Here is a 56477-nt window from a genome sequence, read left to right on the forward strand (position 1 = left end):
TTGATCGAATGAGATCCGACAGATCGCGGAAAACCGTCGATGGGGGGGGGGGGGGGGGGGGGGGGGGGGGGGGGGGGGGGGGGGGGGGGCGGCGGGGGGGGGGGGCGGCGCCCGCCCCCCCCGGCGGGCGGGGGGGGGCCCCCCCCCCCCCCCCCCCCCCCCCCCCCCCCCCACCCAACTCACAGGAAACCAGAGCGGCTTTGGCATTTGACGTTGCCCTGGCTTGACGCAGGTGCAGGGCTGCAAGCCCTGCCAAACCCCCCACTACGGTAGGGTGGGCCGATGCCGCGCTGCAGCTTGGCGTCGTCGCAGATTTGATTACACTTGAAACTTGTTTGCCCACGACTCCGGACACCCACCATGAAGCTTGGTTCCTTGAAGGAAGGCGGCCGCGACGGCACCCTTATCGTCGTCTCGCGTGACCTGCGCCACGGCGTGCGCGCCACCGGCATTGCCGCCACCCTGCAGCAGGCCCTGGAGGACTGGAGCCACATCGCGCCGCGCCTGAACGCCCTGTACGAATCGCTCAACGCTGGCGACGCCGATGGCGTGTTCGACCTCGATCCGCAGGCGCTGGCCGCACCGATGCCGCGTGCCTATGAGTTCGTCGATGGCAGCGCCTACCTGCCGCACGTCGAGCGCGTGCGCCGCGCCCGCGGTGCCGAGGTGCCCGAGAGCTTCTACACCGACCCGCTGATGTACCAGGCCACCAGTGCGGGCTTCTACGGCCCGCGCGATGCGGTCAAGGTGGTCAGCGAGGACTACGGCATCGACCTGGAAGCGGAGATCGTGGTGATCACCGACGACGTGCCGATGGCGGCCACCCCGGAACAGGCCGCCAGCCACATCCAGCTGGTCGGCCTGGTCAACGATGTCTCGCTGCGCAACCTGATCCCGGGCGAGCTGGCCAAGGGCTTCGGCTTCCTGCAGTCCAAGCCGCGTTCGGCGCTGTCGCCGGTGTTCGTCACCCCCGATGAGCTGGGTGCTGCGTGGCAGGACAGCAAGGTGCACCTGCCGCTGCTGACCCACATCAACGGCCAGTGGTTCGGTGCGCCGGAGGCGGGCGTGGACATGCAGTTCAACTTCGCCCAGCTGGTCGCGCATGCGGCCAAGACCCGCCCGCTGGGTGCCGGCACCATCGTCGGCTCGGGCACCATCGCCAATGAAGACACCAGCAAGGGTGCCTCGTGCTTCGCCGAGCAGCGCGTGGTCGAGACCCTGCGTGACGGCAAGCCGAGCACGCCGTTCATGTCCTTCGGTGACGTGGTCCGCATCGAGATGCTCGACGCTGCCGGCAACAGCATCTTCGGTGCGATCGAGCAGCGCATCGAACAGGCGGCCAGGCCCTGAGCATGGAGGCGGCGATGGAGATTCCGGTCGACGACGGCATCGTGCTGTACACCTACTGGCGATCCAGCGCCGCCTACCGCGTGCGCATCGGCCTGGAGCTGAAGGGCCTGGCCTGGGAGGCGCGGCCGGTGCATCTGGTGCGCGACGGTGGCGAGCAGCACCATGAGGCTTACCGCGCGCTCAATCCGCAGCAGCTGGTGCCGACCCTGCTGCATGATGGGCACACGTTGACCCAGTCACTGGCGATCATCGAGTACCTGGAAGAGCGCTTCCCACAGATGCCGCTGCTGCCGGCCGATGCTGCGGGCCGCGCACGGGTGCGGGCGCTGGCGCAGCTTGTGGCCTGCGATATCCATCCGATCAACAACCTGCGGGTGATGCAGTACCTGGAACGCGACCTGCAGCTGCCTGCCGACGCCCGCACGCAGTGGACCCTGCACTGGATCGCCGAAGGCTTTGACGCGATGGAAGCGATGCTGGCCAACAGCCGCGACACCGGCACCTTCTGCCACGGCGACCGTCCTGGCCTGGCCGACATCTGCCTGTTGCCGCAGCTGTACAACGCCCACCGCTTCGGCCTGGACCTGGCACCGTACCCGACCCTGCGCCGCATCGAAGCGGCGTGCCAAGCGCTGGACGCATTCGACCGCGCGCGTCCGGAACACCAGCCCGACGCTGCCTGACGGGCCGCTTCGCTCGCCGGGCGCGGCCCGGCGCTACCGGTCCCCGGTCCGTGGTAGCGCCGGGCCATGCCCGGCGGATGCCCCATCCCCTCGCAACATCTGCCGAAGGTCTTCCCGGAACAGCCGATAGCCGGCCTCGCGGCGTGCATCGTCGGTCTGCCGCAGCACCCACGCCGGGTGCACCGTGGCGTAGCCGCGGGTGCCGTCTTCGAGGGTGTGCCAGCGTCCGCGGTCGCGTGAGAGGTCGAAATCTCGACCGAATACCGAGGCTGCCGCAGTCGCGCCCAGGCACACAATCACCTGCGGCCGCACGCGCGCGATCTCACCCATCAGCCAGGGCCGGCAGGCCTGGATGTGACGGCTCTCCGGCCGCTTGTGCAGCCGCACCTTGCCGCGCCGCTCATGGTGGAAGTGCTTCACCGCGTTGGTGAGGTACAGCGTGGCGCGATCGATCCCCAGTTCCGCCAATGCGCGGTCCAGCACCTGGCCGGCAGGTCCTGCAAATGGCTGCCCACGCAGATCTTCGGTGTCACCGGGTTGCTCTCCGACCAGCATCACCCCGGCCCCTGCCGGCCCCTGTCCGAACACGGTCTGCGTGGCCTGCTCCCACAACGGGCATTGGCGGCAGGCGCTGGCCTGTCCGCGCAGATTGTCCAGGCTGCTGGCTTCGGCTGCCGATGCCGGAGGGTTCGCTCGCAGCGGAATCCTGCGTTGCGGTGCCTGCGCGGGACGGTCATGCATTTCCTGCACGCGGTCGGCGGCGTCGCGCACCAGGCGTGGCAGCAACTGTGCTTCAGGCAGGTGGCGCCAGTACTTGGCCGGCATCTCCTGCATCATCATCCGTGTGTTGAGTCGCGCCGGATTGAAGATGCTGGCGTAGTAGGTCTGCCACAGCGACTCGCGTGCATCCTCGGCCGGGGCGTCCTCGCGCCGTGCACCGGGGCCGAAGGCAAGCGCCTGCCCATCCCAGGCGACGCTGCGCGAAGGCGTGAGGATGGCCCAGCGCATGCCGGTGAAACGGCGCGCGAAGAACGGCGCGACCCGGTCGACGATGTGGTGCTGCGGCTCGAACCAGGCGATGAACGCATCAGGCTGGCCAGGCACTTCGCGGAAGCGCACGAATGCCTTCATCTTGTGCGTGTCACGGCGGACGGCCTGTGCCATGGCCAACGCCCGCAGTACGTCGGCATCGGCGGGGTTTGACAGCACCGAGCGTTCGTCATGGGTGATGCGCCACAGCAACCGGTACAGGAGGGCCATGCGCTGTCCGTCGCGATGGCACAGGCAGGTGGCCGCCAGCTCCAGGAAGTCGCGCGGTACCGTCGGTGCGCCAGCATCGGCCTGTGCGGGCGCCGAGGTGACCGCGGGCGCGTCCAGCAGTGATGCGTCGCTACCCTCGAGCCAGTCCAGCTGCTCCGGCGCGACGCCGCGCAGCAGGGCTTCGCGCGCACCGCTGCGCCAGGCGTCCAGCGACCATGGCGGATCCACCCGCAGCGACCAGCGCTGCGCGTCAGGCCGCGGACGGGGCATCGAACAGCGAACCCTGTCGCGGCGGCGGGGCCAGCTGCGCGCGCAGCGCCGCCGGGTCGTCCAGTGCTTTGCGAGGGTGATGGTCGGCCAGCAGCACGAACGGCAGCAGCTTGCTCATCGGTGCCTTCAGGCGCGCGATGTCGGCCACGCGCAGCCGCCCGTGACGGCGTGCCATCAGCACGCGCTTGACGTTGCGCACGCCAAGGCCGGGCACCCGCAGCAGCATCTCCTTCGGTGCCCGGTTCAGATCGACCGGAAAGCGCTCGGGATGGCGGATCGCCCAGGCCATCTTCGGGTCGATATCCAGGTCGAGCATGCCGTCCTGGGTGGTATCGGTAATCTCATCCACGCCGTAGCCGTAGAAGCGCAGCAGCCAGTCAGCTTGGTAAAGGCGATGTTCGCGCTGCAGCGGTGGCGGCTGCAGTGGCAGCTGCCGGCTGGCGTCCGGAATCGGGCTGAACGCGGAGTAGTAGACCCGGCGCATCCGGTAACTGCCGTACAGGCTGTCGGCGCTGGCCAGGATCTGCTGGTCGTTGGCCCCGTCCGCGCCGACGATCATCTGCGTGCTCTGCCCGGCCGGGGCGAAACGGGGAGGGCGCGGGCGTGCGCTGCGGCTGGCCGTCGGCGCCACCGCTGCGGGGGCCTTGCGCGCCTCCTTGGCTTCCTCGATGCGCCAACGCAGTTCGCCCATCGCGCCACGGATGGACTGTACGGTCTTCTCCGGTGCCAGCGCGCTCAGCCCGGCTTCGGTGGGCAGCTCCACGTTGATCGACAGCCGGTCGGCGTAGCGCCCGGCACTGGCCAGCAGTTCCGGCGACGCTTCGGGAATGGTCTTGAGGTGGATGTAACCGGCGTAGCGGTGTTCCTCGCGCAGTTGCCGCGCCACCTCCACCATCTGCTCCATGGTGTAGTCCGCATTGCGGATGATGCCGCTGGAGAGGAACAGGCCCTCGATATAGTTGCGCTTGTAGAAGTCCAGGGTGAGCGTGACCACCTCGTCTACGCTGAAACGTGCACGCGGCACGTTGCTGGAGACCCGGTTCACGCAGTAGGCGCAGTCGTAGATGCAGAAATTGGTCAGCAGGATCTTCAGCAGCGAAACGCAGCGGCCATCCGGTGTATAGCTGTGGCAGATGCCCATGCCCTCGGTGCTGCCGATACCGCCGCTGGCGCGCGAATCGCGCTTGCCCGAGCCGCTGGAGGCGCAGGAGGCATCGTATTTGGCGGCATCGGCCAGAATGGCCAGCTTGCGGATGGTTTCCATCGAGGAAACCTACGGATGAGCGGTCTCATTGGATGAGACCGCCCCTGAATTCTTCAGGAAAAGGGACGGAGGGCATCAAGTCGCACGTGTACAAACGACTTGATCCCCTCCGTCCCTTTTTCGTGCGATCAGAAGCCGTGGGTGATGCTGGGTGCGCCTGCCGAGAAATCGGCGTACGGGTCGTGCTCGCCGCTGCTGCCCTCGGACAGGCGGAACTTCAGGGCCAGGCCATCGCGCGAGTCGGCTGCGCGCAGCGCTTCCTCCTGCTCGATGGTGCCGGCCTTGGCCAGCCGGAACAGGCACTGGTCGAAGCTCTCCATGCCTTCTTCCAGCGAGGCTTCCATCGCCGCCTTGATCTCGTGCACCTGGCCGCGGCGCAGCAGGTCGCGGATCATCGGCGTGTTGATCAGCACCTCGGTGGCCGGCAGGCGACGGCCCTCCTTGTTCTTCACCAGGCGTTGGCTGATCACCGCACGCAGGTTCAGCGCCAGGTTCATCAGCACGTTCTTGTGCGCGCTTTCCGGGAAGAAGTTCAGGATGCGCTCGATGGTCTGGTCGGCGTTGTTGGAATGCAGGGTCGCCAGGCACAGGTGGCCGGTCTCGGCGAAGGCGATGGCCGCCTCCATCGTTTCCGCATCCAGGATCTCGCCGATCAGGATCACGTCCGGCGCTTCACGCATCGCGTTCTTCAGCGCGTTGTGGAAGGCATGGGTATCCAGGCCGACCTCGCGCTGGTTGACGATCGACATCTTGTGCTTGTGCAGGTACTCGATCGGGTCCTCGATGGTGAGGATGTGACCGGTGGTGGTGCTGTTGCGGTGGTCGATCATCGACGCCAGCGAGGTGGACTTGCCGGAGCCGGTGGACCCCACCACCAGCACCAGCCCGCGCGGGGTCATGATGACGTCCTTCAGCACCTGCGGAAGGTTCAGCTCCTCGATGCTCGGGATGCGGCTGCGGATGGCGCGGATGACCATGCCGACCTCACCCCGCTGCTTGAACACGTTGACGCGGAAGCGCCCGGCGTCGGGCAGGGCGATGGCCATGTTGAGCTCGAGTTCGCGCTCGAACTGCGGCACCTGGCCCTCGTCCATCAGCGAGTAGGCAATCTTCTTCACCATGCCCGGCGGCAGGCCGGTGTTGCCCAGCGGATAGAGCTTCCCCTCGATCTTGATGTAGACCGGTGCCCCGGTGGTCAAAAACATGTCCGAAGCGTTCTTTTCGGTCATCAGCTTCAGGAAGTAGCCGATATCCATTGCGAATTTTCCCCAACGAAACGGCCGACGCCCGTTGCCAGCACGGTGTCGGCTTGACGACAATGGCCGTGAACCGACAACCGGTACGGCCTCCCCAATGAAACGACTTAGCTTCGCACGAATGCGCCATGGCCTGTATGTGATGGCGTTTGCATTCGCACTGTCTGCCCCCGCCTGGGCGCAGGACGCCGCCCTGGAACTGGCGCAGGCCCGGCAGGCGGTCGACAAGGCCACCCAGGCCGATGCCGACCAGTACGCCCCGGACCTGATCGGGCTGGCCCGGCAGGGGCTGGAGCAGGCCCAGCGCGCCGCAGGCGACCGCCGCGAGCGCAAGAATGCGCCGGCGATGGCCCTGCGCGCCGCCGCCGATGCCGACCTGGCCCGCGTCCGCAGTGAGGAAGCCACCGTCACCGCGCAGCTGCAGCTGCGCCGCAACGAGGTCAACCAGCTGCAGCGCCAGCTGTCGACCGGGGAGGACCGCCGGTGAAGCCGATGACCGCCGCAACCCTGGCCGCGCTGCTGGCGCTGCCGACCCTGGCCACGGCCGCCGACAACCCGATGGTGGCGCAGCTGAGCCAGCGCCTGATGGCCATCCAGGCCAACCCCGATACCGCTGAGCTGGGCGCCTTCGAGCGCATGCAGGCGCAGCAGGCCATCGCCACCCTGGACAAGGCCAAGCGCCGCGACCAGGAGCTGGCCACGTACCTGGCCGAGCGCCGGGTCGAGATCGCCGAGACCGCCGTGCGCACCGCGCTGGCCGCGCGCGAGGTCGACCGCCTGGAGCGTACCCGCAGCGACCTGCTGATCGAGGCCAGCCGCCGCGATGCCGCCCGTGCCCGCCAGGAAGCCGAGCAGCTGCGCATGCAGGCGCAGATGCAGGCCGAGGAGGCCGAACGGTTGCGCCAGGCCGCCGAAGCCGAGACCCTGGCCCGCCAGGACGCCGAGAACGCCCTGACCAGCGTGGCCGGCAAGCAGCAGCAGCGTCTGAGCGCCGCACAGCAGAACGCTGCCAGGCTGGCCCGGGAGGAAGCCGAGCTGGTGTCCGGGCAGAAGCTGCCCGGTTCGAAGTTCGACGCTCGCGGTGAGGTCTTCACCTTCGGTGGTGACGCGTTCGCCGCAGGCGCCTCCAGCCTGTCGGGTGGCGCCCGCAACCAGGCCAAGGCCCTGGCCGAGTACCTGAACATCGGCAAGAAGGGGCGCCTGCGCATCGAGGCCTACGACAGCGCCAACGGCGTGGGCCAGAAGCGTGCCGAAGCGCTGCGCGACGCCCTGGTCGCGGGTGGTGTCGCCAGCAACCGCATCCAGGTCAGCGGCAAGAAGGCTGCGTCCACCCGGGCGCGCTCGGCCGAGGTCATCATCGCGCCGTAATGCATTGATATTGTTTGTTTTTCGTTGCGATGAGCATTCAGCCTGAACCCCGCCCCGGCGGGGTTCGGTCTTTTTGACGCAGGGGTCTTGTACCCCGCCTTGAGCAGGCGTAGGGTCAATCGTCCGGGACGCAATGCCGCGGACCGGACGATGGGAGGGCCGGGCCGATGCAAGCAGGGCGCGAACCGCAGCAGATCGACGTGCGCAGGCCAGTGCCGCAGGTCGTTGCAGGCGTCCAGGTGGCCATCGACCGGCGCTCCTCCATGAACAACGCCCCGTGCCTTTCGGCCGGGGCGTTCGTGTATCTGTCGAAGGAGGTCCATCATGTTTGAAGATCAGCCCCAGAGCGAGATCGACGCACGTCGCGCGCGTGATCCGGAGTTCAGGGCACTCCATGACCAGCACCGCAAGTTGAACAAGAAGTGCATGGACGCGGAGTTGGGTGTACTCCCGATCGATGATGTCACCCTGGGTCGCATGAAGCGCGAGAAGCTGCTGGCCAAGCAACGTCTTCTGCGAATGTACGAAACACCGCTCCCAACGACGTCCCCCACGCTTTGACGCACATCGTCGCGCCCGGAACGGCGTGACCCGGCCATCGATGGCCCTGCCGGGGGCTCCTGCCCTGGCATCGCGGCCGCGCCGATGAGGCGGCCGCGCCAAGGCACCACAGGCGGTGGTGCCTTGGCCTTCAGGCACAACTCACCGATGCGGGCGGCACCGGTCTCCTCGTCGATCCGGGGCCGTCCGCATCCCTTTTTTGCGGGCTTCCGGCCCCGCGGCGCAACGACCTGACATTCATCGCCATCCGACGGATAATCATCGGTCCGGCCCTGCGCGGCGCGAATCGAAAGTCCTCCGAATGCCCATTCATTCTTCCGTCCTCGAACTCATCGGCCAGACCCCGATCGTCAAGGCCCAGCGCCTGGACACCGGCGTCTGCGAGCTCTACCTGAAGCTGGAGAGCGCCAACCCGGGCGGATCGATCAAGGATCGCATCGGCCTGTCGATGATCGAGGCGGCGGAGCAGCGTGGCGACCTGAAGCCGGGCGCGACCCTGGTTGAAGGTACCGCCGGCAACACCGGCCTGGGCCTGGCGCTGGTGGCACAGCAGAAGGGCTACAAGCTGATCCTCGTCGTTCCCGACAAGATGAGCCGCGAGAAGATCTTCAACCTGAAGGCGATGGGCGCCGAAGTCCGCCTGACCCGCTCGGACGTGGCCAAGGGCCATCCGGAGTACTACCAGGACCTGGCCAAGACCATCGCCGAGCAGACCCCGGGCGCCTACTTCATCAACCAGTTCGGCAACCCGGACAATCCGGCAGCGCACGAATTCGGTACCGGCCCGGAGATCCTGGAGCAGATGGGGGGTGACCTCGACGCCATCGTGTTCGGCTGCGGCAGCTCCGGCACCATGACCGGCCTGTCGCGCGCGTTTGCCAAGCTGTCGCCCAAGACCGAGCTGGTGCTGGCCGATCCGGTCGGCTCGATCCTGGCCGAATACATCAACGACGGCGTGCTCAACGACAAGTCGGGCAGCTGGCTGGTGGAGGGCATCGGCGAGGACTTCCTGCCGTCGATCTCCGATTTCAGCCGTGTCAAGAAAGCCTATGCAATCAGCGACGCCGAGAGCTTCCACACCGCGCGCGAGCTGCTGGGCAAGGAAGGCATCCTCGGCGGTTCGTCCACCGGCACCCTGCTGGCCGCAGCGCTGAAGTACTGCAAGGAGCAGACCACGCCGAAGAAGGTGCTGGTACTGGTCTGCGATACCGGCAACAAGTACCTGTCGAAGATGTACAACGACTACTGGATGCTGGACAACGGCTTCCTGCAGCGCCCGCAGCACGGCGACCTGCGCGACCTGATCCTGCGTCCGTACGGCCAGCGCGACACTGTCGTTATTGGCCCGAACGACCTGCTGACCACCGCCTACCAGCGCATGAAGCTGTATGACGTGTCGCAGCTGCCGGTGATGGACGGTGACCAGCTGGTCGGCATCGTCGATGAAAGCGACGTCCTGCTGCATGTCTATGGCGACGAAGCGCGCTTCCGCGACACGGTTGCCACGGCGATGGTCAGCAAGCTGGACCGGCTGGACGTGAAGTCGCCGATCGAGGCCCTGCTGCCGGTGTTCGACCGCGGCCAGGTGGCGATCGTGATGGACGGCGATGCTTTCCTGGGCCTGATCACCCGTATCGACCTGCTGAACTATCTGCGCCGTCGCGTGCAGTAAGCCGCCGATCACGGCAGTTCACCGCTGAATTCCGGTTTATTCGCGTCAAAGCTCGTTAAGGCTGCGCTGATAGACTCCCGATCCTTTGACGGCGCCGCACGTCGGCGCCATTCAGGAAACGACATGTCCAACTCCTCTTCGCCCGACCGTGCGCTGGCCCTGGCCACGCTGGCCATCCACGGTGGCCAGTCGCCCGACCCCAGTACCGGTGCGGTGATGCCGCCGATCTACGCCACCTCGACCTATGCCCAGTCCAGCCCGGGCGAGCACCAGGGCTTCGAGTACTCGCGCACGCACAACCCGACCCGTTTCGCCTATGAGCGTTGCGTGGCGTCGCTGGAAGGCGGTACCCGTGGCTTTGCGTTCGCTTCGGGCATGGCGGCCAGCTCGACGGTGATCGAGCTGCTGGACGCCGGCAGCCACGTGGTGGCGATGGACGATATCTACGGCGGCAGCTTCCGCCTGTTCGAGCGCGTGCGTCGCCGCACCGCCGGGCTGGATTTCAGTTTCGTCGACCTGACCGATCTGGCGGCGTTCGAAGCCTCGATCACGCCGAAGACGAAGATGGTGTGGATCGAGACCCCGACCAACCCGATGCTGAAGATCGTGGACATCGCCGCGGTCGCTGCCATCGCCAAGCGCCATGGCCTGATCGTAGTGGTCGACAACACCTTCGCCTCGCCGATGCTGCAGCGCCCGCTGGAACTGGGCGCTGACCTGGTCCTGCATTCGGCCACCAAGTACCTCAACGGTCACTCGGACATGGTCGGCGGCATGGTGGTGGTTGGCGACAACGCCGAACTGGCCGAGCAGATGGCGTTCCTGCAGAACTCGGTGGGTGGCGTGCAGGGCCCGTTTGACAGCTTCCTGGCCCTGCGCGGCCTGAAGACCCTGCCGCTGCGCATGAAGGCACATTGCGCCAACGCGCTGGCCCTGGCCCAGTGGCTGGAAAAGCACCCGGCGGTGGAGAAGGTGATCTACCCCGGCCTGGCCTCGCACCCGCAGCATGAGCTGGCCGGCAAGCAGATGGCCGGCTACGGCGGCATCGTCTCGATCGTACTCAAGGGTGGGTTCGAGGCGGCCAAGCGCTTCTGCGAGAAGACCGAGCTGTTCACCCTGGCCGAGTCGCTGGGCGGTGTGGAAAGCCTGGTCAACCACCCGGCGGTGATGACGCATGCCTCGATCCCGGTCGCACGCCGGGAGCAGCTGGGAATCAGCGATGCGCTGGTGCGGCTGAGCGTGGGTGTTGAGGAGTTGGGGGATCTGCAGGTGGATCTGGAAAAGGCGTTGGGCGGCTGACCGCACCCCTGTCCTCCATGACGCCCCTAGACTCCTCTCCGGTTGCTGCATCGGTACGCATGCTTGCGTGGCTGCGCAGTCAGGCGTGGCTGCGTCGTGCCTACCATCTGTTGCCGACCGGCCTGCGCGAAGGTGCGCTGCGATTGTTTTCGCGGCGACTGCAGGCGCGGACGCGCTTCGAGCGCACCGCAGCCTGGGAGAGACAGCTGCAGCCTGTCGGCGACGTTGTTGCTGGCGCAGCAGGACGTGGAGCGGACCTGCCCGGGGTCAACATCCTCGGCTATATCCATGGTCAGTTCGGATTGGCTGAAGCTGCGCGCAGCTACGCGCGCGCATTGATCGAACAGGGTGTGCCGGTGGCGCTTCGCGACATCGATCTTGGCCTGCCGAACGCCCGCGACGACCATGCGCTTGATGCGTACCTCGACGATACGATGCCGCACGCGGTCACCATTATCTTCGTCAACCCGGATTATCTGGCGCAGGCCCTGGCGAGCATCTCGCTGGCCCGCGGGCAGGGGCGCTACCTCATCGCCTGCTGGTTCTGGGAGCTTGAACGCCTGCCTGACAGCTGGTTGCCGGCCTTGGAGCTGGTGGATGAAGTGATGGTGGCCACAGGCTTCGTCGAGAAGGCCGTGGTTCATGCTACTCGTAAGCCGGTGATGCGAATTCCGATGCCGCTGGGTGTCCTCAACGACAGTGGGCTGCAGCGTGTGGACTTCGGCCTGCCGGAGGACGCCTTTGTCTTCCTGACGTCCTTCGATTTCAGCTCACGGATGGAGCGCAAGAACCCCGAAGCGGTGATCCGTGCCTTCCGCGAGGCATTCCCAACGCAGCGCCGCGATGTCCGCCTGCTGGTCAAGAGCAGCAATGGCCATCGCTTCCCGCATCTGCTCAAGCATTTGCTGGCCCTCGTCGACGGCGACGAGCGCATCATCATCCGTGACGAGGTCATCGCACGCGAGCATCTCAATGCACTGCAGCGTTGCTGCGACGCTTATGTGTCGCTGCACCGCGCCGAGGGTTTCGGCCTGGGCCTGGCCGAATGCATGGCCATGGGCAAGCCGGTGATCGCCACCGGTTGGTCGGGCAACATGGAATTCATGGATGCCGATTCGGCCGGACTGGTCGATTTCACACTTGTTCCCGTGCGTGAAGGGGAATACCCGGCGGGCAAGGGGCAGCGCTGGGCCGACGCGCAGGTGCCGATGGCTGCAGCGTGGATGCGCCGGCTGGCCGATGACCCGGGCTTCGCCGCCGAGCTGGGGCAGGCAGGACGCACCCGCGTCGAAGCAATCCTATCCACCCAGGCCGCTGCCAGCGGCCTCATTGAACGCGTTCGCCAGCTTCAGGCCAACGCACGTACTGCGCAGGACACCATGCAGACAATGAAGCACGAGGCAGGTAATGAGTGACATGATCCGGTCCATCTGGGCCTACCGGTATTTCATCCTTTCGTCGATCAAAAATGAACTGCGGGTCCGCTTCATCCGCAGCAAACTCGGCGCATTGTGGATGATCATCCACCCGCTGATGCAGGTCGTCATCTTTGCCACGATCCTGTCGGAGGTACTCTCGGCGAAGCTGCCCGGCATCGACAACAAGTACGCCTATGCGTTGTACCTGATGGCGGGGACGCTGTGCTGGAGCATGTTCTCCGAGACGGTCGGCAAATGCGTGTCGCTGTTCGTGGACAGCGGCAACCTGATGAAGAAGATGGCGTTCCCGCGCATCTGCCTGCCCTTCATCGCCGGCGGCACGATGCTGGTCAACAACCTTCTGCTGCTCGTTGCGATCTTCGTGGTGTTCGCCGTGCTCGGCCACTACCCGGGAGCGCAAGCGCTCTGGCTGCCGATCCTGATCCTGATCACGCTCTTCTTTGCGATGTCGATCGGACTGCTGCTGGGTGTGCTGAACGTGTTCATGCGTGACATCGGGCAGGTGGTGCCCGTCGTGCTGCAGGCGCTGTTCTGGCTGACGCCGATCGTCTACAACATCCGCATCCTGCCTGAGCACGTGCAGGGCCTGTTCAAGTTGAATCCGTTGTACCCGCTGGTGAGCAGCTACCAGAACGTCCTGCTCTACGACCAACCGCCGGTGTGGGCTGACCTGGCCTGGCTGGTTGGCGCCGCATGCGTGCTGGCGCTGGCATCGTTGATCGTTTTCCGTCGTGCCAGTCCCGAGATGGTGGATGCACTATGAGTGGTGAGTTGCGTGTTGAAGGCGTAGGCAAGGCCTACCGGGTGTGGGGCAGCGAATGGCTGCGCGCAGCGAGCTGGTTCGGCCTGCCAACCCGCCCGCGCGAAGAGCACTGGGTCCTCCGGGACGTGTCGTTCTCGATCGCGCCCGGCGAAGCGGTGGGTGTGATCGGGCAGAATGGTGCCGGCAAGAGCACGTTGCTCAAGCTGATCACCGGTACCGCACAGCCGACCGAGGGGCGAGTCAAGCGTACCGGCCGGGTCGCGGCCATCCTTGAGCTGGGAATGGGCTTCAACCAGGACCTTACGGGCCGGCAGAATGCTTTCCATTCCGCGGGTCTGATGGGGTACAGCCAGGAGCAGATCGCCGAAGCCATGCCGGGCATCGAAGCGTTCGCGGAGATCGGTGAGTACTTCGACGAGCCGGTGCGGACGTACTCAAGTGGCATGCAGGTGCGCGTCGCATTCGCGGTCGCAACGGCGTTCACCCCAGACCTTCTGATCGTCGACGAAGCCCTCTCGGTGGGTGACAGCTACTTCCAGCACAAGAGCTTCGACCGCATGCGGCGCTTCCGCGAGGAAGGCACCTCGATCATGCTGGTTTCCCACAGCCCCGGCGACGTGAAGGCTCTGTGTGACCGGGTGATCCTGCTCGACAAGGGACAGGTGCTGAAGGACGGTGCACCGGACGAGGTGATCGATTTCTACAATGCGCTGATCGCCCGCAAGGAGAACGAGAAGCTCAGCGTTGAGCAGCGTCGTGACGAGTCGGGTTGGGTCACGACTCGCAGTGGCAGCGGCCAGGCCGTGGTCAGCAGCCTCAAACTGGTCGACGCAGGCACTGGCAATGAGGTTGCTCTGGCGATGGTCGGACAGCAGCTCAGGCTGGTGCTCGAAGCAGAAGTGCGGGCGCCACTGCCCAGTCTGGTGCTGGGCTTCATGATCCGCGACAAGCAGGGGCATGTGGTCTGGGGCAGTAATACCTGGCACACCGAGCAGGTTCAGAGCAACGTGTCGGCAGGCGAACGGCTGCGCTACATGCTGGATTTCACCTGCCGCATGGGGCCGGGTTCGTACTCGGTTTCGCCGGCACTGGTCAGCAGTGACACCCACATGATCGACAACTTCGAATGGGTCGACAATCTACTGGTATTCGAGGTGATGAATGCGGATCACCCCATGTTCATTGGCAGCAACTGGCTGGACGCCGAGTTTTCTGTCGAACGCAGCGCCGTCCTCTGAACTCTCCGGGTAATCATGTCCAAACTCATTTCCTACGCCCAGAATTTCGAAGATGTCATCCTGTGGCGTGTACTGGGTCACATCAAAGGTGGCCGCTACATTGACGTCGGCGCGCAGAGCCCGGACATCGACTCTGTCAGCCTCGCATTCTATGAGCGTGGCTGGCGTGGGATTCATGTCGAACCGACCCAGCACTACTCGGATCTGCTGCGAGCGCGGCGTCCGGACGAGCAGGTGTTGCAGGTGGCCGTTACCGATGCTCCCGGCGAGCTACGCTTCTTCGACGTCGCCGACACCGGTTTGAGCACGCTGGATGAGCAGATCGCTCAGGAGCATCGCGATGCCGGCTTCAACGTCAGTGAAGTGCGCGTCCCGGCCGTAACCTTGGACAGTGTGTTCGAAATGGCGGGCCCTAGTGAGATCCACTGGCTCAAGATTGATGTCGAGGGCGCCGAGCGGGAGGTCATCGCAGGTTGGAACGGGTCGCGCCGGCCCTGGGTACTGGTAATCGAGGGTACACGGCCGCAGAGTCCGGAACTGAACCACCATCAGTGGGATCCGATGGTCTTGGCCAAGGGATACTCCTATGTGTATTTTGATGGGCTGAACCGCTTCTATGTAAGTGACGCGCACCCTGAGCTCGCGGCCGTGCTGACGTGTGGTCCGAATGTGTTTGATAACTTCGTCCTGGCGCCACAATCTGCATTCTGTTCGGCCGCCAATGCGGTTGCTGCCGAAGCCATGGCTCAGCAGAGAGCGTCTGCCGCTGAAGCAGCGCGGCAGCAGCGGGAGGCCGCTGCCGAAGTCGAGGGCCAGCAGCGTGCGCAGTTGGCCGAAGCGTCCCGGAAGATTGAACTGCTGGAGGTAGAGCTGCAGGCAAGGCGTGCTTCGGAGGCCGCCTTCCAGCGCGAGAAGAACCTGATCGTGGAAGCGGCCGGAGAGTATCGCGAAGAGTTCCAGCGGGCAGTGGCACAGAATCAGGTTTTCGCTGTTGAGATCGGACGTCGCGATGCTGAAATCGTGCGCCTGAATGAGGTCGTGCACGCGCTTCTGACCAGCACTTCGTGGCGGATCACCCGGCCATTGCGCGGGCTGAAGTATCTGGTCACGCAGCCGACGATGTTTGCGCGTCGCGTGGTGCTCGCGGCCATGCGTCGTGTTGCCCAGCGCCCCGCAGTCGCGCGTCCGCTGAACACGCTGTTGAAGCGGGTGCCGCAGCTGCATGCCAAGCTGATTTCGGTGGCGGTCAATAACCGGATCATCGCCCAGGTGCCGGGAGCCATGCAGCATGCAGGCCTGGTTGGCGGGGTTGGTTCGTTCGAGGGTCTCACCGAAGTGCAGGCTCTGGAACAGCTGTCCATGCGTGGACAGGCGTTCTACACGGATATCGCAGTTGCCAATCGCAGGGAGCGTAGATGATGCGAATTCTTCTGGACCTGCAGGGCGCCCAAGGTGAAAGCCGCTTGCGAGGCATCGGCCGATACTCGTTGTCGTTGGCCTTGTCGGTGGCGCGCAATGCGCGTGGCCATGACGTCCACGTTCTGGTCAATGGCGCCTTCCCCGAGGGCATCGATCACATACGTGACGCTTTCGCCGGGCTGCTGCCGAGGGCCAGCATCCACGTGCTGCACGTGCCGCTGCCCGTTGCCCAGCGTGAAGGCGAGAATGCGCTGCGTCGGGCGCAGGCCGAGATCGTCCGTGAGGCGGCGATTGCGACGCTGCAGCCGGATATCGTGCATGTCTCCAGCCTCTTCGAGGGCTTTGCCGACAATGCGGTGGGAACCATCAACCAGCACTGCCGCGTGCCGACGATCGTCACGCTGTACGACATGATTCCGTTGATGAATCCGAAGCTGTACCTGGACCCCGATCCGCGTTATCGTGAGTTCTATCATGGGAAGCTGGAACAGCTGGCGCGTGCCGACGCACTGGTGGCGATCTCGGAAAGCTCGGCGCAGGAAGCGCACGAAGTTGCCGGTTTCCCGGCAGAACGCATCTTCAACATGTCCGCAGCCTGCGATCTGGTGTTCCGTCCGATGGATACCCTGGACTCCCGGCGCATCCTGACCCGCGTTGCCTTTGGAGTGACCGCTGGCTTCGTGCTGTATACCGGCGGCGCGGATCGTCGCAAGAATCTGCCGCGACTGGTGGAAGCCTACGCAGGCCTGGATGCGAAACTGCGCGCGGGCATGCAGCTTGTGTTCGCCGGGCACATGCCCGCGCCGCACGTGGATGAGCTGAAGCGCCTTGCGGCGTCACTGGGCCTGGCGGAACGGGATCTGGTCTTCACCGGGTATGTTTCCGATGAGCAACTGGTCGCGCTCTACAACGAATGCAGTCTCTTTGCGTTTCCTTCGTGGCACGAGGGCTTCGGCCTGCCCGTGCTGGAGGCGATGGCGTGCGGTGCTGCAGTCATCGCGTCGGACGCTTCGAGCATTCGTGAGATCGCAACGGAACCCACTGCCTTGTTTGATCCCATGGATGTCGATTCGCTCCGCGCACGCATGGCTCACTTCCTCTCCAATCCGGAAGAGAACCAGCGCCTGCGTGACTATTCACTGGAGCGCACGCAGGCGTTCTCGTGGGACAAGGTGGCCTCGGTCTTCGTCGATGCGTGCGAGCACGTGGTTGGACTGGGGCTGGAGCGCACCTCGCCCGAGGCAGCGATCAACATCGCGACAACCCGTCTGGGCGCGCTCCCCGATACCCAGGGCACCGATCTACTGAGGGCTGCGGATGCGCTTGATCGCAGCTGCGTGGCTGAGCGGCTGCTGCTGGTTGATGTGACCGAACTGGCGGACAAGGATCTGCGCACGGGCATCCAGCGCGTCACGCGTGCGGTGGTGGCCGAATGGGCAAAATTGCCGCCTACAGGGTATCGGCTGCAGTTGGTGCGGCTGGATCGTAGTACCGGCCAGTACGTCTGCGCCAACATGTATGCAGCGACGTTGCTGGGTCTGCCGCAGCAGGCCGATCTGCCGGTGGTGTGCCACGCAGGTGATGTGTTCCTGGGGCTGGATTTGACAGGTTCTGCGGTGAGGGTGGGAAGTGAGTGGTTCCGCTACCTGCGCCGCAGTGGTGTGAAGATCAGCTTCGTTGTCTATGACATCCTGCCAGTCCGGCATCCGCAGTGGTGGCCGGGCGGCGGGGGTCAGCACCATGAAGCGTGGCTGCGGGAAATCCTCGGTTGCGCAGACCAGCTCATCTGCATTTCCAGAGCCGTGGCCGATGATGTCCGTGCCTGGATGGACGAGCAGCAGGTTCAGAGCTTGGCCTCGATTGACTGGTTCCACCTGGGTGCCGACCTGGATGGCAGCGTGCCATCGAAGGGGCTTCCGGATGATGCCGGGCAGGTGATCGCGCGGATCGCCGCCGTACCCAGTTTCCTGATGGTAGGGACGATCGAACCCCGTAAAGGTCATGCGATGGTGCTGTCGGCCTTCGAGACGCTATGGGCGGAAGGGCATGACGTGAATCTGGTCATCGTCGGACGCAAGGGCTGGTTGGTTGACGCGTTGTGCAGCCGCTTGGCGGGCCATGCGCGACTCGGTCGCCAGTTGTTCTGGTTCGAGAGTGCCAGTGACGAGTACCTGGACGCGATCTACGCCAATTCCAGCTGCCTGATGGCTGCCTCGGAAGGTGAGGGGTTTGGTTTGCCGCTGATCGAGGCCGCGCAGCGTGGTCTGTCGATCATCGCCCGCGATATTCCCGTATTTAGGGAAGTGGCGGGTGGGCATGCACACTTCTTCTCGGGGTACGGCGACGCCCCAATCGCGCAAGCCGTCCGTGAATGGCTGCCACTTCGGGCCAAGGGGGCCGAAACCCGTTCAGACCGCATGCCCTGGCTGACCTGGACCCAGAGCGCCGCACAGCTGCAGCGGGTGTTGCTGCAGGATCTCGCCACCGTGGACCGGTCCCTCACCAGCTCCTGAGCTATGATCCACCGTTGCATGGGCGAGCGGGGGGCGCAGGCGACAATTGCCCCCGCGATCTGGCGGAACCCGCCAAACCAGACTTTTGAAGAGAGATCGGAATGAGCAATAAGAAGGCGATTATCACCGGCATCACTGGCCAGGACGGTGCTTACCTGACCGAACTGCTGCTTGAGAAAGGATACGAGGTGTATGGCACCTATCGCCGCACCAGCTCCGTCAATTTCTGGCGCCTGGACGAACTGGGTGTCACCAATCACCCGAACCTGCACTTGGTCGAGTATGACCTGACCGATCTGGGCACCTCGCTGGCCATGGTGCAGAAAATCCAGCCGGACGAGATCTACAACCTGGCTGCGCAGAGCTTCGTCGGCGTGAGCTTTGAACAGCCGACCACCACTGCGCAGATTACCGGTGTGGGCGCGCTGAACCTGCTGGAGGCGATTCGCCTGGTCAACCCGAAGATCCGCTTTTACCAGGCGTCGACCTCGGAAATGTTCGGAAAGGTGCAGGCCGTGCCGCAGGTGGAAGACACCCCGTTCTACCCGCGCAGTCCCTACGGCGTGGCCAAGCTCTACGCGCACTGGATCACGGTGAACTACCGCGAGAGCTATGACATCTTTGGTTCCAGCGGCATCCTGTTCAACCATGAGAGCCCGCTGCGCGGCCGCGAGTTCGTGACCCGCAAGATCACCGACTCGGTGGCCAAGATCAAGCTGGGCCAGCTGGACTGCCTGGAGCTGGGGAACCTGGATGCCAAGCGCGACTGGGGCTTTGCCAAGGAATATGTGGAAGGCATGTGGCGCATGCTGCAGGCCGATCAGCCCGACACTTTCGTTCTGGCGACCAACCGTACCGAAACCGTCCGCGATTTCGTCAGCATGGCGTTCAAGGGGGCCGGGATCGACGTCGAGTTCAAGGGCAGGGATATCGACGAAGTTGCCATCGATGCCGCGAGCGGCAAGACCGTGATGCGCATCAATCCGAAGTTCCATCGCCCGGCGGAAGTCGATCTGCTGATCGGCAATCCGGAAAAGGCCGAGCGCATCCTGGGCTGGAAGCCCCAGACCACGTTGGAACAGCTGTGCCAGATGATGGTCGAAGCCGACCTGAAGAGGAATGAGCGTGGTTTCTCGTTCTGACCTGAACGGAAAGCGGGTTCTTGTCACCGGAGCGTCCGGCTTCACCGGACGCTACATGGTGGAGGAACTGCGTGCGCAGGGCTGTCATATTGTTGCGTTGAGCGGGCAGGGTGCAGCCAGCGCTGCTGATGACCATGTCGTTGCCGATCTGACAGATGCTGTGGCGGTGACGGCTGCCGTAGCCGAGGCGCGCGCGGATATCGTCGTGCATCTGGCCGCGCTGGCTTTCGTTGGCCACGGTAAGGTCGAGGACTTCTACAGCGTGAACCTGATGGGGACACGCCACCTGCTCGCCGCCCTGGACCAAGCCGGGCATCGTCCCGAACACGTCCTGCTGGCCAGCAGTGCCAATATCTACGGCAATCGCTCCAGCGGTATCCTGGACGAGGATACGATGCCTGAGCCGGCCAACGACTACGCGGTGAGCAAGCTGGCCATGGAGCATGTGGCGGGCCTGTGGCGTGAGCGCTTGCCGATCACTATTGTCCGGCCGTTCAACTACACCGGTGTCGGCCAAGCAGAGCAGTTCCTGGTACCGAAAATTGTCGCTCATTTCGCCCGGCGGCTGCCGGTGATGGAACTGGGCAACCTGGAGGTCTCCCGAGATTTTGGCGATGTAAGGGCCGTGGTTTCCGCCTACAGGCAGCTCTTGCAGGTGCCCGCTGGGGGGCAGGTGGTCAATGTCTGCTCGGGCCGTGGCCTCAGCCTGAGCGAGATTGTCATGCTGTGCGCGGAACTGACCGGCCATCAGCTGGAGATCCGGGTGAATCCGGCTTTTGTCCGACCCAACGAAGTCAAGGTGCTGCTGGGCAGCAACGAGCGCCTGCGGGGACTGATAGGCGACTGGCAGGTTCCGCCAATGCAGGAGACGCTGGCCTGGATGCTGGGCGCTGCCCTGTAGGACTTCCCGCCGACTTGGCGCGGACTTGGCATACAATTACTGAATGACTGGGGCTATCCCGGAAGCGGGTCATGGCGGCCTGCTCCGGAGTGCAACCACCGATCCCGAGGATTGCATCGATCATGGCTGAAGAACAAAAACGCGTTCTGGTAACTGGTGGCGCCGGTTTCCTTGGATCCCACCTGTGTGATCGTCTGATCGATGCAGGTCATGACGTCCTGTGCGTGGACAACTTCTACACTGGCAGCAAGGCGAACGTTGACGGTTTACTCAACCATCCGCGTTTTGAGCTGATGCGCCATGATGTGACGTTCCCGCTCTACGTGGAAGTTGACCGCATTTTCAATCTGGCCTGCCCGGCGTCGCCTGTGCACTACCAGCACGATCCGGTGCAGACCACCAAGACCAGTGTGCACGGTGCGATCAATATGTTGGGCCTGGCCAAGCGTGTCGGGGCTCGTATCCTGCAGGCCAGCACGAGCGAAGTCTACGGAGATCCGGAAATCCACCCGCAGGTCGAAGGTTATTGGGGCCGGGTCAACCCGATCGGCATCCGCAGCTGCTACGACGAAGGCAAGCGCTGTGCCGAAACTCTGTTCTTCGACTACTGGCGCCAGCACCAGCTCGAAATAAAGGTGATGCGTATCTTCAATACCTACGGCCCGCGCATGCATCCCAACGACGGTCGCGTGGTCAGCAACTTCATCGTGCAGGCGCTGAAGGGCGAGCCCATCACGATCTACGGCGATGGCACCCAGACCCGCAGCTTCTGCTATGTCGATGACCTCATCGAAGGCATGCTGCGTCTGATGAATTCGCCGGCCGATTTCACCGGGCCGGTGAACATCGGCAACCCTGGTGAGTTCACTATGCTTGAGCTGGCTGAAACCGTCCTGCGTCTGGTTGGTGGCACCTCGAAGATCGAGCATCGCCCGCTGCCGTCTGATGACCCCAAGCAGCGCCAGCCGGACATCAGCCTGGCCAAGGCCACGTTCGACTGGGAGCCGAAGGTCGCGCTGGAGGACGGCCTGAAGGAAACCATTGCCTACTTCCGCCATCGCCTGCAGGCCTGAGGACGCAACGATGCGCAAGGTTGTGGTGATGCCAGTGTATGAGGACCTGGAAGCTTCCTCGAAGCTGTTCCTGGAACTGGCGCGTACCCAGGGTCCGGATACCTATGTCGTGGCGGTGGATGATGGTTCAGTTCGCCAGCCGTTGCAGGTGTCGGCCATTGAGGCAGCCGCACTGGAAGGCGTGGTGATCAAGCTGCGTCGCAACGTCGGGCATCAACGCGCCATTGCCATCGGCCTAAGCTACGTTGCAGAGCATTTCGATGATAATGTGATCGTCATCTCGATGGATTCCGATGGCGAAGACACACCTGAGAGCATCACTGAACTGGTCGGTGGGCTGTCATCGCCCGATGTCGACGTGGTTGTGGCTACCCGCAAGAGCCGGGTCGAATCCCTGAAGTTCAAGTCGTTCTACATCGTCTACAAGCTCCTGTTCTCGCTGCTGAGCGGGCGCAAGATCAGCTTCGGTAATTTCATGGCTGCCAAGATGCCGGCGGTGCGCCGCCTGTCTTCGATGCAGGAACTGTGGACGCACGTGGCGGCTGCTGTGCTCGGCTCCAAATTGCGCGTGCAGACCTGTGCACTGGATCGTGGCGCGCGTTATGCCGGGCGCAGCAAGATGAACTTCGTTGGCCTGGCCCTGCATGGCTTCCGCGCGCTGATGGTATTTGCCGAGGATGTATTGGTGCGCGTGGGCATTGCCTGCACGCTCGTAGCGGGCCTGTCAGTGGTCGGTGGCGTGGTGGCATTGCTGTTGAAGACGATGGGCTTCGCTACGCCTGGCTGGTTCTCGTTGGCCTTCGGCATCCTACTGCTGGTGTTCCTGCAGACAGCGGCACTTACGCTGATCATCCTGATGCTTTCGGGCATGATCCGCAGCGGCGGGGTGCTGGTCGCAGGCAGTTATCGTGAATTCGTCGATGAGGTACAGCATGCCCGCCGCGCCTGAGCGCGCGTTGGGTGGCCAGTTGATCAGGTACCTGATCAACGGCGTTGTCGCTACGGTAGTGCATTACAGCGTGCTGCGTTTCAACATCGAAGTGCTGCACATTCCCCTGGCTGGGATCGCCAATGCCATCGCCGCCGTGTTCGGCATTTCGGTGTCCTTTCTGGGCAGCCGCTACTTCGTGTTCCGCGGCCAGCAGGGCAGCGTGGTGAAGCAGGGCTCGCTATTTCTGCTGGTCTACGCCGCCATCGCCGTCCTGCATGCCCTGGTGATGTATGTCTGGGCCGATCGGCTCGGCTATGACTACCGCATCGGCTTCCTGCTTGCCACCGGCATGCAGATGGCCTTCAGTTTCCTTGCGAACAAATTCGTGGTGTTCAAATGAACAAGTACCTGCGCGCCATCCTGGCCACCGTTGCCTTCATTGCCGTTCTGCTGTTGACCTACTACCTGCACATGCGCTATTTCCGCGTCAATGTGGTTCTGTACGCCAGCATCCTGGATGCGCTCATCGCGTTGGTGGTTGTTTTCGGCACGCTGTACCTGCTCAAGTGCTTCCGTGATTTCAGTCGCCTGGAACTGATCCAGCTGGCCGCTATTTGGTTGCTGGGCGGATACCTGTTCGCCATTTCGGTGCCGACGGTGATCGACCGCTCGTTGTCGTTCTACATTCTGGAGAAACTGCAGCAGCGTGGCGGTGGCATCCGCGAGGATGCGTTCAGGCAGGTCTTCACCGAGGAATACGTACGCGAGCATCACCTCGTGGAAGTCCGCCTGACCGAGCAACTGCAGTCCGGTACGATCGATATCGAGCATGGCTGCGTGAAGCTGACCCCGCGCGGTGAGCGCCTTGCCTCGTTCAGCCGCTTCTACCGCCGGAACCTGCTGCCGACCCACCGACTGCTGATGGGTCAGTACACCGACGCGCTGACGGATCCATTCCGCGACAGCCACATGAGCAACGACTACCGTTGCCGTTGACGCCCCGGAGGCCGAGCATGCTGTCCATGCCTGATTCCGGCCAAGCGCCCGGCAACACGGCAAGCGTTGCTCGGCTGGTGTGGCCGCTGCTGCTGCTGATTGTCGGTTTCTGGCTGGTGCCGCTGGCGCTGACCTGCCAGTTGCAGTGCGTGCCCGGCGACCTGGGCGATGCCCGCTTCAACAATGTGGTGCTGGAGCATTTCTACCGTTGGTTGGGCGGGCACGAAGCCAGCTTGGTGAGCCCGGGCTTTTTCTACCCGATGCCCGGTGCGTTGACCTTCTCGGACAACCACTGGGGAACGGCGTGGATCTACGCGATCTTCCGCGCGCTGGGCTGGGACCGTTACCAGGCATTCGACCTGTGGTTCCTCTGCGGCTACCTGCTGAATTTCGTGGCGAGCCACTACGTCTTCCGCCGGCTGCGCTTCTCGCCGCTGGCCAGCGCGCTGGCGGCGTTCGCATTCACCTTCGCGATGCCGGTGGTTGCGCGGTATGGCCACGCGCAGCTGACGTATCGCTTCCTGATTCCCATCGGCCTGCTACTGTGGCAGTGCTTCCGCGGAGCTGGACGCTGGCGATGGCTGGCGGCGCTCGCGCTCGCGGTTGCGGCACAGTTCTATATCTCCATCTACCTGGGCTACTTCATGCTGCTTTTTCTGGCGGCATGGGCGCTGGCGCAATGGCTGCTGGAAGGGTGGGGGCCTCGTCAATGGTTCGAGCAATGGCAGCACTACCCACAGGGTGTTGTCCGGCGCGAGCTGATCCTGGCCTCGCTGACGATCGTGGCCGCAGCGGTGATGATCGCCGTGCTGATGTACCCGTACCTGCATTATTCAAAGCTATACGGTTTCCAGCGCGCTGCGGCGGAGATCGCTTCGCTGCTGCCCCGGCCACAGAGTTACCTGTTGGCCGATTCGTCGGGAGTGTGGGGCGGTCTCAGTCAGCAGTTGGCCACGCGCATGCCGATGCGCCATGAGCAACAGATTTTCTTTGGTCTGGGTATTCTGGGGTTGATGGGCGTCGGCCTGTTCATGTCACGGCTGCCATCGCGATGGGTTGCGCTGGGCGCGATCGTCATCGTGGTGGCGCTGACCCTGAGTGTGGGGGGCGTATCCCTCTATATGCTGCTGGCCAAATTGCCAGGTGTTGGCTCGATCCGCGCCATGGCACGCATCGGCTTGGTACTGGCCCTGCCAGTCGCGCTGCTTGTTGCTGTCGGCGTGGATGCTTTGCGAACAAAGGGAAAAGCAGGACTGCTTGTTGCTGGTGCCTTCGCGTTGGGGATGGTGGCTGAGTCCGGGTCGATGCACACGGTCCATTTCGATATCCAGACCGCACGTCTACACGATACAGGTCTGCGCACCCAGCTGCCCTCGCAGCTATCCGTTGATGCGGTGATTTTCAATCCATTGCGACCCGAAGTGCCGTTTTACGAGGATGAACTGGACGGAGTGATTCTGGCCCAATCGCTGGGCAGGCCGACACTTAATGGCTATTCTGGTAACAGTCCGCCGGGCTACACCGCCAACGTTGAAGCGTCGCCCGAGCAACAGGCAGAGCAACGAATAGGGGCAGCCAAGGCATTCTTTGCAGAAAGGCTGCATCTTGCATTGCCGTTGGAAATGGCGGACTCACTGGAGATCGTGCGCCATCCTGAGCCTTCGGACACACCCCTAAGCCAGATGCGGTTGACGGAAATGGCGCGTGTGTCGATCCAGGTCGTTACGCTGCGGCGTCAGTCAGATGGCTATTCCGTACAGGTGCGTATCCACAATGGTGGCGATCACTTCTTGACCTCCAGGTCTCACGCACCCTTCAGGCTTTCATGGCAGTGGTTTACCGATGCCGAAGGCCCCGATTCGGCGCGTTGGACCGAACGCGTGGATCCGACAGGTGGGGTGAATGTTGCACCTGGCTCTGATTTCATCACGACGTTCAAGATTCCGGATAGGCAGGAACCAAGGGCACGTCTGGCGGTAAGCGGCGTGCTGGAGGGGCGTGCCTGGCTGCACGATCATGGCATGCAGCCGGCCGTCGCCGAGCCTGATGCCGCAAGACCACCGAACCCCTGAGCAACGCATTCGCATGAAGTCCAGCCGTCCTGCCATCGAATGGGGCCTGATCGCAGCCGGTGTCGTGGTCATCGCATTGACCCTTCACCCTGCCATCTTGGGTGATGCTGCTGTCCGCTACCAGACCATCGAGTACTGGTTGGGGGAGGGCGGGGGCTATTCGAAGTTCTCGATGATCCAGCCCGCGCTTTCCATGCCATTGGCGTGGTTGGCCAATGCCGTGGGTATCGATCCGGCACACTTGGTCGCCTACTTCAACGGCCTGGTTTTTCTGGTGATGGGAGCCGCTGCCTATCCCGAGCTGGCCCGGCGCTATTCGCCGGAAACGGGCCGTGCATGGTTGCTCCTGATGATGGCGGCGTCGATGTTTCCCCACCATCTGCAGCACTATTACGGCGAGGTGTTGACCAGCCTGTGCCTGTTGCTGGGGATCCTTTGGATCAGTCATCGTTCCTTGATCGCGGTGTTGCTGCTGGCGCTGGCTTGTGTCACTACGCCGGCATTGCTTGTCCCCTTCGCCGCCGTTGCTTTCGTATGGCTGCTCGTGCGTCGCAATCCATTGCCAATGCTTGCGCTCTTGATCGCAGGAGCGATCTTTCTGGGCGAGACGCTGATCAAGTACCGCGGCTTTGACTCTGGTTACCTCTCGGATGGCGAGCACGGCTTCGCGACTGTCCTGCCTTACTCAGGGCGCCCCGGGTTCAGCTATCCGATGTTCTTTGGCGTCCTATCCCTCTTGATGTCCTTCGGCAAGGGACTGGTTTTCTATATTCCCGCGCTGGTTCTTGTCTTGAGCCGTCGCGTCCGGGAGATGCTGCAGCTCGATGCGCGCGCGACGTGGATTGCGTTGGCTGCATTGGCGCTGCCCATCCTCTTTTACTCCAAGTGGTGGGCGTGGTACGGCGGTGCCTTCTGGGGTCCGAGATTCTTTCTCTATCTCTGCGCGCCTGCTTGCCTGTTTATCGCCCTGGCAATGCAGGATCGTGCCGTCGCGTGGCCACGGCGATTGCTGGTCACAGCTATCCTGGTGTTGTCTGCCTGGGTTGCTGTCGATGGCTACCTGTACGGTCAGGAGGAGATGGATGCATGCTGGGCTGACAATTATTCCAAGGAGTACCTGTGCTGGTATGTGCCTGAGTTCAGCGCGCTATGGCGGCCTTTCGTCACCGGCAGTTTCTGGCACATGATGAGCAACGTACGCTGGCCCTACGCGGCTTGGAATCTGCTCGTTGTCGGCTACCTGCTGGCTCGTGAACTAATTGGCTCGCTAGGGCGGGATCCTGCGCCCCGGCCGTTGTCTGTCGCAGCAAAGAATTCCGCCCTTCCCTGATATTTGACCGAGAGCACCATGAAAATCGCAATCGCAGGCACCGGCTATGTCGGACTTTCCAATGGCGTACTCCTCGCACGGCAGCATGAAGTCGTGGCGCTGGATGTGCTGGGGGACAAGGTAGAAAAACTCAACCGCGGTGAATCGCCGATCGTCGATGCAGATATTCAGAGCGCGCTGGCGGGCGGCGCGCTGAACTTCCGTGCAACGCTTGATCCGTACGAAGCGTATGAAGGTGCTGATTTTGTCGTCATCGCCACACCGACGGACTACGATCCGGAAACCAACTACTTCAACACCGGCTCGATTGAAAGCGTCATCAAGAAGGTGCTGTCGATCAATCCGTCGGCGACGATGATCATCAAGTCAACCATCCCCGTGGGTTTTACCCGTCGGATGCGTGAACAGTTCGGTGTCCAGAACATCATCTTCTCGCCGGAATTCCTGCGTGAAGGCCGCGCCCTGTACGACAATCTGCATCCGTCCCGGATCATCGTCGGCGACCATTCCGAGGCGGCCAAGACGTTCGCGGCGCTGCTCGAAGCCGGGGCGGAAAAGAAGGATGTCCCGGTGCTGTTCACCGATTCAACCGAAGCAGAAGCCATCAAGCTGTTTGCCAACACATACCTGGCGATGCGGGTGTCCTACTTCAACGAACTGGATACCTACGCGCAGACTCATGGCCTTGACAGCCGTCAGATCATCGAAGGCATTTCGCTGGATCCACGCATTGGCAGAGGCTACAACAACCCATCGTTCGGTTACGGCGGCTACTGCCTGCCCAAGGATACCAAGCAGCTTCTGGCCAACTACCAGAGCGTTCCACAGAACCTGATCCGGGCGATTGTCGATTCCAACACCACGCGCAAGGATTTCATCGCAGCCGATATCCTGCGCCGCAAGCCCAAGGTCGTAGGCGTCTACCGCTTGATCATGAAGGCGGGCTCGGACAATTTCCGTTCCTCCAGCATCCAGGGGATCATGAAGCGCATCAAGGCCAAGGGCGTGGACGTGATCGTCCACGAGCCCGTTCTGGATGCGGCGGAGTTCTTCAATTCGCGGGTAGTCAATGACCTGCAGGCGTTCAAGCAGGAAGCGGATGTGATCATCAGCAACCGTATGGCGGATTCACTGCTCGACGTTTCTGACAAGGTGTACACGCGCGATCTGTTCGGCGACAACTGATCGTTGCCAAGCGGGAAAGAAAAAGGCCGGGAGTCATGTTCCCGGCCTTTTTTCATGCGTGACGCGGGAAGGGCTCAGGCGCGCCCGTAGCTGTCTTCGAAACGCACGATGTCGTCCTCACCTAGGTAGCTGCCTGACTGAACTTCAATCAGCTCCAGCGGTAGCTTGCCCGGGTTCTTCAGACGATGGGTCACGCCCAGCGGAATATACGTGCTCTGGTTCTCCGACAGCAGGATCACCTCATCGCCACGGGTGACTTCGGCAGTGCCGCTGACCACGATCCAGTGCTCGGCACGGTGGTGGTGCATCTGCAGGCTCAGCGTTGCGCCTGGCTTAACGGTGATGCGCTTGACCTGGAACCGCGCGCCGTTGTCGATGGAGTCGTAGGCGCCCCAAGGGCGGTAGACCTTGCGGTGAGCGGCGGCTTCGCTGCGACCATTGCGCTTGATCTGGCCGACGATCTCCTTGACGTCCTGTACGCGGTCCTTGTGGCCCACGAACACGGCGTCATCGGTTTCAACGATCACGATGTCCTGCAGGCCAACCATCGCAATCAGGCGATTGCCATAAGCGTAGCTGTCCTTGCAGTCCAGGGCGATCACATCGCCATGGCAGGCATTGCCGTCGGCGTCCTTGTCGGACACCTCCCACAGCGCCGACCACGATCCAACGTCGTTCCACTCGGCATCGAGCGGTACGACGGCGGCGTCGGCGGTCTTTTCCATCACGGCGTAGTCGATGGAGTCGTTCGGGCTGGCGGCGAAGGCCTCTGCATCCAGGCGGATGAAGTCGTTGTCGCGGGCGGCCTTGTCGAGCGCCTGGCGGCAGGCGGCCAGGATCGCAGGCTGCAGGGCTTCCAGCTCCTTCAGGTAACGCGAGGCCTTGAACAGGAACATGCCGCTGTTCCAGAAGTACTCGCCGGAAGCGACGTACTGTTCGGCGGTGGCCAGATCGGGCTTTTCGACGAAACGGTCGACGGCGCGCACGCCTTCGCCTGCAGCGGCCTTGATGTAGCCGTAGCCGGTTTCCGGTGCGGTCGGCACGATGCCGAAGGTGACCAGCTTGCCGGACTCGGCAGCGAGGGCGGCCTGCTTGACCGCCGCGTGGAAGGCCGCTTCGTTGCGGACCACGTGGTCGGACGGCAGCACCAGCAGCAGCGCGTCATCGCCATTGGCCAAGGCCTGCAGCGCGGCGATCGCGATGGCCGGAGCGGTATTGCGGCCTACCGGCTCGAGGATCAGTGCCTGCGGCAGCACCTTGCACTCGCGCAGCTGCTCGGCAGCCATGAAGCGGTGCTCCTGGTTGGCGACCACGATCGGTGCCGCGCCGGCGATGGAAGCAACCCGCTTCCAGGTGGCCTGCAGCATGGTGTCATCGCCGACCAGCGGCAGGAACTGCTTCGGATAGGCCTCGCGCGACAGCGGCCACAGCCGCGTGCCCGAGCCGCCGGACAGAATGACGGGGACAATTGGGGTCATGCGAAGTATGTCCTTCTCAGTGATTGGCTGGCGTGCCGCCAATCAGGGCGGTCAGCTCGCGGATTCGGTCCCGCAGCAATGCTTCATCGCCACGGGTCTCGATGTTCAGCCGCAGCAGCGGTTCGGTATTGGAGCTGCGCAGGTTGAAGCGCCATTCGGCAAAGTCGGCGCTGACGCCGTCGGTGCGATCCAGGACCGGCTGCTGAGCCTCGAAATGAGCCAGCACGCGCGCGACCGTGGCCTTGGCATCGTCCACGCGGAAGTTGATCTCGCCGCTGCACGGGTAAGCCTTCATACGGTCGGCGACCAGCTCGCCCAGCGATTTACCCGTGCTGGATACCAGCTGTGCGATCAGCAACCACGGGATCATCCCCGAATCGCAGTAGGCGAATTCTCGGAAGTAGTGATGCGCGCTCATTTCACCACCGTAGATGGCGTCTTCGGCGCGCATGCGTTCCTTGATGAACGCATGGCCGGTCTTGCTCATGATCGGCACGCCGCCGGCCTGCTCGACCATTTCCACGGTGTTCCAGGTCAGGCGCGGGTCGTGGATGATCTTGCCGCCCGGCTGGCGGGTCAGCAGGGCGGTGGCCAGCAGGCCGACCAGGTAGTAGCCCTCGATGAAGTTGCCTTCGGCATCGAAGAAGAAGCAACGGTCGAAGTCGCCATCCCAGGCGATGCCGAAGTCGGCGCCATGGGCGCGCACGGCATCGCGCGTGGCCGCGCGGTTCTCCGGCAGCAGCGGATTGGGGATGCCGTTCGGGAAACTGCCGTCGGCCTCATGCTGGATGCGGATGAACTCGAACGGCAGGTGCGGAGCCAGCTGGTCGATGACCAGTCCCGCGCCGCCGTTGCCGGAATTGGTGACGATCTTCAGCGGCGTCAGGCTGGCGCGATCGACATAGCCGAGCAGGTGCTGGATATAGGCCGACTTGTCGGCATCCTGGGTCACGCTTCCAGTGCCGTTGCCGAGCGGGGCATCGGAGGCGGCGAAATCGCGGATATCGAACAGGCCGGTGTCACCGCTGATCGGCTTGGCGCCGTCGCGCACCAGCTTCATCCCGTTGTAGTCCATCGGGTTGTGGCTGGCGGTGACCATGATGCCGCCGGCGGCATGGCGGTGGAACGTCTGGAAATAGACCTCCTCGGTGCCACACATGCCGATGTCGATGACGTCACGGCCGCTGGCGGTCAGGCCCTTGATGGCGGCCTGCAGCAGCGCGGGGCTGCTCAAGCGGATGTCGTGTCCAACCACCACCGGTCCCGGGCCCAGCAACGCGGCGGTGCCGGCGCCGATACGGCAGGCAAGGCGTTCATCCAGTTCATCCGGAACGCGGCCACGGATGTCATAGGCCTTGAAACACGGAAGCGTCATCAATGCAGTCCTTACACGGGTTGACCCGGGATTATAGCGATAGGTAATGCAAGGACGAGTGATCCAGGCCAGCGTCCCTGCGGGCCCCGAGACGGTTGGAGATGCCACGTAACCTTTTGATTCCGTGGCATCTTTCAGGTGTCTTCAGTTCAGTGCTGTTTCCAGCTCCGGCAGGATCGTGAACAGATCCCCGACCAGGCCGATGTCAGCGATCTCGAAAATCGGCGCATCACCGTCCTTGTTGATCGCGACGATCGTGCCGGCGTCCTTGATGCCGGTCAGATGCTGGATCGCACCGCTGATGCCCACCGCCACATACAGCTCCGGGGCGATGATCTTGCCGGTCTGGCCCACCTGCAGGTCGCTGGGCACGTAGCCGGCATCGACCGCGGCGCGCGAGGCACCGACGGCGGCGCCGAGCTTGTCGGCCAGCTGGAAGATGACCTTGAAGTTCTCTTCCGAACCGACGCCGCGGCCACCGGAGACCACGCGCTTGGCGCTCTGCAGGTCCGGGCGGTCGCTGGCACCTGCGGCGAGGCCGACGAAACGGGTGTGGGTCGGCAGGGCAGCATCGACACTGGCCGCTTCAACGGCGGCACTGCCACCCTGGGCGGCTTCCGGCCACGAGGCGGCACGCACGGTGGCGACCACGATCTGGTCGGCCGGGACTTCCACGGTGATGATCGCGTTGCCGGCGTAGATCGGGCGCTTGAAGGTGTGGCTGCCTTCGACGGTCATCAGGTCGGAGACCTGGTTGACGCCGAGCAGGGCGGCCACGCACGGCATCAGGTCCTTGCCGAAGGTGGTCGACGGGCCGAACACGTGGGTGTAGCCCTTGGCCAGCTGCGCGATCTGCGGCGCCAGCACCTGGGCGATGGCCTGCGCGTTGGCAGCGTTGGCCACGGTCAGAACCTTGGCGACGCCAGCGATCTTCGCGGCCTCAGCGGCAACGGCGGCCGGATCGGCGGCCAGCACCAGCACGTCGATGCTGGCACCGCTGATGGCGGCAGCAGCGCTTACGGTCTTGGCGGTGGCGGCGTTGAGCTTGCCGTCGTGGTGTTCGGCGATGACGAGAATCCTGCTCATTACAGCAACCCCTTCTGCTTGAGTGCGGCCACCAGTTCAGCCGCGTCCTTGACCATCACACCCTTGCTGCGCTTGGACGGCGCGGCATACTGGGTGGTCTTGAAGGTATCGGCGGCTTCAACGCCCAGATCGGCCAGCTGCAGGGTCTCCAGCGGCTTGGCCTTGGCCTTCATGATGTCCGGCAGCTTGATGAAGCGCGGCTCGTTCAGGCGCAGATCGGTGGTGACCACTGCCGGCAGGTCCACTTCCAGCGTTTCCAGGCCGGCGTCGACTTCGCGGGTCACCGTGGCCTTGCCATCAGCAATCTCCAGCTTGCTGGCGAAGGTCGCCTGCGGGCGGCCCCACAGCGTGGCCAGCATCTGGCCAGTCTGGTTGGCGTCGTCGTCGATGGCCTGCTTGCCCAGGATCACCAGGTCCGGCTGTTCCTTCTCGATCAGCTTGAGCAGGGTGCGTGCGGCTGTCAGCGGCTGGATGGCCTGGTCGGTAACGACGTGAATGGCGCGATTGGCGCCCATGGCCAGGCCGTTGCGCAGGTGCGCCTGGGCATCGGCCGGAGCAATGGTGGCGACCACCACTTCGCTGGCGATGCCCTTGTCGCGCAGGCGCAGGGCTTCTTCCAGAGCGATTTCATCGAAGGGATTGGGAGACAGCTTGACGCCGTCGGTGACCACGCCGGAACCGTCCGGCTTGACCTGAATGCGGACGTTGTAGTCCACCACGCGCTTGTACGCGACGAGGATTTTCATCTGGTACGGGGTCCTTCAATAACGGGGAGAACGTCCGGTCCTCGCACAGCAACCGGTTCGGGGGTGGGACCCCGATTCTAACTGGCTGGAAGCTACCATGCGAACGCGTATGGTTTTGCTGCGATGCAGAAGATAATGAGGGCAAGGGGCTCATTCACGTGCGGATGTCAGCCGCGAAGGGGCGACATGTATCCTGTCGCGCTGTATCCGGTGCTCCCCCGCGCCCCGGTGCGAACGGTCGAACAGGAGAACAGGTAGTGCCCACATGGCTTGTCACCGGCGGCGCCGGATTCATTGGCGGTAACTTCGTTCTCGAGGCCGTCGCGCGCGGCGTCAAAGTCATCAACCTCGATGCGCTGACCTACGCCGGCAATCTGAAGACCCTGTCCAGCCTGGACGGCAACCCGAATCACGTGTTCGTGCAGGGCGACATCGGCGATCAGGCGCTGGTCACCCGCCTGCTGGCCGAGCACCGGCCGGACGCCGTGCTCAACTTTGCTGCCGAGAGCCACGTGGATCGCTCCATCGACGGTCCTGGCGCCTTCATCCAGACCAACGTGGTGGGCACCCTGGGCCTGCTGGAGGCGGTCCGCGATTACTGGAAGGCGCTGCCGGCCGAGCAGGGCGCGGCCTTCCGCTTCCTGCACGTATCCACTGACGAGGTGTACGGCACCCTGGGTGAGACCGGCAAGTTCAGCGAAACCACGCCGTATGCTCCGAATTCCCCGTACTCGGCGTCGAAGGCCGCCTCGGACCACCTGGTCCGTGCGTTCCACCACACCTACGGGCTGCCGGTGCTGACCACCAACTGCTCCAACAACTACGGCCCGTACCACTTCCCCGAGAAGCTTATCCCGCTGGTGATCGCCAAGGCGCTGGCCGGCGAGCCGCTGCCGGTGTACGGCGACGGCAAGCAGGTGCGCGACTGGCTGTTCGTGTCCGATCACTGCGAGGCGATCCGCACCGTGCTGGCCAAGGGCCAGGTTGGCGAGACCTACAACGTCGGTGGCAATTCGGAAAAACAGAACATCGAAGTGGTGCAGGCCATCTGCGCACTGCTGGACCAGCGCCGCCCGCGTGCGGATGGCCAGCCGCGCAGCAGCCAGATCACCTACGTCACCGACCGCCCCGGCCATGACCGCCGCTATGCGATCGATGCGTCCAAGCTGAAGAACGACCTGGGCTGGGAACCGGCCTACACCTTCGAGCAGGGCATCACCTTCACCGTCGACTGGTACCTGGACAACCAGGAATGGGTCAACGGCGTGCTGGACGGCAGCTACCGCCTGCAGCGCATCGGCACCGCAGCCTGAACCCGGGAGACACCATGACGCAGCGCAAGGGCATCATCCTCGCCGGCGGCTCCGGCACCCGGCTGTATCCGATCACCAAGGGCGTCAGCAAGCAGCTGCTGCCGGTGTACGACAAGCCGATGATCTACTACCCGCTCAGCGTGCTGATGCTGGCGGGCATCCGCGAGGTGCTGATCATCAACGCCCCGCACGAACAGGTCTTGTTCCAGCAGCTGCTGGGTGACGGCTCGCAGTGGGGCATGGATATCCAGTACGCCGTGCAGCCCAGCCCCGATGGCCTGGCCCAGGCCTACCTGATCGGCCGGGAGTTCCTGGACGGACAGCCGAGCTGCCTGGTTCTGGGCGACAACATCTTCCACGGTCACGGCCTGCGCGACGTGCTCAAGCGCGCCGATGAGCGCACCGACGGTGCCACCGTGTTCGGCTACTGGGTGAATGATCCGGAGCGCTATGGCGTGGCCGAGTTCGACAAGAGCGGCAAGGTCATCGACCTGGTGGAGAAGCCGGAAAACCCGCGTTCGAACTATGCGGTGACTGGCCTGTACTTCTATGACGGCAAGGCCAGCGATTACGCGTCCGAGCTGAAGCCGTCGCCGCGCGGCGAGCTGGAGATCACCGATCTCAACAAGCGCTATCTGGGCGAGAGCAACCTGCACCTGGAAGCGCTCGGCCGTGGCTATGCCTGGCTCGATACCGGCACCCACCAGTCGCTGCTGGAAGCCTCCAACTTCATCGAGACCATCCAGACCCGGCAGGGACTGCAGGTCTGCTGCCCCGAGGAAATCGCCTTCGGCAAGGGCTGGATCAGCGCCGAGCAGCTGGAAGCACTGGCTGCACCGTTGATCAAGAATGGCTACGGCCAATATCTGCAGAAACTGGCACTGCGTGGGGTGGTTCCGTGAAGGTGATTGAAACCCGCTTGCCGGGCTGTGTTGTGATTGAACCGAAAGTGTTCGGCGACGAACGTGGATTCTTCTTCGAAGGCTGGAACGCTGCGCGTTTCGGTGAGCTCGGGTTGCCCACGCAGTTCGTGCAGAGCAATGTGTCATCCTCCAGCAAGGGGGTTCTACGCGGCCTGCACTATCAGTGGCCGCGCCCGCAGGGCAAGCTGGTGAGCGTTCTGGAAGGCGAAGTTTATGATGTTGCCGTGGACGTCCGTCGCGGTTCGCCGACCTTCGGTCAGTGGGAGGCGGTTGTGCTGAGTGCGCAGAACAAGCGTCAGTTCTGGATCCCAGAGGGCTTCGCGCATGGTTTTGCCGTGCTGTCCGAATCCGCACTTTTCCACTACCTGTGCACTGATGTCTACGTGCCCGAGGCCGACGCCGGCATTCGCTGGAATGACGGCGCGATTGCCGTGGATTGGCCGCTGGGCTCGCCGACGCTGTCGCCCAAGGACGAGCGCGCGCCTTTCCTGGTTGATATTGCAGACGAGCGTCTGCCGGTGTTTGCTGCATGACCACGTTGGTTCTTGGCGGCAATGGCCAGCTTGGCCAGGAGCTGCTGCGGGCATTGGGGTCATCGGAACCGGTGGTCGCGACAACCCGGACCGGCAGGTTGCCCGATGGCAGCGCCTGTGAGATCGCAGATTTCAATCGCCCCGAGCTTCTGCCAGCCCTGCTGGACAGCGTGCAGCCTTCGGCCGTCGTCAACGCCGCTGCGTATACGGCGGTTGATCGAGCCGAGCAGGACATGGAAGCAGCATTCACGGCCAACGCTATCGCTCCAGGCGTGATCGCGCGTTGGTGTGCCACGCGCGGCGTGCCGCTGGTGCATTACTCTACCGATTATGTTTTCGATGGGCAGGGGCACAGGCCGTACCAGGAAGACGATTTGACTGCGCCTTTGGGTGTCTATGGCACCAGCAAGCGTGATGGGGAGAATGCCATCCGCGCTGCCGCCGGTCGCCATCTGATTTTTCGCACCGCCTGGGTATATGCCTCACACGGTGCAAATTTCCTGCGCACCATGCTGCGCGTCGGCGCCGAGCGAGAGCAGCTGCGCGTGGTGGCTGACCAGGTGGGTACGCCGACGCCGGCGGCGCTGATCGCCGATGTCACCGCGCAGGCACTGCAGCACCCAGGGCAGTTGTCGGGCACCTGGCACCTGACCGCCAGTGGCCAGACCAGCTGGCATGGCTTTGCCGAGGCGATTTTTGCCGAGGCGCTGGCGACTGGCGTATTGCCGAAGGTGCCCGCCGTCGAGGCGATTCCCAGCTCAGAGTATCCGACGCCCGCCAAGCGTCCGGCCTGGTCGGTGCTGGACAACCGTCGGTTCCAGCAGGATTTCGGCCTCGTGCTGCCATCCTGGCAGGACGGGTTGAAGAGGGTGATGTGGGAGTTGATTCCGGCCAACGGCTGAGCCAGTGCTGTGCATGCAGATTCGGCGATGTTGGAAGGCAAAAGTCGCGCTTGGCCGGACAGGTCAGGGCCGCTGTCCTTGGCGATCGGACGCTCCTCGCCAAGCCAGCAAAAACAGCTGGAGCCATTCAGACTGCGGCTTTCTTGCTCCAGCCGAACAGGTCTGATTCTACGTTCCTCTGCGGGTGGTGGACGGCCGGCCCGGCCTGCGGGTGCGTCTGGCCGGCAGGCCCGGCAACGGCGCCAGCAGCGCCTGCACGTCTTCTTCGCTGAAGCGTGGCCCCGTAGCGCCGCCGCCTTCGAGAATGGCGTCGGCCAGCGTGGCCTTGCGCTCCTGCAGCTCGGCAATCCGTTCTTCGATGCTGCCTGCGGCGATCAGCCGGTAAACGAACACCGGCTGCTGCTGGCCGATGCGATGGGCGCGATCGCTGGCCTGGTTTTCGGCCGCCGGATTCCACCACGGGTCGAAGTGGATGACGGTATCGGCGGCGGTCAGGTTCAACCCGACGCCACCTGCCTTCAGGCTGATCAGGAATACCGGCACCTCGCCCTGCATGAAGCGCTGCACCGGCGTGGCCCGGTCCTGGGTGTCGCCGGTCAGGGTCACATAGGCCAAGCCCAGCTGATCCAGTGCCTGCGCGATCAGCGAGAGCATGCCGGTGAACTGCGAGAACAGCAGGATGCGCCGGCCTTCCTCGACCATCGACGGCAGCATCTCGCGCAGCAGGTCCAGCTTGGCTGAGCCCGCATTGCGCGCCGGGGCATCACCAGGCAGCAGGCGCGGATCGCAGCAGACCTGGCGCAGCTTCAGCAACGCATCCAGTACCACGATGTGGCTGCGCGCCAGCCCGCTGCCGCTGATGGCTTCGCGCACCTGCTTTTCCATCGCTGCGCGCACGGTTTCATAGAGATCACGCTGGCCGCTCTCCATTTCCACCGCGCGGGTAATGACGGTCTTGGGCGGAAGCTCTGACTCCACCTGGTCCTTGCGCCGGCGCAGTATGAACGGACGCAGCCGTTGCGCCAGCAAGGTGGCGCGGCGGTGGTCGCTGCCACGTTCGATCGGATGGCGCCAATGCTGGTTGAACTGTTTCTCGCTGCCTAGCAGGCCGGGCAGCAGGAAGTCGAACTGCGTCCACAGTTCGCCCAGGTGGTTTTCCAGCGGCGTGCCGGTCAGGCACAGCCGGTGGCGCGCCTGCAGCGTGCGCAGGGTGATGGCCGCGCGTGACTTCGGATTCTTCACTTGCTGGGCTTCATCCAGAATCAGCAGATGGTAGGTATGTGCCTGCAGCGCCTGCTCGTCGCGCCACAGCAGAGGGTAGGTGGTCAGTACAAGGTCGTGCCCGGGAATCGCCTCGAACAGCGTTTCACGTGCCGGCCCGTGCAGGGTCAGCACGCGCAGGCCCGGGGTGAAGCGTGCCGCTTCGCTCTGCCAGTTGTGCAGCAGCGAAGTGGGCACCACCAGCAGCGTCGGACGGTCCAGGCGACCGGCTTCCTTCTCGACCAGCACATGCGCCAGCGTCTGCACGGTTTTGCCCAGGCCCATGTCATCGGCCAGCACGCCCCCCAGGCCCTGCTGGCGCAGGTACTGCAGCCACGACAGGCCTTCGCGCTGATAGGGACGCAGCGTTGCCACCAGCCCTGCCGGCGGCGGCGCTTCGCCCAATGCGGGTGCCTGCATCAGCCGCTGCACCAGTGCCTGGGTGTCCTTGCGCCCGCGGAACTGCAGGCGCGCCGTGTCCTGCAGCGCCTGCAGGCGGCCACGGTCATGCACAGACAGGCGCAGCGGCGCGCCACGCTGGGCGAACAGATCCGTCAACAGGGCCATGATCGGTTTCAGTCGTGCGGCCCGCAATGCCAGGCGCGTGTTGTCGCCCGCCGTCAACAGGATGTTCTCATCATCGCCGATGGCGTCCAGCTGGCCACGCATCCAGCGGGGATCGGACTGCAGCACCTGCTGCAGCAGCGGAACCATCGACACGTTGCGGCCTTCCACCTGGATGTCCAGGCCCAGGTTGAACCAGCCCGCATCCGCCGGGTCCGCCTGGATGTCCAGGTCGATCTCATCCACCCGGGTGATGCGATGGCGGAAATCGTCGTCGGTCTCTACCTTCCAGCCCAAGGCTTCCAGGCGCGGTACGTCGTCCAGCAGGAACCGTGTCCAGTCATGGGTGCGCAGCTGGAACTGAGGTCCTGCGCCCTCCAATGGCGCCCGCGGCGCCGTGTCGCGATGCAGTCCCACCGTGCGCAGCTCGGCCTCGCGCCGTGATTCCTCGGCCAGGTCGCGGGGCAGCAGCGCAAGCTGGCCCTCCGGATCGTGGGCGAACAGGCTCGGATCATCCAGGAACCGCACGTGCTCGTCGTATTCGAAGGCCACGGTGGCGATATCGGCCCATTGCGAAGGGTCGCGTGGGCCGAGCCACGGCGGACGGAACTCGACCGTGTGCAGGCGCAGGACGGGGGTCATCGAACGGATCAGCAGCGTTGGCAGCGTGCTGCTGTCGTCGGGCATGGGGGGCGTATGGTCGATCTGCTGCAGCATCTGCGCCAGCACAGCCGCCACGTGCATGCAGTCGTGGCCGAGCGGGCAGGAACACCGGTTGCGCAGCAGGCTGCGCGGATGGCGAAGACTGGCGGCCAGGTCGATCTCCACCCGGTAGGAGTACTTGGCCGGGATCTTTACCTCAGCGACCAGAATGTCACCGAACAGACGCATGCTATGGACTTCCGACAGGCCATGGTCGCTCATTTCCAGCGTCCGGCCTTCCATCCAGCGGAGCAGGTCTTCTTCGGTGTAGGTATGGGCCATCAACGAGGGTGGGGCGGGCACGGGGCCGGCCATTGGCAGGGGAACCCGGCATTCTACGGAACCCTGTGCGATGCCCGTGCAATGCTGCGGCGCATCCAGGCCCTTCGCCGCCCTCCAGCTAGAATGCGGTCATCCTCAACGTGCAGGGTAGTACAGCAATGCAGCAATCGACTTCCACCGGCAAGCGCAGCAAGCGCTTCGCCAGTGCGGCGGAGGCCCTGCAAGGGGTGGTCGCCGATGGCCAGACGCTGGCCGTGGGCGGCTTCGGCCTGTGTGGCATTCCCGAGGCATTGATCGCCGCGCTGCGCGACAGTGGCGTCAAGGGCCTGACCGTGATCTCCAACAATGCCGGGGTCGATGGTTTCGGTCTGGGCCAGCTGCTGGAAACCCGGCAGATAAAGAAGATGATTTCGTCCTATGTGGGCGAGAACAAGGAGTTCGAGCGGCAGTTCCTGGCCGGCGAGCTCGAGCTGGAATTCAACCCGCAGGGCACCCTGGCCGAACGCCTGCGTGCCGGCGGCGCAGGCATTCCGGCGTTCTTCACCGCCACCGGCTATGGCACGGTGGTGGCCGAAGGCAAGGAAACCCGCGAGTTCGACGGCAAGCACTACGTGATGGAAACCGCACTGCGCGCCGATGTGGCACTGGTCAAGGCCTGGAAGGCCGACGAGGCCGGCAACCTGGTGTTCCGCAAGACCGCGCGCAACTTCAACCCCGCCTGTGCGATGGCCGGCAAGGTCTGCATCGTGGAAGTGGAAGAGGTGGTGCCGGTGGGTGCCATCGATCCGGACCAGGTGCACCTGCCGGGCATCTACGTGCACCGCATCGTGCACAACGCGCATCCTGAGAAGCGTATCGAACAGCGCACCATCCGCGCGGAGGGCAACTGACATGGCGTGGACCCGCGATGAGATGGCGGCGCGTGCCGCCCGCGAACTGACCGATGGTGCCTACGTGAACCTGGGCATCGGCCTGCCGACCCTGGTCGCCAACCACATCCCCGAAGGCGTGGACGTGTGGCTGCAGTCGGAGAACGGCCTGCTGGGCATCGGGCCGTTCCCGACCGACGCCGAGGTCGACGCCGACCTGATCAACGCCGGCAAGCAGACGGTCACCGCACGTGCGGGCGCCAGCTACTTCGGCAGCCACGACAGCTTCGCGATGATCCGCGGTGGCCACGTCAACCTGGCCATCCTCGGCGCCATGCAGGTCACCGACAAGGGCGACCTGGCCAACTGGATGGTGCCCGGCAAGATGGTCAAGGGCATGGGCGGCGCGATGGACCTGGTCGCCGGCGTGCAGCGCGTGGTGGTGTTGATGGAGCACACCGCCAAGAACGGTGAGCACAAGATCCTGGCCGAATGCTCGCTGCCGCTGACCGGCGTCGGCGTGGTCGACCGCATCATCACCGACCTGGCCGTGTTCGACGTCACCGATGCTGGTCTGGTGCTGGTGGAAGCGGCGCCGGGTGTCAGCAATGACGAACTGAAGGAAAAAACGGGCGTGGCGTTCGCGCGCCGCTGACGTTCCGGGGCGGCCTTCGGTCGCCCCCCCTTTCCCTTGGGGCGCCCATGCTGTTCCCCCACGACCTTCCCGATGCCGACGTCCGCCACCTCCCGGCCTGGCTGTCTCCCGCCGAGGCCGATGCCTTGCAGCGCGATCTGCAAGCCGGCGTGCCGTGGGAGGTGCATCGCATCCGCATGTTCGGCAGCTGGGTGGATTCGCCACGGTTGAGCTGCTGGATAGGTGATCCGCAGGCGCGCTATCGCTACTCGGGGGCAGAATTCGTGCCGCACCCGTGGCCGCCGTCCCTGCAGGGCATGCGCGAGCGCCTGCAGGACGATGGCTTCGGCCGCTTCAACAGCGTGCTGCTGAACCGCTATCGCGGCGGCGGCGACTACATGGGATGGCACAGCGATGACGAGCCGGAGTTGGGTCCGGCCCCGGTGATTGGGTCGCTGAGTCTGGGCGCATCGCGTCGATTCCTGCTGCGCCGGCGCGATGATCCGGCGCGCAAGGCCGAGTACCTGCTCGGCCATGGCGATCTGCTGGTAATGGCGGGGCAGACGCAGAGGTTCTACCAGCACGCGCTTCCGAAGATGGCGCGGGTGCAGGGTGAGCGGATCAACCTGACGTTCCGCTGGATTGCGCCGCGCTGATCGATCAGCGCGCGACGTTAGGCTGGTCGGCCTGCCCGCTCACCAGTGTCCACCCCACCACATCCTGCGCAAGCTGCTGCAGGCCACGTTCGAACGCCGCGGTCACCGCCGGTACGTCGGTGCTGCCGACCGGCTGCGCCTGGCGGAACGTACGGTCGGCCACCACGCGCTGGTCGGCGACGTGGATCAGCTTGGCGTTGACCTCGATCACCACGGTCGGCGTGGCCTGGCCCTGGTAATCCGATTCGAAGCGGCGCACGTCGGTGGACAGCTTGTAGTCGGCACGGATGCCGGCGGTGCTGCGCGCCACGCCGCGGATGCGCCCGGAATCCTCGAAGCCGCGCAGCAGGGTGTCCTCGATCATGTCGGTGGCCGGCTGTGCCCAGCTGGCGCCCTTGTAGATTTCCATCTGCGAAGGCGTCGGCCGCACATTGATGCGCGGGCTGTCGACCAGGCGCGCGGCGCTCGGCTTGGCCAGTACCAGCTGCCAGCTGGCCTGTGGCCACGCCGGGTCGGCCTTCACCTGCACCGAGGGCGAGTACAGCGTCACTGCGGTTTTCTCGCTGCTGCCAAGGATGGAGCAGCCGCCCAGCAGGGCGACCATCGAAGCGGCCAGCAGCAGGCGCGGAAGGGGGGGCGGGCTCATTTGGGTTCGAACTCCTTCGGTGCGTCGCGGCCCAGCAGGTAGCGCGCGGGGTTGTTCTCGAGGCGGTCGCTGACCCGGCGCAGGTCGCGGATCAGGCCGCGCAGTTCGGTCAGCGTCGGGCCGAGCTGGCCGAGGCCATCATTGGCGAAGCTGTTGATCGCGGCGCGGTTCTCGCCAAGGATCGAATCGGCGTTGCCGGCGGCCGAGTCGAGCTTGGCCAGGGTGGCATCGAGCTTGTCGATGATGCCCGGCAGCTGCTGCACCAGGTTCCTGTCCAGGCGCTCGATGGTGCCGTTGGTGGTCTTCAGCGTGGTGTCCAGGCTGCGGGCGGCATCGCGCGCGCTGAGCAGCAGCGCCTGGGTACCCTGGTCGCGGTCGGCCAGGCCACCGCTGATGGTCTCCAGGTTGGCCAGCGTGGCGTTGATCGAGGCTACATTGCGGTCGCTGAGGATCTGGTCCATGCGCTCGACGATGCGGTTGGCAACATCGGTGATGTTCTGCAGCGCCGACGGCGTGGTCGGTATGATCGGTGCCGGATCCTTGTTGACCGTGGTCAGCGCCGGCGACTGCGGCGTACCGCCGCTGAGCTGGATGATCGACGGGCCGGTGAGGCTGGTGATCGCCAGCTTGGCGCGGGTATCGGTCTTGACCGGCGTGGTCGAGTTCAGGCGGATGCGTGCGACCACCTGGCGCGGGTCGTCCGGCACCAGGTTCAGTTCGACGATCGACCCGACCGCGATGCCGTTGTACTGCACCGGGCTGCCCACCGACAGGCCGGTCACCGCCTCGCGGAACACCACGCGGTATTCCTGCCAGGTGCGGTCGGAAGAGTACTTGGCCGCCCACAGGCCGAACGCCAGCAGGGCCAGGCCGGTGATCAGGGTGAACGCGCCGATCAGCACGTAGTTGGCTTTGGTTTCCATGGCTCAGGCACTCTCGATCTGTTCGCCACGCGCGGCGCGCGCGCGGGGTCCGTGGAAGTATTCCTGGATCCACGGATGATCCAGTTTCTCGATTTCCGGGAGGGGGGCGTTGGCAACGACCCTGCGGTCGGCCAGCACGGCCACGCGGTCGCAGATGGCGTACAGGGTGTCCAGGTCGTGGGTGATCAGGAACACGGTCAGCCCCAGCGCTTCCTGCAGGGTCTTGATCAGTCGGTCGAACGCGGCCGCGCCGATCGGGTCGAGGCCGGCGGTGGGTTCGTCCAGGAACAGCAGCGGCGGGTCCAGCGCCAGCGCCCGGGCCAGGCCGGCGCGCTTGCGCATGCCGCCGGACAGCTGCGAGGGCAGCTTGTTGATCGCGTCGGCGGGCAGGCCGGCCAGCTTCACCTTCAGCAGTGCCAGCTCGTAATGCCAGCGCTCGGGCAGTTCGCGGTGGTGTTCCTTCAGCGGTACCTGCACGTTCTCGCCCACGGTCAGTGACGAAAACAGTGCGCCGTCCTGGAACAGCACGCCGGTGTTGCGTTCGATGTGCAGGCGGCTCTCGGCGTCGTCGGCACGCGCGTCGCGGCCCAGCACTTCGATCTGGCCTTCGTCGGGCGTGCGCAGGCCCAGGATGGAGCGCATCAGCACCGACTTGCCGGTGCCGGAGCCACCGACCACTCCCAGGATCTCGCCGCGACGCACGTCCAGGTCCAGGTCTTCGTGCACGGTCTGGCTGCCGAAACGGTTGACCAGGCCGCGCACGCGGATGGCCAGCTCGTGGCCGTCGTCGTCCTGCATGGGAATGTCTTCGGGCGTCGGATGCGTGCTCATGTCACCAGCCCATGTGCATGAACCACAACGCCGCGAAAGCGTCGATGATGATCACCAGCGAGATCGTCTGCACCACGCTGGAAGTAGTGCGTTCGCCTACCGACTGTGCCGTGCCTTCGACCTTCAGGCCTTCCAGGCAGCCGATCAGGCCGATCACCAGCGCGAATACCGGCGCCTTCGACAGGCCGACCAGCATGTGCCGCACCTCCATGGTCTCGTGCATGCGCGCGATGTACATCTGCGGCGGGATGTCGAGGTCGAACGCACCGACGGTGACGCCGCCGGCCAGGCCGGCGATCATCGCGATGAAGGTCAGCAGGGGCAGGGTGACCAGCAACGCCAGCAAGCGAGGCAGCACCAGCAGGTCGACCGGGTCCAGGCCCAGCGTGCGCATCGCATCGATTTCCTCGCGCGCCTTCATCGCGCCGATCTGTGCGGTGAAGGCGCTGGCGGTACGGCCGGCCAGCACGATCGCGGTCAGCAGCACCGCGAACTCGCGCAGGAAGGCGATGTTGACCAGTTCGACCACGTAGATCTCGGCGCCGAAGTCGCGCAGGATGGTCGAGCCGAGGAAGGCGATCACCGCACCGACCAGGTAGGACAGCAGTGCCACCAGCGGCACCGCATCCAGCCCGACCTGCTCCATCTGGTGCACAGTGGCGGTAAGGCGGAAGCGGCGCGGTTCCTTGACCAGGCGGGCCGCCTTGACCAGGTTCTCGCCGAGGAAACTGCACAGCGCCTTGATGTTGTGGCCGGTGGCATGGACGCTGACACCCAGCCGCTCCAGTGCCGCCAGCACGCCGAAGTCGCGCTTGGGCTTGGGCCGGTCGTCGGCGACTTCCTCGATGGTGCACACCAGCGCCTGGTGATCCGCGCGGAACTTCAGTGCGTCTTCGCCGAGGTCGGCGCGATGGGCCACGCGCAGCACCTGCAGCACGCCGGCCGAATCCATCTTCTCGATGGCGGTGGCATCGATGCCGGTCAGCGTGTCAGGAACGCCACGCAGGACCTCGGCCGCGGCCAGCGCGGTCTTCAAGGTCCAGGTGCCGGACAGGCGGATCACGCCCGGATCATGGGCGTCCTGTTCGAGCTGGGGGGCGTGGTTCGGGGTCACTTGGGCCATTCCGGTCGCAGCATAACCGTTCTGTATTGGCCATCGCGTCGAACTCGGATGAATTTCTCCGGTCAGGCCCCGCCTAGGTAATACTACGGCGCATGTCCGCAGATGCTCACACGATCCCCACGCCCCAGGCCACCTACGCGCAGCGGGTGGCCTTCGTTTCCGAGATCGCCGGACGCCTGCACAGCTATGGCACCACGGCCCAGCGCCTGGAAACGGCGGTGGTGGCACTGGCTCGCCAGCTCGACCTGGATTGTGAACCGTGGTCGAACCCCACCGGCATCATCCTCAGCTTCAGCGATCCGGCGCAGGCGATCGGCTCCAGTGACATCACCCGGGTGATCCGCCTGGCGCCCGGCGAGAACGACCTGCACAAGCTCAGCGTCGCCGACCATATTGCCGAAGAAGTGGCCAACGGCCGGATGAGCATCGCCCAGGGCCACACCGCGCTGCGCCAGCTGGACAAGGATCCGGGCCGGCGCGGCAAGCTGCGAACGATCCTCTCGTTCACCCTTGGCGCGGCCGGCGTGGCCGGCATGTGGAAGCTGCCGTGGCTGGACATTGCGACCGCCGGTGTCATCGGCCTGATGATCGGCCTGCTCGGCATGGTCACTGACCGTCGCCCGGCCACCCGCGAAGCCGCCGAGGCACTGGCCGCGCTGTTGGCCGGCCTGGTCGCCACCCTGGTTGCGTCCTTTATTGGTGCGCTCAACCTCAACACGGTGATCATCGCCTCGCTGGTGGTGCTGCTGCCCGGCATGTCGCTGACCAATGCGGTCAACGAACTGGCCAGCCAGCACTGGGTATCGGGCACCGCGCGCTTTGCCGGCGCGCTGACCACCATCATGAAGCTCAGCGTCGGCGCGATGATCGCGGTGACCCTGGCCGACGTGCTCGGCCTGGACCCGGTGATCCGCGCGGCTCGGCCGCAGGGGCCGTGGGTGGAGTGGGGCTCGCTGCTGACCGCGGCATTCGCGTTCGCGATGCTGTTCAAGGCCAATCGTCGCGACTATCCGTGGGTGATTGCCGCCTCGGTGGCCGGTTATGCGATCTCCAAGTTTGGCGGCCACGCCTGGGGCGCGCCGGCCGGCATCTTCCTGTCGGCGATGCTGCTGACGGCCGGTGGCAATCTGTTCGGTCGTCTGGTCGGGCGTCCGGGCGCGATCATCCGCCTGCCCGGCATCATCATGATGGTGCCCGGCAGCACCAGCCTGCGCGGCGTGCTGACCCTGGTCCAGCAGCAGGACGTGGGCGCCGGCCAGAGCGTGTTCCTTACCGTGCTCAACGTGGTGATGGCACTGGTGGCCGGCCTGCTGTTCGGCAATCTGCTGATGCCCGCCCGCAAGACTCTGTAGAGCCGAGCCCATGCTCGGCTTCGGATATGGATAGCCGAGCGTGGGCTCGGCTCTACAAACAAAAAAACGCCGGCTTTCGCCGGCGTTTTTCATTGCATCCCGATCCGGCCTCAGGCCTTCTTGATCAGGAAATCTTCCGGCTTCTTGTTGCCCTTGGCAGTCAGCTCAGCCATCCAGCGCGGCTGCTTGCCACGGCCGGTCCAGGTTTCCTTGGGGTTGGCCGGGTTGCGGTACTTCGGGGCAACCTTGCCCAGCTTGCGGCCGGCGGTCTTCGACGGGGCCTTGGCGGCCGGAGCGGCCTTGCGGGCACGCGTGGCCGGGGCGCTGCCGAACAGTTCTTCGATGGTGTAACCCTCGGTCTTGGCCAGCTTGGTCAGCTGGGCCCGGACCTTGGTGATCGGCCGGCGCTTGGCGACGATGGTCTGCTGCTTCTTGGCGGTACGGATCAGGGCGCCCAGCTCGCGTGCTGACAGGCCGGTCAGGTCAATGCTCATTTACGGTTACTCCGGAAACTAATGTGTGGACGGGACAAGCCAGTCCATGGCGTCGGCGGACAGAATAGAGATGAATTAATCACAGCACAAATGCAGGCGGGTCATGGCGTGGCGGCATGCAGGCGCCGTCGCGGTGATTTTGACCGGATTATGTCCGCTGCAATATCGGGGAAGACCGCGGCAGAAAAAAAAGACCGGGGCAGGGCCCGGTCTTTTTCCTGATCAGCCCTGCAGACGCTGCAGCAGGGAGGCCTTGTCCAGGCTTTCCGCTTCGCTGGCGCGGCGCGAGCGGTATTCGTAGGTACCGGCGGCCAGGCCGCGTTCGCTGACCACCACGCGGTGCGGGATGCCGATCAGTTCCATGTCGGCGAACATCGCGCCCGGGCGCAGGCCCCGATCGTCAAGCGCCGCGTCCAGGCCGGCATCGCGCAGTTCCTGCAACAGGTTGGCCGCAGCGTCGGCTACGGCAGCATCGCCCTTCGGGTTGATCACGCACACCACCACCTGCCACGGCGCCATCGCGTCCGGCCAGATGATGCCGGCATCGTCATGGTTCTGTTCGATCGCGGCAGCTACCACGCGCGAGATACCGATGCCATAGCAGCCCATCGCCATCACCGCCGCCTTGCCGTTTTCATCCAGCACGGTGGCATCCAGCGCTTCGGCGTACTTGCGACCGAGCTGGAACACGTGGCCGACTTCGATGCCACGGGCAATCTTCAGTTCGCCACCGTCCAGTGCGCGGTCACCGGCACGCACGTTGCGGATGTCCGCCACTTCCGGTTCCGGCAGGTCGCGGCCCCAGTTGACGCCGGCCAGGTGGAAGCCGGTTTCGTTGGCGCCGACGACGAAGTCCGACATCGCCGCCACTTCGCGATCGGCGACCACGCGGATGGGCTTGGCCGGGGCGACCGGGCCGAGGAAGCCCGGCACGCTGCCCAGATGCTCGGCGATTTCCGCCTCGCTGGCGAAGCGCTGTTCGTCCAGGCCGGCAACCTTGGCCAGCTTGATCTCGTTGACTTCATGGTCACCGCGCACCAGTACCAGCACGAACTGCTGTGCCTTTCCTTCACCCGCGATCAGCGCCACCGACTTCACCGTGCGCTGCAGGTCGATGCCGAGCAGGGCCGCGACCTCCTCGCAGGTCTTCTGGGTGGGGGTGTCGACCTTGCGCATGGCTTCGCTGGCGGCCGCACGCGGCGCCGGATCGGCGGCAATCGCCGCTTCCATGTTGGCCGCGTAGTCCGAGCCGGTGGAGAACACCAGCGCGTCTTCACCGGAATCGGCGATCACGTGGAATTCCTGCGACGCATCGCCGCCGATTGCGCCGGAGTCGGCCTGCACCATGCGGAAGTCCAGGCCGAGGCGGGTGAAGATGCGGCTGTAGGCCGACTTCATGTTCTCGTATTCGCGCACCAGGCACTCGTCGTGCAGGTGGAACGAATAGGCGTCCTTCATCAGGAACTCGCGCGAACGCATCACGCCGAAACGCGGGCGGATCTCGTCGCGGAACTTGGTCTGTACCTGGTAGAAGTTCACCGGCAGTTGCTTGTAGCTGGACAGCTCGCTGCGCGCGAAGTCGCAGGCGGCTTCCTCGGCGGTCGGGCTGTAGCAGAACACCTGGTCCTTGCGGTCCTTGATCTTCAGCAGCTGCGGGCCGAACTTCTGCCAGCGCCCGGTCTGCTCCCACAGTTCCTTCGGCTGGATGGTCGGGATCTGGAATTCCACGGCACCGGCGCGGTCCATTTCCTCGCGCACGATGCGCTCGACCTTGCGCAGCACGCGCAGGCCCAGCGGCGACCAGGTGTACAGGCCCGATGCCAGCTTGCGGATCATGCCCGCGCGCAGCATCAGCCGGTGGCTGGTGAGCTCGGCGTCGCTGGGGGTTTCCTTGGTGGTGTGCAGGTGGAACTGGGAGAGGCGCATCGTCGGCTTCGGATAACGGCAGAGACGCCTATTCTGCCAGCCCGGCCGGGGGGAGGGGTATCGGCAGGGCTGCGCCCTGCACCCGCAGTAGTGCCGGCCGCTGGCCGGCAACCTCAGAAGCAACAGTCGAAGCAACAGCGGGCTTCCCGTGGGATGGCGGGGGGGGTCCGGTTGCGGGAGACGCCGTAAACCCCGCTCCGCGGTCCGGCCCAGCCGCTGGCGGCTGTGCGTTCGGGCGCTTGCGAAGCAGTGCTTCGCGAGCAAAGCGCCCTCACCCATGGGGGCTTGGCCGCGGCATCCATGCCGCGGACACTCCCGCAACCGGACCCACCCCGCCTTCGACAGTTTCCTGCGAGCTGTCGGAATGGCTCCTGGGGTCAGATCCAGATCCGTTTTCCGCAGGAAAACGGATCTGACCCCGGATTCAATTCGAGATCCGACAGATCTCATCCACGCATGGCGTGGATCTATTGGCCACCGGGAATCTGTCGGGGGTGGGGCGGTGTCGGATTGCGGGGTGTCAGCCGCATGGATGCGGCTGCCAAGCCTACATGGACGTACTTGCGGCGTCCCCGCAATCCGACACCGCCCCGCCATTCCACGGAATGCCCGCTTTTGACGTTGCCGTTGCCGTTGCATGCAGCCTCTGCAGGTGCAGGGCGCAGCCCTGCCGACCCCCTTAACTTGCCGGTGGGCAGTACGCCTTGATCGCGGCCTCCGCCAGCCCCTTCTGCGCGGTGCGCTGCTCCGGGCTCAACGGGGTATCGGCCTTGCCATCACCATCGGTGTCCTGCATCACCTGGCCGCCACCATCCAGCAAGGCCAGGTTGGCACGGGCGGTGCTGCACTGCTCGGGCACCGGTGCAGCCGGAGTCTGGGTGCTTGTTGCAGTCTGCGGGCTGCGCGCCTGCTCCCGGGTCTCGTACTTTTTGCCGGCCGGCGGGGTCTCCGAGTACTGGGTCACGCCATGGGCGTCCTTCCATTTATAGACCGGGCCAGCCACGGCGCTGGCACTGGCCAGCAGCAGGCATCCAAGGCAGGACAGGGCACGCATGGCAAACTCCGCGGAATGGGCGTAGAACGCCGATTGCAGCATTGGCGCCGAGCACTGGCAAGTCGATTAAACTGGATTCCATGGACCCGATCACACCGCCGCCGCGTTCGCGCACGATTTACCTGCTGCCCAACCTGTTCACCACTGCCGGACTGTTCGCCGGCTTCTACGCGATCATCGCCGCGGCCAATGGGGATTTCGTCAACGCCAGCATCGCCGTGTTCGTGGCGGCGGTGATGGATGGGCTGGATGGGCGCGTGGCGCGCCTGACCGGCACCAGCAGCGAATTCGGCGTGCAGTACGACTCGCTGGCCGACCTGGTCAGCTTCGGCATGGCTCCGGCGCTGGTGATGTATCACTGGTCGCTGTCGTGGCTGAAGTTCGACGATCCGCTGCTCGGCCGCGTTGGCTGGGCCGTAGCGTTCCTGTACGCGGCCTGCGCGGCACTGCGCCTGGCCCGCTTCAATACCCAGGTGGCGGTGGTCGACAAACGCTGGTTCGTCGGCCTGGCCAGCCCGGCCGCGGCCGGCCTGATGATGTCCTTCGTCTGGGCGTTCGCAGATGGCAACCTGGGCTGGGACGGCAACCAGCTGCGCTACGTGGCGCTGGCGGTGACGATCATCGCGGCGCTGCTGATGGTCAGCCGCATCCGCTTCTGGAGCTTCAAGGGCGGCGGCGCCAAGGGTACCCGTTCCGACCGCGTGCCGTTCCTGGTGCTGGCCCTGGTGCCGGTGGCCATCGCCATCGCGGTCATCGATCTGCCGCGCGTGCTGTTCGCGGTGGGCATCCTGTACGCCCTGTCCGGCCCGGTGATGTGGGCCGTGCAGCGCCTGCGCAAGAAGCCCGAGGCCGCGTGAGCCAGGACCTGCCCGTGCTGTGGTCACCGGCCCAGCAGGCCTGGCTGCAGGCCATGGGCTACACCGTCTATCACGACGGCCAGCTGGCCGCCGAGCTGGACGCCGCGCTGCAGCTGAGCGTGGCCGAAGCCGAGGCGGCTGCCGCGCCAGCGGTGGAGCAGGCGCGGGCACCCACCGCGCCCGCGCGCGAACCTCTGGCTGCGCCAACACCGGTTTCCCGGCAGGAACGCCAGGCGCCACCACGTCGCCAGACCCCGGTCAACGCACCGGATACCGCGCCGGCGGCGGCCCGCCCGCTGCCCGGCGGCAATGCCCGGCAGCCGGTGGTGCGGCTGCCGGATCGCCTGCAGATCGCCTTGCTGCGCGCGTCCGGCTGCAATCCCAATGATCCGGCCACGCAGGCGCTGATGGACAGCTGGCCGTTGGACCAGCTGCGCCAGGATCCCGCCGCCAAGCGCGCGCTGTGGCCGCAGCTGCGTGCCCTGCGCAAGCGGGGCGCACCGTGAGTGCGGTCAGCCAGCCTGGTCCGGTCAGCCTGCGCGCGCTGCGCGAGAGTGACCTCAACGCGGTGATGGCGATTGAAGTACGCGGGTATCCGTTTCCGTGGACCCGCGGCATCTTCGTCGATTGCCTGCGTGCGGGCTATCCCGGCCTGGCCATGGAGCGCGATGGCCAGTTGATCGGCTATGGGGTGCTCAGCATCGCGGCCGATGAGGCACATGTATTGAACATCTGCATCGATCCGCTGGCGCAGTCGCGTGGGCTGGGTCGTCAACTGCTGCGCGCGCTGGTACAGCTGGCTGGCGACCGGGGGGCACAGCGTGTGTTCCTCGAAGTGCGTCCGTCCAATACGCCGGCGCTGGCGCTGTACCACAGCGAAGGCTTCAACGAGATCGGCCGCCGCCCGCGCTACTACCCGGCCGCACAGGGCCGCGAGGACGCGGTGGTGATGGCGATCGAGCTGGTCGATGGTGACCTGCAGGCGATGCCGCCGTTGTGACGGAGAAGGGTGCCGGCCAGCGGCCGGCACTACCGCTAGCCGCCAACCTTGGTTGGCACGCTTCTCTCACGCCATCCGCAGTGCGAGCACGCCACCCACAATCAACGCCGCTGCCAGCCAGCGCGCACGCGGAATCCGCTCGCGCAGCACGAATACCGAGATCAGCAACGCGAACAGGATCGAGGATTCGCGCAGCGCCGAGACCATCGCCACCGGTGCCTGGGTCATGGCCCACAACGCCATCGCGTAGGAGGCGGTGGTGCCGACGCCACCGGCCAGGCCCAGTGGCCAATGCTGCCGCGCATAGTCCAATACCGCGCCGCCGCGGGTGTACAACGCCCACAGCGGCAGCGGAATGCCCGACAGCAGGAACAACCACAGCGTGTAGCTGAGCGCGCTGCCGGACTCGCGCGCGCCGTGCGCATCGACCAGGGTGTAGGTGGCGATCATCGCCGCAGTCAGCAGCGGCAGGCGCAGCTGGCCGCCACGTGCACCCAGTGCCATGCACAGGATGCCGGTGCTCACCAGCACCACGCCCAGCCACGCCGCCGGGGGCAGTTGCTCGCCCAGCAGGGAGCCCGCCAGTGCAACCAGGATCGGCGCGCTGCCACGCATCAGCGGATAGGCCAGGCTCATGTCGACCCGCTGGTAGCAGCGTGCGACCAGCCCGTAGTAGGTCACCTGCAGCAGTACGGATGCAGCCAGCCAGGGCCAGCTTTGCGCGGCCGGGAACGGCAGGAAGGGCAGGGCCGCCGCCGACAGCAGCGCAGCGCTGCCGGTCACCAGCACGGTGCCGAGGAACTTGTCCGGCCCGCGTTTGACGATCGCATTCCAGCTGGCATGCAGTGCCGCAGCGGCGAGGACCAGCAGGAAGATGGAAAGCGGCATCCGGTGATGATGCCATGCCGGGAAAATGTTCCGGGTTTGCTGGGTGCCAACCTTGGTTGGCACCCACCAGGGCGAGGTGTTACAGCTTCGCGCGCTGTTCGCGCAGGCCGGCCAGCTGGGTGTTCCAGTCGGCCAATCGCACGCGCTCCTGCTCGACCACCGCCGGTGGAACCTTGTCGGTGAACCTGGCCAGCTTGGTTTCGCTCTTTTCCTGCTCGCCTTCCACGCGCTTGATCTCCTTGTCCAGGCGTGCGCGCTCGGCGTCCAGATCGACCAGGCCTTCCAGCGGCACCAGCAGCTTCAGCTCGCCCACGATCGCGGCGGCGGCCGGCGGTGCGCTTTCGCCTTCGGCCAGCCACTGGATGCTGTCCAGCTTCAGCAGGAACGACAGCGAGGCGCTGAAGCGATCGATACGCACGCGGTCCTGCTCCAGCCCGGCCTGCAGGCGCAGCGGCACCAGCTTGGACGGCGCGACGTTCAGCTCACTGCGCACGCGGCGCACGGCACTGATCACCGCCTTCAGCCATTCCACGTCGGCCTCGGCCTGGGCGAAATCGCCTTCGAACTCGGCGGCGGTCGGGTACGGGCGCAGCGACAGCGTGGTTTCGGTCAGGCCCAGCCGCGGGGCCAGCTGCTGCCACAGCTGTTCGGTGATGAACGGCGTGAGCGGGTGCAGCAGGCGCAGCAGCGCTTCCAGCACGTACAGCAGGGTGTGGCGGGTGCTTTCGGCGTCGGCGGCGTCTGCACCGTTCAGTGCCGGCTTGCTCAGTTCCAGGAACCAGTCGCAGAACGCGTTCCAGGCGAACTCGTACAGGCACTGCGCCAGCAGGTCGAAGCGGTAGGCGGCGAAATGGCCCTGCGCTTCGGCGGTGGTGGCGGCCAGGCGCGCGAGGATCCAGCGCTCGGCATCGGTACGCGGCTTCGGCACGCCGGTGAACGCAGCGCCTTCGGTGTTCATCAGGGCGAAGCGGCTGGCGTTCCACAGTTTGTTGCAGAAGTTCTTGTAGCCCTCGGCGCGGTTCATGTCGAACTTGATGTCGCGGCCGTGGGTGGCCAGCGCGGCGATGGTGAAGCGCAGCGCATCGGCACCGTGGGCAGCAATGCCGTCCGGGAATTCCTTGCGGGTGGCCTTTTCGATCTTCTCCACCATCTTCGGCTGCATCAGGCCGCCGGTACGCTTGGCGACCAGGTCGTCGATGGTGATGCCATCGATGATGTCCAGCGGGTCGAGCACGTTGCCCTTGCTCTTGGACATCTTCTGGCCCTGGCCGTCGCGGATCAGGCCGGTGAAGTAGACGTCCTTGAACGGGATCTTCCCAACCAGGTTGTCGGTGGCCATGATCATGCGCGCCACCCAGAAGAAGATGATGTCGAAGCCGGTGATCAGCACCGACGATGGCAGGTAGCGGTCGAAGCCGCGCTCGGCCATGGCCTGCTCATTCGGCCAGCCCAGGGTGGAGAACGGCCACAGCTGCGAGGAGAACCAGGTCTCCAGCACGTCGCTTTCCTGGTTCAGCACCACGTCGCTGCCGAGGTTGTTCTTGGCGCGCACTTCCTCTTCGCTGCGACCGACATAGCAGCTGCCGGTGGCGGCATCGAACCACGCCGGGATGCGGTGGCCCCACCACAGCTGGCGGCTGATGCACCAGTCCTGGATGTTGTTCATCCAGTGGCGGTAGGTGTTGATCCAGTTCGGCGGCACGAAGGAGATCGAACCGTCCTCGACCAGTTCCAGGCCACGCTTGGCCAGGTCGTCCATCTTCACGAACCACTGGTCGGTCAGGTACGGCTCGATCACCTGGCCGGTACGGTCGCCGCGCGGCACCTGCAGCTTGTGCGCCTTTGTCTCGATCAGGATGCCCAGGTCTTCCAGTTCGGCCAGCACGGCCTTGCGCGCTTCATAGCGGTCCAGGCCCTGGAAGCGCTCCGGCGCGTTTTCGTTCAGCGCTGCCACCGGCGTGAACAGGTTGATCATCGGCAGGCTGTGGCGCACGCCCACTTCGTAGTCGTTGAAATCATGCGCCGGGGTGACCTTGACCACGCCGGTGCCGAACGCGCGGTCCACGTAATCATCGGCGATCACCGGCACGCGGCGGCCGGTCAACGGCAGCACCACGTTCCTGCCGATCAGGTGCGCGTAGCGTTCGTCTTCCGGGTGCACCATCACTGCGGTATCGCCCAGCAGGGTTTCCGGACGGGTGGTGGCGACGACCAGGTAGTCGCGGATTTCGCGCAGGGTTTCCACGCCATCGGCATCGCGCTCGACGTGCTCGTAGCTCAGGCCTTCATCCAACGTGTAGGCGATCGACCACAGGAAGCCGTCTTCCTCGGCGCTCTCCACTTCCAGGTCGGAAATGGCGGTCTTCAGCACCGGGTCCCAGTTCACCAGGCGCTGGCCACGGTAGATCAGGCCCTGCTCGTACCAGCGCACGAAGGCTTCGTTGACCGCCGCCGACGGCTGCGGGTCCATGGTGAAGGTGCTGCGCGACCAGTCGGCGGAGGTGCCGAGGCGGCGCATCTGGCGTTCGATGGTGTCGCCGGACTGCTGCTTCCACTCCCAGACCTTGCCGATGAAGCCTTCGCGGCCGAGCGAATCACGGGTCTCGCCCTTGCCTTCCAGCGCCAGGTTGCGGCTGACCACCATTTCGGTGGCGATGCCGGCGTGGTCGGTGCCGACCTGCCACAGCGTGTCGTAGCCGCGCATGCGGTGGTAGCGCACCAGCGCGTCCATCAGGGTCTGCTGGAACGCATGGCCCATGTGCAGCGTGCCGGTCACGTTCGGCGGCGGCAGCAGGATGGTGTAGGGCTCGCCCGTGCCGGACGGCTTGAAGTGGCCGGCCTTCTCCCAGGCCTCGTAGAGGTCGGTCTCGAAGGACGTCGGGTCGTAGCTGGAGGCGAGTTGGGTCATGCGGGGGAACCAGGAGGTAATCGTTGAAGGATCAGGGCGCGGCGGCGGCCCATCAAGGGACCGGGGCGCGCTTACATGTCGTGCTTGTTCAGGTCGTAACCGGCGGCCTTGTACTGGCGCCAGCGTTCGCGCAGCGGTTCGCGCGCTTCCGGATCGGCCGGAACCACTTCCAGCACGCGCTCGCACTGGCCCAGCCAGGGCTCGTCGCGCAGGTTGATCACCAGCGGACGCACCGGTGCCTCGGTGCCGGGCACGGCGATCAGCACCAGGGCTTCTTCCTCGTCCATGTCTTCGCCGGCGATCTGGTGCGGGATGTAGGCATCGTTGTCGAAGGCCCACAGCAGCTCGTCCAGCTCTTCGGCCTGGGCCTGGTCGCGGGCCAGCACCAGGGTGAACAGCCCGGCATCGTTGGCCTTGCGCGCCAGCTCGCAGACCAGGCGCAGGGGCTCGGTCAGGAAACGGGGCTTGGCGATCAGGTAGAAGTCGGCGCGGGGCATGGCAGGGTCCGGGTCAGGCAGGGTTCCGGCGGTGCCGGGCGAGGCCCGGGCCGGCGTCTGCCGGCCAGGGTCGGGTACGGCATCAGGCGCGGGCGGCCTGGTCCAGCAGCCACTGGCTCAGCAGGCCCACCGGGCGGCCGGTGGCCATGCCGCGCTTGCCTTCATCGCTGGCCACGCCGGCGATGTCCAGGTGGGCCCAGCGCTGGCCTTCGGCGAAGCGCGACAGGAAGCAGCCGGCGGTGATCGCACCGGCCCAGCGGCCGCCGATGTTGTAGACGTCGGCGAAGGTCGAATCCAGCATCGGCTGGTATTCGTCCCACAGCGGCAGGCGCCAGGCGCGGTCGAATACCTGCTCGCCGGCGGCCAGCAACTCGTTGGCCAGGTCGTCGTGCTTGCTCATCAGGCCGGCGGTCTGGTGGCCCAGGGCGACCATGCAGGCACCGGTCAGGGTGGCCACGTCGACCAGCGCGGTCGGCTCGAAGCGCTGCGCGTAAGTCAGCGCGTCGCACAGGATCAGGCGGCCTTCGGCGTCGGTGTTGCCCACTTCGATGGTCTTGCCCGACATCGAGGTGATCACGTCGGACGGGCGGTAGGCATTGCCGTCAATGGCGTTTTCCACCGCCGGCACCACCACCACCAGGTTCAGCGGCAGCTTGGCCTTGACCGCTGC

Annotated in this window: 51 protein-coding genes (1 of these 51 running past the window's edge); 32 read left to right on the forward strand and 19 right to left on the reverse strand. The window is 64.9% G+C overall.

What is annotated here, in order from left to right:
* The first annotated feature begins 360 nt into the window (after positions 1-360).
* A complete protein-coding gene (locus tag R5H29_RS12695) occupies positions 361-1350 on the forward strand; it encodes a fumarylacetoacetate hydrolase family protein (protein ID WP_019660949.1) in 990 nt (329 codons plus the stop codon).
* Positions 1351-1364: 14 nt separating this feature from the next.
* Positions 1365-2033, forward strand: coding sequence for a maleylacetoacetate isomerase (maiA, locus tag R5H29_RS12700; protein ID WP_308305558.1), 669 nt, complete (start codon positions 1365-1367; stop codon positions 2031-2033).
* Positions 2034-2066: 33 nt separating this feature from the next.
* Here the strand turns inward: maiA and R5H29_RS12705 are convergent, their stop codons facing one another.
* From R5H29_RS12705 to R5H29_RS12715, 3 genes are all read right to left on the reverse strand, one after another.
* Positions 2067-3563 (reverse strand): UdgX family uracil-DNA binding protein, encoded by a 1497-nt coding sequence (locus R5H29_RS12705; RefSeq protein WP_332329249.1) that lies wholly within the window; start codon positions 3561-3563, stop codon positions 2067-2069.
* A complete protein-coding gene (locus R5H29_RS12710) occupies positions 3544-4827 on the reverse strand; it encodes a putative DNA modification/repair radical SAM protein (RefSeq protein ID WP_155028910.1) in 1284 nt (427 codons plus the stop codon). Before R5H29_RS12710 ends, R5H29_RS12705 begins: the two co-directional genes overlap by 20 nt.
* Before the next feature lie 128 nt (positions 4828-4955).
* Entirely contained in the window at positions 4956-6083 is a 1128-nt protein-coding gene (locus R5H29_RS12715) for a PilT/PilU family type 4a pilus ATPase (RefSeq protein WP_049416904.1), read from the reverse strand.
* A gap of 121 nt (positions 6084-6204) precedes the next feature.
* Here R5H29_RS12715 and R5H29_RS12720 point away from each other — a divergent pair, with 121 nt between their 5' ends.
* From R5H29_RS12720 to R5H29_RS12810, 19 genes are all read left to right on the forward strand, one after another.
* Positions 6205-6570, forward strand: coding sequence for a DUF4398 domain-containing protein (locus tag R5H29_RS12720; RefSeq protein ID WP_005415160.1), 366 nt, complete (start codon positions 6205-6207; stop codon positions 6568-6570).
* Positions 6567-7451 (forward strand): OmpA family protein, encoded by an 885-nt coding sequence (locus R5H29_RS12725; protein ID WP_080375071.1) that lies wholly within the window; start codon positions 6567-6569, stop codon positions 7449-7451. The genes R5H29_RS12720 and R5H29_RS12725 overlap by 4 nt, the downstream gene beginning before the upstream one ends.
* Before the next feature lie 324 nt (positions 7452-7775).
* Positions 7776-8012, forward strand: coding sequence for a YdcH family protein (locus R5H29_RS12730; protein ID WP_005407964.1), 237 nt, complete (start codon positions 7776-7778; stop codon positions 8010-8012).
* Between the two features lie 301 nt (positions 8013-8313).
* Positions 8314-9684 (forward strand): pyridoxal-phosphate dependent enzyme, encoded by a 1371-nt coding sequence (locus R5H29_RS12735; protein WP_021202680.1) that lies wholly within the window; start codon positions 8314-8316, stop codon positions 9682-9684.
* A 123-nt stretch (positions 9685-9807) separates the two neighbouring features.
* Positions 9808-10983: a cystathionine gamma-synthase gene (locus R5H29_RS12740; RefSeq protein ID WP_197575769.1), complete on the forward strand. Its 1176-nt coding sequence runs from the start codon at positions 9808-9810 to the stop codon at positions 10981-10983.
* Positions 10984-11042: 59 nt separating this feature from the next.
* On the forward strand, positions 11043-12398 hold the full coding sequence (locus tag R5H29_RS12745) for a glycosyltransferase family 4 protein (RefSeq protein WP_329859091.1): 1356 nt from the start codon (positions 11043-11045) through the stop codon (positions 12396-12398).
* Entirely contained in the window at positions 12391-13185 is a 795-nt protein-coding gene (locus R5H29_RS12750) for an ABC transporter permease (RefSeq protein WP_197575767.1), read from the forward strand. The genes R5H29_RS12745 and R5H29_RS12750 overlap by 8 nt, the downstream gene beginning before the upstream one ends.
* Positions 13182-14423, forward strand: coding sequence for an ABC transporter ATP-binding protein (locus R5H29_RS12755; RefSeq protein ID WP_332329250.1), 1242 nt, complete (start codon positions 13182-13184; stop codon positions 14421-14423). The genes R5H29_RS12750 and R5H29_RS12755 overlap by 4 nt, the downstream gene beginning before the upstream one ends.
* A 15-nt stretch (positions 14424-14438) precedes the next feature.
* Positions 14439-15842, forward strand: coding sequence for an FkbM family methyltransferase (locus R5H29_RS12760; RefSeq protein ID WP_227844407.1), 1404 nt, complete (start codon positions 14439-14441; stop codon positions 15840-15842).
* The gene (locus R5H29_RS12765) at positions 15842-18355 is read left to right on the forward strand and encodes a glycosyltransferase (RefSeq protein WP_197575772.1); all 2514 of its coding nucleotides are present in this window, start codon (positions 15842-15844) and stop codon (positions 18353-18355) included. Before R5H29_RS12760 ends, R5H29_RS12765 begins: the two co-directional genes overlap by 1 nt.
* A 101-nt stretch (positions 18356-18456) precedes the next feature.
* A complete protein-coding gene (gmd, locus tag R5H29_RS12770; RefSeq protein WP_099588615.1) occupies positions 18457-19497 on the forward strand; it encodes a GDP-mannose 4,6-dehydratase in 1041 nt (346 codons plus the stop codon).
* Complete coding sequence (locus R5H29_RS12775) at positions 19475-20398, forward strand: NAD-dependent epimerase/dehydratase family protein (RefSeq protein WP_197575764.1); 924 nt, start codon at positions 19475-19477, stop codon at positions 20396-20398. Before gmd ends, R5H29_RS12775 begins: the two co-directional genes overlap by 23 nt.
* Before the next feature lie 122 nt (positions 20399-20520).
* Positions 20521-21471, forward strand: a complete 951-nt coding sequence (locus R5H29_RS12780) for a UDP-glucuronic acid decarboxylase family protein (RefSeq protein ID WP_099588614.1) — start codon at positions 20521-20523, stop codon at positions 21469-21471.
* A gap of 10 nt (positions 21472-21481) precedes the next feature.
* Positions 21482-22420 carry a glycosyltransferase gene (locus R5H29_RS12785; RefSeq protein WP_197575763.1) on the forward strand — a complete coding sequence of 313 codons (939 nt, stop codon included), beginning with the start codon at positions 21482-21484 and terminating at the stop codon, positions 22418-22420.
* A complete protein-coding gene (locus R5H29_RS12790; protein ID WP_099588612.1) occupies positions 22404-22802 on the forward strand; it encodes a GtrA family protein in 399 nt (132 codons plus the stop codon). Before R5H29_RS12785 ends, R5H29_RS12790 begins: the two co-directional genes overlap by 17 nt.
* The gene (locus R5H29_RS12795) at positions 22799-23398 is read left to right on the forward strand and encodes a hypothetical protein (protein WP_099588611.1); all 600 of its coding nucleotides are present in this window, start codon (positions 22799-22801) and stop codon (positions 23396-23398) included. The genes R5H29_RS12790 and R5H29_RS12795 overlap by 4 nt, the downstream gene beginning before the upstream one ends.
* A gap of 17 nt (positions 23399-23415) precedes the next feature.
* Positions 23416-25470, forward strand: coding sequence for a hypothetical protein (locus R5H29_RS12800; RefSeq protein WP_197575762.1), 2055 nt, complete (start codon positions 23416-23418; stop codon positions 25468-25470).
* A 13-nt stretch (positions 25471-25483) separates the two neighbouring features.
* Positions 25484-26800, forward strand: a complete 1317-nt coding sequence (locus R5H29_RS12805) for a hypothetical protein (RefSeq protein ID WP_197575761.1) — start codon at positions 25484-25486, stop codon at positions 26798-26800.
* An 18-nt stretch (positions 26801-26818) separates the two neighbouring features.
* Positions 26819-27985, forward strand: a complete 1167-nt coding sequence (locus R5H29_RS12810) for a nucleotide sugar dehydrogenase (protein ID WP_197575760.1) — start codon at positions 26819-26821, stop codon at positions 27983-27985.
* A 74-nt stretch (positions 27986-28059) separates the two neighbouring features.
* On the opposite strand, the gene R5H29_RS12815 is transcribed toward R5H29_RS12810, so the two are convergent.
* From R5H29_RS12815 to R5H29_RS12830, 4 genes are all read right to left on the reverse strand, one after another.
* Positions 28060-29463 (reverse strand): mannose-1-phosphate guanylyltransferase/mannose-6-phosphate isomerase, encoded by a 1404-nt coding sequence (locus R5H29_RS12815; protein ID WP_197575759.1) that lies wholly within the window; start codon positions 29461-29463, stop codon positions 28060-28062.
* Positions 29464-29479: 16 nt separating this feature from the next.
* Entirely contained in the window at positions 29480-30838 is a 1359-nt protein-coding gene (locus R5H29_RS12820; protein ID WP_332329251.1) for a phosphomannomutase, read from the reverse strand.
* Between the two features lie 144 nt (positions 30839-30982).
* Positions 30983-31924, reverse strand: a complete 942-nt coding sequence (locus R5H29_RS12825; protein WP_197575757.1) for an electron transfer flavoprotein subunit alpha/FixB family protein — start codon at positions 31922-31924, stop codon at positions 30983-30985.
* Positions 31924-32670, reverse strand: a complete 747-nt coding sequence (locus tag R5H29_RS12830; RefSeq protein ID WP_019660968.1) for an electron transfer flavoprotein subunit beta/FixA family protein — start codon at positions 32668-32670, stop codon at positions 31924-31926. Before R5H29_RS12830 ends, R5H29_RS12825 begins: the two co-directional genes overlap by 1 nt.
* A 257-nt stretch (positions 32671-32927) precedes the next feature.
* On the opposite strand from R5H29_RS12830, the gene rfbB reads away from it, so the two are divergent.
* The 4 genes from rfbB to rfbD are packed head-to-tail and all read left to right on the forward strand — an operon-like array spanning position 32928 to position 36341.
* Positions 32928-33983 carry a dTDP-glucose 4,6-dehydratase gene (gene rfbB, locus R5H29_RS12835; protein WP_019660969.1) on the forward strand — a complete coding sequence of 352 codons (1056 nt, stop codon included), beginning with the start codon at positions 32928-32930 and terminating at the stop codon, positions 33981-33983.
* A gap of 14 nt (positions 33984-33997) precedes the next feature.
* On the forward strand, positions 33998-34885 hold the full coding sequence (rfbA, locus tag R5H29_RS12840) for a glucose-1-phosphate thymidylyltransferase RfbA (RefSeq protein ID WP_197575756.1): 888 nt from the start codon (positions 33998-34000) through the stop codon (positions 34883-34885).
* Positions 34882-35439, forward strand: a complete 558-nt coding sequence (rfbC, locus tag R5H29_RS12845) for a dTDP-4-dehydrorhamnose 3,5-epimerase (protein ID WP_197575755.1) — start codon at positions 34882-34884, stop codon at positions 35437-35439. The genes rfbA and rfbC overlap by 4 nt, the downstream gene beginning before the upstream one ends.
* Positions 35436-36341, forward strand: coding sequence for a dTDP-4-dehydrorhamnose reductase (gene rfbD / locus R5H29_RS12850; RefSeq protein ID WP_227844418.1), 906 nt, complete (start codon positions 35436-35438; stop codon positions 36339-36341). The genes rfbC and rfbD overlap by 4 nt, the downstream gene beginning before the upstream one ends.
* A gap of 168 nt (positions 36342-36509) precedes the next feature.
* Here the strand turns inward: rfbD and R5H29_RS12855 are convergent, their stop codons facing one another.
* Positions 36510-39149: a DEAD/DEAH box helicase gene (locus R5H29_RS12855; RefSeq protein WP_332329259.1), complete on the reverse strand. Its 2640-nt coding sequence runs from the start codon at positions 39147-39149 to the stop codon at positions 36510-36512.
* A 158-nt stretch (positions 39150-39307) separates the two neighbouring features.
* Between R5H29_RS12855 and R5H29_RS12860 the strand changes: the two genes are divergently transcribed.
* Genes R5H29_RS12860 through R5H29_RS12870 form a run of 3 tightly spaced genes read left to right on the forward strand, consistent with a single transcriptional unit; the run spans position 39308 to position 41308 of the window.
* A complete protein-coding gene (locus R5H29_RS12860) occupies positions 39308-40039 on the forward strand; it encodes a CoA transferase subunit A (RefSeq protein ID WP_111097810.1) in 732 nt (243 codons plus the stop codon).
* Position 40040: 1 nt separating this feature from the next.
* Positions 40041-40673 (forward strand): CoA transferase subunit B, encoded by a 633-nt coding sequence (locus R5H29_RS12865; protein ID WP_111097811.1) that lies wholly within the window; start codon positions 40041-40043, stop codon positions 40671-40673.
* A 47-nt stretch (positions 40674-40720) separates the two neighbouring features.
* Positions 40721-41308 (forward strand): alpha-ketoglutarate-dependent dioxygenase AlkB, encoded by a 588-nt coding sequence (locus R5H29_RS12870; protein ID WP_171953398.1) that lies wholly within the window; start codon positions 40721-40723, stop codon positions 41306-41308.
* Positions 41309-41312: 4 nt separating this feature from the next.
* Here the strand turns inward: R5H29_RS12870 and R5H29_RS12875 are convergent, their stop codons facing one another.
* From R5H29_RS12875 to R5H29_RS12890, 4 genes are read right to left on the reverse strand one after another with little or no spacing between them, the layout of a single operon-like run.
* Positions 41313-41954 carry an ABC-type transport auxiliary lipoprotein family protein gene (locus R5H29_RS12875; RefSeq protein WP_021202701.1) on the reverse strand — a complete coding sequence of 214 codons (642 nt, stop codon included), beginning with the start codon at positions 41952-41954 and terminating at the stop codon, positions 41313-41315.
* Positions 41951-42877, reverse strand: a complete 927-nt coding sequence (locus tag R5H29_RS12880; protein ID WP_019660980.1) for an MlaD family protein — start codon at positions 42875-42877, stop codon at positions 41951-41953. Before R5H29_RS12880 ends, R5H29_RS12875 begins: the two co-directional genes overlap by 4 nt.
* Positions 42878-42880: 3 nt before the next feature.
* Entirely contained in the window at positions 42881-43708 is an 828-nt protein-coding gene (locus tag R5H29_RS12885; RefSeq protein WP_021202702.1) for an ABC transporter ATP-binding protein, read from the reverse strand.
* A gap of 1 nt (position 43709) precedes the next feature.
* Positions 43710-44831 carry an ABC transporter permease gene (locus R5H29_RS12890; protein ID WP_019660982.1) on the reverse strand — a complete coding sequence of 374 codons (1122 nt, stop codon included), beginning with the start codon at positions 44829-44831 and terminating at the stop codon, positions 43710-43712.
* Between the two features lie 92 nt (positions 44832-44923).
* Here R5H29_RS12890 and R5H29_RS12895 point away from each other — a divergent pair, with 92 nt between their 5' ends.
* Positions 44924-46183 (forward strand): threonine/serine exporter ThrE family protein, encoded by a 1260-nt coding sequence (locus tag R5H29_RS12895; protein ID WP_019660983.1) that lies wholly within the window; start codon positions 44924-44926, stop codon positions 46181-46183.
* A 110-nt stretch (positions 46184-46293) separates the two neighbouring features.
* Here R5H29_RS12895 and R5H29_RS12900 read toward each other — a convergent pair whose 3' ends face one another.
* The 3 genes from R5H29_RS12900 to R5H29_RS12910 all read right to left on the reverse strand — a co-directional run bounded on the left by R5H29_RS12900 (position 46294) and on the right by R5H29_RS12910 (position 49657).
* On the reverse strand, positions 46294-46677 hold the full coding sequence (locus R5H29_RS12900; protein ID WP_010480700.1) for an H-NS family nucleoid-associated regulatory protein: 384 nt from the start codon (positions 46675-46677) through the stop codon (positions 46294-46296).
* Positions 46678-46899: 222 nt separating this feature from the next.
* Positions 46900-48603 (reverse strand): proline--tRNA ligase, encoded by a 1704-nt coding sequence (locus R5H29_RS12905; protein WP_058981022.1) that lies wholly within the window; start codon positions 48601-48603, stop codon positions 46900-46902.
* Between the two features lie 679 nt (positions 48604-49282).
* Positions 49283-49657, reverse strand: coding sequence for a DUF4124 domain-containing protein (locus R5H29_RS12910; protein ID WP_111097818.1), 375 nt, complete (start codon positions 49655-49657; stop codon positions 49283-49285).
* A gap of 80 nt (positions 49658-49737) precedes the next feature.
* On the opposite strand from R5H29_RS12910, the gene pssA reads away from it, so the two are divergent.
* Genes pssA through rimI form a run of 3 tightly spaced genes read left to right on the forward strand, consistent with a single transcriptional unit; the run spans position 49738 to position 51514 of the window.
* Positions 49738-50514: a CDP-diacylglycerol--serine O-phosphatidyltransferase gene (gene pssA / locus R5H29_RS12915; RefSeq protein WP_019660986.1), complete on the forward strand. Its 777-nt coding sequence runs from the start codon at positions 49738-49740 to the stop codon at positions 50512-50514.
* Positions 50511-51020, forward strand: coding sequence for a hypothetical protein (locus R5H29_RS12920; RefSeq protein ID WP_058980477.1), 510 nt, complete (start codon positions 50511-50513; stop codon positions 51018-51020). Before pssA ends, R5H29_RS12920 begins: the two co-directional genes overlap by 4 nt.
* Positions 51017-51514, forward strand: coding sequence for a ribosomal protein S18-alanine N-acetyltransferase (gene rimI, locus R5H29_RS12925; protein WP_019660988.1), 498 nt, complete (start codon positions 51017-51019; stop codon positions 51512-51514). Before R5H29_RS12920 ends, rimI begins: the two co-directional genes overlap by 4 nt.
* Before the next feature lie 66 nt (positions 51515-51580).
* On the opposite strand, the gene R5H29_RS12930 is transcribed toward rimI, so the two are convergent.
* The 4 genes from R5H29_RS12930 to R5H29_RS12945 form a co-directional block, all read right to left on the reverse strand.
* Positions 51581-52402, reverse strand: a complete 822-nt coding sequence (locus tag R5H29_RS12930) for an EamA family transporter (RefSeq protein ID WP_019660989.1) — start codon at positions 52400-52402, stop codon at positions 51581-51583.
* A gap of 79 nt (positions 52403-52481) precedes the next feature.
* The gene (locus tag R5H29_RS12935; RefSeq protein ID WP_332329252.1) at positions 52482-55310 is read right to left on the reverse strand and encodes a valine--tRNA ligase; all 2829 of its coding nucleotides are present in this window, start codon (positions 55308-55310) and stop codon (positions 52482-52484) included.
* A 71-nt stretch (positions 55311-55381) separates the two neighbouring features.
* A complete protein-coding gene (locus R5H29_RS12940; protein ID WP_019660991.1) occupies positions 55382-55807 on the reverse strand; it encodes a DNA polymerase III subunit chi in 426 nt (141 codons plus the stop codon).
* A gap of 82 nt (positions 55808-55889) precedes the next feature.
* On the reverse strand, positions 55890-56477 hold the 3' end of the coding sequence (locus tag R5H29_RS12945; RefSeq protein WP_332329253.1) for a leucyl aminopeptidase. The gene runs 891 nt beyond the window's last position; the window shows 588 of its 1479 coding nt (coding positions 892-1479); its start codon lies beyond the right edge, outside the window — the gene reads right to left on this strand; the stop codon is at positions 55890-55892.

The organism is Stenotrophomonas sp. A3_2, from assembly GCF_036624925.1.
Taxonomy (GTDB): Bacteria; Pseudomonadota; Gammaproteobacteria; order Xanthomonadales; family Xanthomonadaceae; genus Stenotrophomonas; species Stenotrophomonas hibiscicola.

Coding starts and splice junctions, on each gene's coding strand:
- R5H29_RS12930 (WP_019660989.1), bottom strand. CDS start 52,402: ATGCCGCTTTCCATCTTCCTGCTGGTCCTCGCCGCTGCGGCACTGCAT.
- R5H29_RS12820 (WP_332329251.1), bottom strand. CDS start 30,838: ATGACGCTTCCGTGTTTCAAGGCCTATGACATCCGTGGCCGCGTTCCG.
- R5H29_RS12695 (WP_019660949.1), top strand. CDS start 361: ATGAAGCTTGGTTCCTTGAAGGAAGGCGGCCGCGACGGCACCCTTATC.
- R5H29_RS12790 (WP_099588612.1), top strand. CDS start 22,404: ATGCCCGCCGCGCCTGAGCGCGCGTTGGGTGGCCAGTTGATCAGGTAC.
- R5H29_RS12780 (WP_099588614.1), top strand. CDS start 20,521: ATGGCTGAAGAACAAAAACGCGTTCTGGTAACTGGTGGCGCCGGTTTC.
- R5H29_RS12745 (WP_329859091.1), top strand. CDS start 11,043: ATGCTTGCGTGGCTGCGCAGTCAGGCGTGGCTGCGTCGTGCCTACCAT.
- R5H29_RS12740 (WP_197575769.1), top strand. CDS start 9,808: ATGTCCAACTCCTCTTCGCCCGACCGTGCGCTGGCCCTGGCCACGCTG.
- R5H29_RS12860 (WP_111097810.1), top strand. CDS start 39,308: ATGCAGCAATCGACTTCCACCGGCAAGCGCAGCAAGCGCTTCGCCAGT.
- R5H29_RS12910 (WP_111097818.1), bottom strand. CDS start 49,657: ATGCGTGCCCTGTCCTGCCTTGGATGCCTGCTGCTGGCCAGTGCCAGC.
- maiA (WP_308305558.1), top strand. CDS start 1,365: ATGGAGATTCCGGTCGACGACGGCATCGTGCTGTACACCTACTGGCGA.
- rfbD (WP_227844418.1), top strand. CDS start 35,436: ATGACCACGTTGGTTCTTGGCGGCAATGGCCAGCTTGGCCAGGAGCTG.
- R5H29_RS12885 (WP_021202702.1), bottom strand. CDS start 43,708: ATGAGCACGCATCCGACGCCCGAAGACATTCCCATGCAGGACGACGAC.
- R5H29_RS12795 (WP_099588611.1), top strand. CDS start 22,799: ATGAACAAGTACCTGCGCGCCATCCTGGCCACCGTTGCCTTCATTGCC.
- R5H29_RS12735 (WP_021202680.1), top strand. CDS start 8,314: ATGCCCATTCATTCTTCCGTCCTCGAACTCATCGGCCAGACCCCGATC.
- R5H29_RS12705 (WP_332329249.1), bottom strand. CDS start 3,563: ATGCCCCGTCCGCGGCCTGACGCGCAGCGCTGGTCGCTGCGGGTGGAT.
- R5H29_RS12760 (WP_227844407.1), top strand. CDS start 14,439: ATGTCCAAACTCATTTCCTACGCCCAGAATTTCGAAGATGTCATCCTG.
- R5H29_RS12805 (WP_197575761.1), top strand. CDS start 25,484: ATGAAGTCCAGCCGTCCTGCCATCGAATGGGGCCTGATCGCAGCCGGT.
- R5H29_RS12895 (WP_019660983.1), top strand. CDS start 44,924: ATGTCCGCAGATGCTCACACGATCCCCACGCCCCAGGCCACCTACGCG.
- R5H29_RS12935 (WP_332329252.1), bottom strand. CDS start 55,310: ATGACCCAACTCGCCTCCAGCTACGACCCGACGTCCTTCGAGACCGAC.
- R5H29_RS12890 (WP_019660982.1), bottom strand. CDS start 44,831: ATGGCCCAAGTGACCCCGAACCACGCCCCCCAGCTCGAACAGGACGCC.
- R5H29_RS12855 (WP_332329259.1), bottom strand. CDS start 39,149: ATGGCCCATACCTACACCGAAGAAGACCTGCTCCGCTGGATGGAAGGC.
- R5H29_RS12900 (WP_010480700.1), bottom strand. CDS start 46,677: ATGAGCATTGACCTGACCGGCCTGTCAGCACGCGAGCTGGGCGCCCTG.
- R5H29_RS12800 (WP_197575762.1), top strand. CDS start 23,416: ATGCTGTCCATGCCTGATTCCGGCCAAGCGCCCGGCAACACGGCAAGC.
- R5H29_RS12880 (WP_019660980.1), bottom strand. CDS start 42,877: ATGGAAACCAAAGCCAACTACGTGCTGATCGGCGCGTTCACCCTGATC.
- pssA (WP_019660986.1), top strand. CDS start 49,738: ATGGACCCGATCACACCGCCGCCGCGTTCGCGCACGATTTACCTGCTG.
- R5H29_RS12765 (WP_197575772.1), top strand. CDS start 15,842: ATGCGAATTCTTCTGGACCTGCAGGGCGCCCAAGGTGAAAGCCGCTTG.
- R5H29_RS12775 (WP_197575764.1), top strand. CDS start 19,475: ATGAGCGTGGTTTCTCGTTCTGACCTGAACGGAAAGCGGGTTCTTGTC.
- R5H29_RS12730 (WP_005407964.1), top strand. CDS start 7,776: ATGTTTGAAGATCAGCCCCAGAGCGAGATCGACGCACGTCGCGCGCGT.
- R5H29_RS12815 (WP_197575759.1), bottom strand. CDS start 29,463: ATGACCCCAATTGTCCCCGTCATTCTGTCCGGCGGCTCGGGCACGCGG.
- rfbA (WP_197575756.1), top strand. CDS start 33,998: ATGACGCAGCGCAAGGGCATCATCCTCGCCGGCGGCTCCGGCACCCGG.
- R5H29_RS12825 (WP_197575757.1), bottom strand. CDS start 31,924: ATGAGCAGGATTCTCGTCATCGCCGAACACCACGACGGCAAGCTCAAC.
- R5H29_RS12875 (WP_021202701.1), bottom strand. CDS start 41,954: ATGAGCCCGCCCCCCCTTCCGCGCCTGCTGCTGGCCGCTTCGATGGTC.
- gmd (WP_099588615.1), top strand. CDS start 18,457: ATGAGCAATAAGAAGGCGATTATCACCGGCATCACTGGCCAGGACGGT.
- R5H29_RS12720 (WP_005415160.1), top strand. CDS start 6,205: ATGCGCCATGGCCTGTATGTGATGGCGTTTGCATTCGCACTGTCTGCC.
- R5H29_RS12710 (WP_155028910.1), bottom strand. CDS start 4,827: ATGGAAACCATCCGCAAGCTGGCCATTCTGGCCGATGCCGCCAAATAC.
- R5H29_RS12830 (WP_019660968.1), bottom strand. CDS start 32,670: ATGAAAATCCTCGTCGCGTACAAGCGCGTGGTGGACTACAACGTCCGC.
- R5H29_RS12755 (WP_332329250.1), top strand. CDS start 13,182: ATGAGTGGTGAGTTGCGTGTTGAAGGCGTAGGCAAGGCCTACCGGGTG.
- R5H29_RS12810 (WP_197575760.1), top strand. CDS start 26,819: ATGAAAATCGCAATCGCAGGCACCGGCTATGTCGGACTTTCCAATGGC.
- R5H29_RS12785 (WP_197575763.1), top strand. CDS start 21,482: ATGCGCAAGGTTGTGGTGATGCCAGTGTATGAGGACCTGGAAGCTTCC.
- R5H29_RS12750 (WP_197575767.1), top strand. CDS start 12,391: ATGAGTGACATGATCCGGTCCATCTGGGCCTACCGGTATTTCATCCTT.
- R5H29_RS12940 (WP_019660991.1), bottom strand. CDS start 55,807: ATGCCCCGCGCCGACTTCTACCTGATCGCCAAGCCCCGTTTCCTGACC.
- R5H29_RS12865 (WP_111097811.1), top strand. CDS start 40,041: ATGGCGTGGACCCGCGATGAGATGGCGGCGCGTGCCGCCCGCGAACTG.
- R5H29_RS12870 (WP_171953398.1), top strand. CDS start 40,721: ATGCTGTTCCCCCACGACCTTCCCGATGCCGACGTCCGCCACCTCCCG.
- R5H29_RS12905 (WP_058981022.1), bottom strand. CDS start 48,603: ATGCGCCTCTCCCAGTTCCACCTGCACACCACCAAGGAAACCCCCAGC.
- R5H29_RS12715 (WP_049416904.1), bottom strand. CDS start 6,083: ATGGATATCGGCTACTTCCTGAAGCTGATGACCGAAAAGAACGCTTCG.